This window comes from Candidatus Omnitrophota bacterium (assembly GCA_041653595.1).
Taxonomy (GTDB): domain Bacteria; phylum Omnitrophota; class Gorgyraeia; order Pluralincolimonadales; family Pluralincolimonadaceae; genus Pluralincolimonas.
Genome location: JBAZFB010000010.1, coordinates 8,936 through 53,445 on the forward strand (window position 1 = coordinate 8,936; position 44,510 = coordinate 53,445).

Below are 44,510 nucleotides of genomic sequence, written 5' to 3' on the forward strand. Positions count from 1 at the left end.
GCTGCGGGATAGATGTTAATGAGCCCCGTCTTCGAGGCCTCGGAGAGGATATATTCCACGACGCCCTTATTGTCTATGACGGGGTTTGTGTTCGCCATACACAGGACCGAAGTAAATCCTCCCTTGAGCGCAGCCCTTGAGCCGGTGACAAACGTCTCCTCGTCTTCCCTGCCCGGCTGCCTCAGGTGGACATGCATATCTATAAGCCCGGGGAATACCAGTTTCCCTTTGCAATCAATGGACTTGGCGCCGTTCGACTTGATATTCTTCCCTACCTGCGCTATCTTATTGCCCTTTATAAGGACGTCGACTTCCGAGTTGAGATCGTTCGCCGGATCGACCACATGTCCGCCCTTCAGGATGATATCCATGTCATTCGATCCTCTCTTTTACGCCTGACACCAGGTACAGGACCGCCATCCTCACCGCGATGCCGTTCGTCACCTGCTCGAGGATCACGGAATAGGGCCCGTCAGCCACCTCAGGGGTGATCTCGACGCCGCGGTTGATAGGCCCGGGGTGCATTATAAGGACGTCTTTCTTCGCGTATCTCAACTTCTCAGCGTCAAGCCCGAACTTCATGGCGTATTCCCTTATGGACGGGAAAAGGCTCTGCCCCTGGCGCTCGAGTTGTATCCGCAGCATATTTATGACATCCGCGCCCTCGATCGCTTCTTTAATATCATATGTCACTTTCACGCCGAGCTTTTCTATCTCCGGCGGCATAAGCGTCGCCGGCCCGCAGACCGTGACCTTCGCGCCGAGTTTGGTCAGTCCCCAGATATTCGACCGCGCCACCCTCGAGTGGGCGATGTCTCCTATTATCGATACGTTCAGCCCGGCGACTTTCTTCTTGTGTTCCTTTATCGTGAATATATCGAGCAGGCCCTGGGTCGGATGCTCGTGCGAGCCGTCGCCCGCGTTTATTATCGACGGCGAGACCGACTCTGCCAGGAGTTGCGGCGCCCCGGAGGCCGAATGCCGCATTATTATGATATTTACCTTCATCGCCTCTATGTTCCTGGCCGTATCCTTTAATGTCTCCCCTTTGGTCAGGCTCGAGGCGCTCGTCTGGATATTGACTATATCGGCGCTCATGCGTTTCGCGGCGAGCTCAAATGAGGTGCGCGTCCTGGTCGACGGCTCGAAGAAGAAGAGGACTACGGTCTGGCCGCGGAGCGTCGGGACTTTCTTTATCGGCCTCTGCGATATCTCCTTGAACGAGTCGGCGGTCTCGAGTATGAGCCCTATCTCATCCGCCGAGAGGCTCTCAAGGCCCAGAAGGTCTTTTTTCGTCCACTTGACGGCCATATCTATTCCTCCATTTCGGCGACCACTACACCGTCTTCGCCGTCTGCTTCTTTTATCTTGACCTGTACCGTCTCTTTCTGCGATGTAGGTATGTTCTTCCCCGCGTAATCAGCCCTTATCGGCAGCTCGCGATGGCCCCTGTCTACCAGCACGGCCAGCTGTATGCTCTTCGGCCTGCCGAAATCTATCAGGGCGTCGAGCGCGCATCTTATCGTCCTGCCGGTATAGAGGACGTCATCCACCAGGATTATGACCTTATCATGTATATCGAAATCTATCTCGGTCTTATGGACAACAGGCTGTTCCGCGACGTCGGTAAGATCATCCCTGTAAAGGGTTATGTCCAGGGCACCTACCGGGATCTCCCGGTTGACTATGGCTCCCATCTTCCGGGCAAGCCGGTCGGCAAGCAAGGCGCCCCTTGTCCTTATCCCCACTATCGCGAGCCCTTCGACAGATTTGTTATTCTCGGTTATCTCATGGGCGATACGCACCAGGGCGTTCTCGATCTGTCCGGCATCCATCACTTTTGCCTTCTCGCGAAGTTTCATAACCCCCTCCGGGCGACAAAGTGCCAGTCTTTACGAATTTTGGCAACGAAGTGCCAGTCTTCGCAAATTTTGGCAATAAAAAGGCCTGTTCCCGGCTCTTTGCCGAAAACAGGCATAATATGCTTTTTCGTATAATTACAGCTCATCTTCCTCTCCTTTTCCGGCCTCACTGGGCCAGATTAAAAGGTTACTAAACGTAAAATATAGCATGCGGCTGCCTTATTGTCAAGGGCTAATTTCAGGAGGATACCTACGGAGAATACCCGAGCGAATCGGTCGGTATCGAATTGAAGAGCTTGGAGACGACCTCGAACCCGGGTTTGGGTTTCCTGTCCCACGTCAGGATGCCCCAGTATTCTTCGATATTCGGGTCCTGGACAGAGGGATTGCCGCCCTTCCACCACTCGTCTGTCCATTCAAATATTACTATGCCGGCCAAGTCGCTGCCGATGGCCTCCATCTGTGTTTTCAGGGCTTTGTCCTGGGTCTCTTTCTTGACGAAAGTGCTGTATCCGGTCTCGGTTATGAAAATAGGCTTATTGTATTTCTTGGATATCGCTTTCATCTCTTTAACGACATCTAGCGCGTTTTCCTTCCCGCGCCAATTGAAGCCGTGCCCTCCGATATAGGCGTTGCAGCCGATAACGTCCAGGAAATCAAACCCAAGGTCGAACCCCTTTACTTTGAGAATGTTGGCCGCCGTCACCGGGCGGCTCTTGTCCGCGGCCTTTACCGCGAGATATATCTCTTTCATGAAATTATTTACCTTGTCGAACCCGTAGCGCGGCACCGGATTGCCCGGTTCGTCATAACAGAACGGCGCGTCGTTCCATATGCTCCACATGAGGATACAGCGCCTGTTCCTGTGTTTTTTCACGACGTCCAAGGCCATTCTTTTGAGGGCTTTCAGCTCGACGTCGGACGCATAATCGGTGTAGGCGGAAGGATAGATGACCTGCTCTATTATTTTGAGATCGTATTTCTCGGCCAGGTCGAGCAGCGCGTCGGGAAGCGGCTCGTATGTCCTTATCGTATTTATCCCGGCCTCCTTCATCATCCTGAAATCGTTCTCGAAGACCGAGAGTGGTATTTTAGAGAAACACCCGTCGACCCCGGGCGGGAGCCCAGGGGCGCTTATCCCGTAGGCCACACCCTTTATGAAAAATAGCGAGCCGTCGGCGTATACCCTGTTATCCTTGATGACCACGCCCCGCTCCGGTATCCTTCTTGGTATCAGGACCTCTGGCCCTCCCGGCTCCTTCTTTACGATCACTTTCTCGACTTTTTCTCTTTCGGCCGCCCGCTGCCTTTCCAGCTCTTTCTGCTTCTCTACCTCTTTGGCGCGCTGTTCGAGGCGGATGCGCTCTCGCGCGAGTTCCGCGATCTCCTCTTCGGAGGGCGTCTCCATGGAGGCGATCAGCGGACGCTTAAGCGTGATGACACCTGTGGGGACTTCCACCCTGACCGAATCGGCAGTCTCGAGGATGACTTTCCCGACGACCACGCCGCCGGCGGCAAGGGTGACCTTTACCGGCTTCGATGCCTTTATCTCCTCCAGGACCTTGAGCTGGCCTTCGAGCGCTTTTTTACCGTCAGCTACCCTGGAGAGCTCCTTGTTCAGCTCCTCGGATTTGTTTTTCGCCGAGGCCAGTTCGGCTTCAAGCTTGGCTATCTCTTCCGGCTTTGCCTGGGCTTCTGCTTTCGCCGCTTCAAGCTTCTTCTCCAGGTCGATCCTGCTCTGCTCGAATCCTTTAAGTTTCGTCTCGAGTTCGTCCCGGCTGGTCCTTAATTCTTCAAGCGATGAGGCTAATTTTGAGCGTTCGGCCTCTATGATCGCTATCTTCTTCTCCGCTTCCTTCCGCAGCGCTTCTTTCTTTACGACCTCGACCCTGGTCACCGCGACTGCCACGGCCAGGATGACTATCGCCGCCGCGACCAGGACCGGCTTGAATTGCAGCAGCCTGGCGTGGTTTACTATGCCTTTTCTTTCTTTATCGGAGATCTGCTCATAGTAAATACCGATAAGGTACTTATTGGGCCGGCCTTCCGATATCTTCTTTAACCATGCCGCCTCTGCTACCGCGGCGATCGGCTTGGCCGAGAACGGCATATTGATCTGCAGGCGGAGTTTTGCGGATTTATTCTTTAACTTTTCGGCGAGGTCGTCTTTGAGGTTGTTGACCTCGAGGCACATGCCGCCTTCGCTGACGTCCCTCGTGAAGGCCTGGTGGAATTCGGAGTATACCTCTTTGTCGTCGAGGCTGACTATCTCTAACTCGACGGGAAAGACCGTGCTAAGTCTTATATATCTTCTGCGCTCGATGCCGCTTCTGTCTTGCGGTGTTTGCATATTCCTCTTTCCGATCGTTTGACGAATTCGACCATGTGAGCGGCTTCAGGCGTCAATTCCCCGAGCTTAGATATCTCGGATAAGGCCTGTGATACATTAAGACCGGAACGATAAAGCAACCTGTATATATTCTTGATCTGCGCCTTTGCGCCTTCGGCTACCGATGAGCGTTTCAGGCCTACGATATTTAATGAGCACGCCTCGGAATCGCCTTCGATAAGCGTATAAGGCACGACATCCTTGTTCACGCGCGCGAGCCCGCCTATCATCGCGAGCGTCCCTATCCTGACGAACTGGTGCAAAGTGACGTTCCCGGAGATAAAAGCCGCGTCCTCGACATCCGCGTGCCCGGCGACGAGCGCGCCGTTGCATAATACTATATTATTGCCTATGCGGCAGTCATGCGCGACGTGCGAGAACCCCATGAAAAAATTATCGTTCCCGATGACCGTCGCCGAACCTTCCTCCAGGCCGCGGTGTATGCTCGTGTATTCCCTGAAGATGTTCCTGTCGCCTATCTTGAGGAAGCTCTTCGCGCCTTTGAAATGGAGGTGCTGCGGCACATGCCCGATGACCGCGCCCATATGGACTTCGCAATCTTTCCCGATCGTCGTCCCGGAACATATATAAGCGTGCGCGAGCACTTTCGTGCCGTCGCCTATCGAGGCGCCGTCCTCGATTATCGCGTACGGCCCGACTTCGATCTCGCCCAATACGGCCTTTTTGCCCACGATAGCCGTGGGATGTATCTTAGCCACTATCTCCGCCTCTCCTGGGGTTCAACACTATCAGGAATTCGCCCTTCGGTTTCGACTTCTCGAAACGCGCGGCTATCTCGCTCACTTTCCCGCGCAAGATCTCCTCGAATTTCTTCGTCAATTCGCGCATCACGCAGATGCGGATATCGCCGAATATCTCAAGTATATCATATAAAGCCCTCAAAATCCTGTGCGGAGACTCATAAAAAATGACTGTCCGTTTCTCACCCTTGAATTCCGACAGCTTATTTCTCCGCGCGCCGGACTTGTTCGGCAGGAATCCCTCGAAGATAAAGCGGTCTGTCGGCATGCCAGATGTTATCAGGCCGAGTATTATCGCGGCCGGGCCGGGTATCCCGACGACAACGATCCCCTCTTTTATCGCAAGCGTTATGATATGCGCCCCGGGGTCGGATATGCCGGGTGTCCCGGCGTCGGATACGAGGGCAATGTTCTTGCCTTCCTTCAGCAGTTTTATGAGGTAATCGCCCTTGGTTATCCTGTTGTGCTCGAAATAACTCGTCAGCGGGACTTTTATGCCGTAGTGGTCTGTGAGGATCTTTGTATGGCGGGTATCCTCCGCGGCGATGAGGTCGGCTCCCTGTAAGACCTCGACAGCGCGGATAGTTATGTCTTTAAGGTTGCCTATTGGTGTAGCGACTACATAGAGCGTTCCGGATGGCATATTTATTCAACCGTAACCGACTTTGCCAGGTTTCTCGGCTGGTCTACGTCCCTTCCCTTAAGGACGGCGATATAATAGGCCAGCAGCTGCAGCGGCACCACGGTCAGGAGGACAGAGAGCGCCTCTTCCGTCTCGGGGATATATAAAACCGAGCTGACGTGTTTTTTTATCGAGACATCCCCATCCGTAGCTATGGCGATTATCGCGCCGTGCCGCGCGCGTATCTCCTGTATATTGGATATCATCTTGTCATAAGTTAACGACCGCGGCGTGATGGCCACGACCGCCATATTCCTGTCGATAAGCGCTATCGGCCCGTGCTTCATCTCGCCGGCCCCGTAACCTTCGGCGTGGATATACGAGATCTCTTAAGTTTTAGCGCCCCCTCGAAGGCATTTGGATAATTCACCCCGCGGCCGATATACATAAAGCAGGGGAGTCTGTAATATTTTCTTGCGCAGGCCTTGATCACCTCGGCTCCGTCGAGTATCCCGTCCATATGCTCTGGGATCATCTCAAAGCTGTTCAGCACCGCCTTCAGCTGTTTTTGCGTCAACGCGCCGTTTATCCTCCCGAGATACAAAGCCAACAGGATAAAAGTCGATATCTGCGCCGTATACGCCTTTGTCGAGGCGACGCCGATCTCCGGGCCGGCATGCGTATAGATGACACCGTCGGATTCCCTGGCTATCGTTGACCCGACCACGTTGCATATCGATACCACTTTTACGCCGTTCTTCTTCGCCTCCCGGAGCGCGGCGAGCGTATCCGCGGTCTCGCCGGATTGGCTCACTGCGATAAAGAGGCTCTTCTTGCCGTATACCGGGTCCCTGTATCTCAACTCGCTCGAGACGTCCACCCCTACCGGGATCCTGGCGAATCTCTCGATAAGGTACTCGCCGACAAGGCCGGCATGATAGGCGGTCCCGCATGCCGAGATGACTATATTGTCGATACCGCGCAGTTCGGAAGCGGTAAGTTTTATCCCGTCCATCTTTATCCGGCCGCCCGGGATATCGGCCCGGCTTGACAATATCTTGTGGATGACGCGCGGCTGTTCGTATATCTCCTTCAGCATGAAATGCGCGTATCCCCCTTTTTCCGCCTGGGAGATGTCCCAGTCGATATGCGTGTGCTTCTTGATTAATTTTTTGCCATTCAAATCCGTTATGACGACCTTCTCCCTTGTCAGCGTGATCACTTCCTGGTCATCTACAAAGATCACCTTCCTGGTCCTGTCCATTATGGCCGGGCAATCCGAAGCGAGAAAGTTCTCTCCGTCTCCCAACCCGACGATAAGCGGGCTGCCGCATCTGGCCCCGACCAGCTTGCCGGGTTCATCCTTGTGTATCACCGCTATCGCGTACGAGCCTTTCGCGTCTTTCAGCGCGCGGCGGACAGCGTCCTCAAGGGCTCCCTTGTAATATTTTTCTATTAAGTGGGGCAGAACTTCGGTATCGGTGTCAGAAATGAACTTATGGCCTTCTTTTTTAAGTTGGGCCTTGAGTTCTTCGCAGTTCTCTATTATGCCGTTATGGACGAGCGCTATCGCCCTGCGGCAATCATAATGAGGGTGCGCATTTATGTAATTGGGGATGCCATGCGTCGCCCAGCGGGTATGGGCTATCCCTATGGTGCCTCTCAGGCGGGTCTTCTTGAGGCTTTCGTAAAGCCCTTTTATCTTTCCGGGCATCTTCAGAGTCCTTATCCTGTGCCCTTCGAGCACAGCGATGCCGGCCGAATCATACCCCCTGTATTCGAGCCTCGCCAGCCCCTTTATTAAAATAGGGGCGGCTTCTTCACTGCCTATATACCCGGTTATGCCGCACATATTTTCAGTCCGTAGTGAACCTTATCTCGTCTATATAGAGGACGCCGTTCTTGTCATCGACGGTCATGTCGTCGAAGGCGATATCCAGTTCCATCATATTGCTTAAGTCCCACATCGTCCTGGTCGCCTTAAACTGCTCCAACGGGATAGAGAGCCGCTGCCAGTCATCGGTTACCCCGCTCAGCACGCAGGATGAGCGCTGGCCTCTCGCATTTTTTAATTGAATGCTGAATTTCGTGGTAAAGCCTTTGGCCGCGTCGCCTTTTATCAGCATGCTCAGGTTCTTATACGGCCTGAGGTCCAGGTTGTTCAATTTTATGTAGATACCGTTTAAGGCCGGCCCGTTAGCCGCCACGTCATATGTTACCTTGGCGACATGCGAGTTACTGCCCGTTTTCCCCATGACACCGTAGACCTGGATTATCTCGATCGTGGTGCCCTGGCTGTAGTCCAGGGTGTTGGAGGTCCAGGTGCCGATCATCGTCCCTAAATCGCTTATATCGCCCCTTTCAAAATTGGCTACCATGAGGTCCTTGGCAAAGGCGGAAGCGCTTAAGACAAGGATCGCCGACAGGAAAAGTAGCGCTGAGCCGATACGAATCATTCTACCCATTATGACAGCCCTCCTGTTTGTATTTTGGCGTCCCCACGGGGATTTGAACCCCGGTCGCAAGCTTGAAAAGCTCGTGTCCTGACCAGGCTAGACGATGGGGACGCTGTATTTTGCCGGTTACTTGCTCTCCTCCGCGGCTTCCTCTTCTTCGATGACAGAGGCGACCGAGGAGACCCTGTCTTTTGCGTCGAGTTTTATTATCCTTACGCCCTGCGCGGCGCGTCCGGTCGACCGGACGTCTTTAACCGGGCAGCGGACTATTACACCCTTCTCCGTTATGATCATTATCTCGTCTTTATCGGAAACCGTCTTGAGCGCGACGGCTTCTCCGTTCTTTTCGGTGACCCTGATGTTGATGATGCCCTTGCCTCCCCTGCTCTGCGTCCTGTATTCCTTAAGCTGCGACCTCTTCCCGAACCCTAATGAGGTTATGGTAAGTATGGTCGCTTCCGGGTCGGCTACAGACATCGCGATGACCTCATCTTTCTTGCCGAGGGTTATCCCTTTGACGCCCTTGGCTGAGCGGCCCATGTCCCTGACCTGCGATTCCGGGAACCTTATCGCCTTGCCTTCCTTCGTGGCAAGCAGTATCTCCCTTTTGCCGTCCGTCATCTCGACGCCGATAAGCTCATCGCCCTTTTCCAGGGTCATCCCGATTATGCCGCCTTTGCGCGGATGGCTGTATGCCTCGAGCGTAGTCTTTTTTATGATGCCCTGTTTCGTCGTCATTACCAGGAAATTGCCTTCTTTAAATTCTTTTACGGGGATGAAGGCGCTCATCTTCTCGCCCTGCTGCATCTCGAGCAGGTTGATTATCGCCTTGCCCCTCGCCTGGCGCCCGGCCTGCGGCACATCGTAGACCTTAAGCCACAGGACACGGCCCTGGTTGGTGAAGAATAATATGTGCTCGTGCGTGGTCGCGATAAAGAGGTGCTCGACAAAATCCTCCTCTTTTACGTCCGCGCCTGTCACGCCATGGCCGCCGCGGCGTTGTTTCCTGTACGCCGAGACCGGCAGGCGTTTGATATAACCGGTATTGCTTACGGTTATCACGACGTCCTCTTCGGCGATAAGGTCTTCAACCTCGAGGTCCTCTACTTCCCCGACGACATCGGTCATCCTCTCGTCGCCGTATTTTTCTTTTATCTTCAGGACCTCTTCTTTTACTATCTGGTATACTTTCTTCTCGCTCTTTAATATGGACTCATACAGCTCTATCTTCTTGATGAGCTCGAGGTATTCGGCCTCGAGCTTCTCGCGCTCCAGCGCGGTCAGCCTGCGCAGCTGCATCTCGAGTATCGCCTGTGCCTGGATGTCGCTGAAATCGAACTTCTTGATGAGTGCTTCTTTCGCCTCGGCCTCGGATTTCGATTTCTTTATGAGCTCTATTATCTTGTCGAGATTGGCGAGCGCCTTCTTCAACCCCTCGAGTATGTGCGCCCTCTCCTTGGCCCTGGCCAGGTCAAATTTAGTCCTGCGCGTTACTATCTCTTTCCTGTGCGCTATGTAACATTCGAGCATCTGCTTGAGGTTCAACACCTTAGGCCTGTTCTCCACAAGCGCCAGCATTATGATGCCGAATGACACCTCGAGCTGGGTGTGCTTAAAGAGCTGGTTCAATATCACCTGGGCGTTCGCGTCTCGCTTCAGCTCGATGACTACCCTCATCCCGTCTTTATCCGACTCGTCCCGTATATCGGAGATCCCTTCTACTTTCTTGTCGGTGACAAGCTGGGCGGTCGCCTCTATCATGTTCGCCTTGTTCACCTGATACGGGATCTCGGTAATGACAATGGACTCTTTCCCGGATTTCTGCTCCTCAATGCCGGCTTTCGCGCGTATCTTTATCAGCCCGCGGCCCGTAGTATAGGCCTGTTTTATCCCCTCACGGCCGCAGATCGTGCCGCCCGTCGGGAAATCCGGCGCCTTTATTATCTTCATAAGGTCTTTAATGGAAATTTCCGGGTCATCTATTACCGCCGCGATACCCTGCGATACTTCCGAAAGGTTGTGCGGCGGGATATTAGTGGCCATACCGACCGCGATACCTGATGAGCCGTTTATCAAAAGGTTTGGCAGAGTCGCCGGAAGTACGGTCGGCTCCTTGAGTGAGGCATCGAAGTTCGGAACGAATTCGACGGTATCTTTTTCGAGATCTGAGAGCATCTCCTCGGTTATAGCCGCCATGCGCGCCTCGGTATATCTCATGGCCGCCGGCGAATCGCCGTCTACCGAGCCGAAGTTCCCCTGCCCCTCGGCCAACGGATATCTCAACGAAAAATCCTGGACCATCCTCACCAGCGAATCATAGACCGCAACGTCCCCGTGCGGATGGTATTTGCCGAGAACCTCGCCGACGATCCTCGCCGACTTCTTATATGGTTTCGTATGCTCGAGCCCGAGTTCCTTCATCCCGTAGAGTATCCTGCGATGGACCGGCTTCAGCCCGTCGCGTACGTCGGGCAGGGCGCGGCCTACGATAACGCTCATCGCGTATGAGATGTATGAATCCTTCATCTCGTCTTCGATATATACCGGAACTATCTTCTCATTGCGCGCGTACATATTAGAGCTCTGACCCTCCTATCTTAAACATCCAGGAATCTTACTTCCGGTGCGTGTTTCTCTATGAATTCCCTTCTCGGCTCGACAGCGTCGCCCATAAGTATCGTGAACATCTGCTCGGCCTCTACGGCGTCTTCCATCGTGACTTTCAGGAGCGTCCGCTTTTCCGGGTCCATGGTCGTCTCCCAGAGCTGCTGCGGGTTCATTTCTCCAAGACCTTTATATCTCTGGATGCTCATGCCTTTCTTGCCGAGGTTCCTTGTGTATTCAAGGACGGCCTTGAGCGAACTAAACTCCAATTCCTCTTCCTCGCCTTCAAGCCTGAAAGGCGCCTTCTGTTTTTCTTTTGTCTTGCCTTCTTCGGTATGCGGCAGGTAATCCGATGCCGAAAGGCCGAGCTTCTCAAGTTTGGTAAGGCACTTCTCTATCTCCTCCGCTTCATATATTTCAAGCAGGTCGACGCCCTTGCCGTTCACTGCGCCCTTGCCTTCTTCTTTTATCTCAACATCCTCACCGGCCTCTTCTTCTTCCTTGACGAACTTGGCTAGCTCGTCGTCATTATAGGCAAATTGGTCCTGGCCATCCACTTTTACCCTATAAAGTGGCAGTTTTTTGGTCTTTGGATGCCTAGAAATCAGGTATTTTGCTAAATTCACTCCCTTTTTGCCTAACCCGTCGGTAAGATCCTCAAGCTCGACAAGCGCATCCAGGATCTCCTTCAGTTGGGCATCCGTGAACGTATGCTTTTCCTTCATCCTGACCAGCTTAAGCCCTTCCGACCCAAGCTCAAGGAGCATCGAGTTCATCTGGGTCTCTGTCTGTATGTATTCTTCCCTCTTGCCTCTCTTTATCTTGTAGAGCGGCGGTTGGGCAATATAGATATTCCCCTTCTCGAGGAGCGCTCTCATCTGTTTATAAAAGAAGGTCAACAGCAGGGTCCTGATATGCGAACCGTCCACATCGGCATCGCACATTATTATCACCTTCGCGTACCTTAGCTTCGATACATCAAATTCCTCCCCTATCCCGCAACCCAAGGCCGAGATTATCGTCCTGATTTCGTCATTCGCGAGGACCTTGTCCAATCTGGCCTTCTCGACGTTTATGATCTTGCCCTTGAGCGGCAATATCGCCTGGAACCTGCGGTCCCTTCCTTGTTTCGCCGAACCGCCGGCTGAATCGCCCTCAACGAGATAGACCTCGCAAAGCTCGGCGTCCCTTTCGGAGCAATCGGCTAGCTTCCCCGGCAAACCTACGCCTTCTAGCGCGCCTTTTCTCCTGGTAAGTTCTTTCGCCTTCCTCGCCGCTTCCCTTGCGCGGCTGGCCAGGAGGCATTTATCCGCCACCTTATTCGCTATCGAGGGGTTCTCCTCGAAGTAAGAGCTCAGCGATTCGTTAACTATTGAAGCCACCAGGCCCTCGACCTCGGAATTCCCCAGCTTTGTCTTGGTCTGCCCCTCAAATTGCGGCTCCGGTATCCTTATCGATACGACCGCGGCAAGCCCCTCGCGCACATCGTCGCCGGAGAGGGTTATCTCCTCGTTCTTGAAAAATCCTTTATTCTTGCAATACTGGTTTATGACCCTTGTCAGCGCCGACTTAAACCCGCTTAAGTGTGACCCGCCCTCGATGGTATTTATGTTGTTCGCGAAGGAGAAGAGGTTCTCGCCGTATCCGTCGTTATACTGCAGGGCGACCTCCATCTGTATCCTGTCCTTCTCGCCGCTGAAATAGATGACTTTCTTATGGAGCGGGTTTTTGTTCCTGTTCAGGAATTCAACGAAAGATTCTATGCCGCCGGTGAACTTAAATGAGTTCTCCTTGTTAGTCCTCTCGTCCTTCAGGCTGATCTTCAGGCCTTTATTGAGGAACGCCAGCTCACGCAGCCTGTTCGATAAGGTATCAAAGCTGTACTCAAGCTTCCCGGTGAATATCTGGTTATCCGGTTTAAAAGTTATGCGCGTGCCGGTCGTCTTAGATTTCCCGACGACGGTCACCTTCGATGCCGTCTTGCCGCGCTCATACCTCTGGTGGTAAACTTTGCCGTCGCGCCTGACCTCGGCCTCAAGCCACTCGGACAAGGCATTGACAACTGAAACACCCACACCATGCAGGCCACCCGAGACTTTATAGCTCTTATGGTCGAACTTACCTCCGGCGTGGAGCTTTGTCAGGACGACCTCGAGGGCCGATTTCTTCTCGGTCTCGTGCATATCGACCGGTATGCCGCGCCCGTCGTCTATGACCGTAACGCTGTTATTTTTATGCACGATGACGTCGATATTCTGGCAATAACCGCCCATCGCCTCGTCGATGGAATTATCCACGACCTCATAGACGAGGTGGTGGAACCCGCCGACGGACGTATCGCCGATATACATCGCCGGCCTTTTCCTTACGGCTTCCAGCCCCTCCAGGACCTGGATAGTTTTAGCGTCGTACTTTTCCGATTTCACCGTTTTTTCCGGTTTTTCCGTCTTCGCCATATTCTATATCTCCCCTATCCTGAGTTTTATATCTTTGACCGGGCCCTCGCCCAGCTCGCTCTTTATTTTCGCCAGGATCCCGGCTTTCTCCATGGTCAATCTATGGAGCCAGCTCGACGAATCCACATGTACCACCAATACCTCTTCTTTGATATCCACCGGTTTCGCGTGTTTTGCCGCGGCGTCGCCCGCCGCTTTCGCCCAGACAGCGCCGATCGCCCCGGCCTGCGAAACCTTCCCGCCGCCCAAGTTCTTTAAGATGCCATCCAGCACATCTTTGATCGCAACGGGCCGGTTCTTCATCTTCTATTCGGTGCGCACCGGCAGGATTATGTATATGTAATCTCCGCCTTCCGCCCTGATCACGCCGCGCCTGTCCTGCCCGGCGAATTCAAAGTCTACTTCTTCCTCGTTTATGGTCTTGAGGGCATCCATAAGGTAATTGGGGTTGAAGCCGATGGTGAATTCATCCCCGCTATATTCACAATCGACCTCTTCGCGGGACTCGCTGCCGTCCTGCGACGCCTTGGATATTATGACCCTGTTCTTCAGCAGGTCCAGTTTTATCGATTGCGAATCCGGCGTCGCCAAAAGGCTGGCCCTTTTCACGGCCGCATAAAAATTCTCCCTATTCGCCCTCAATTTATCCTGCCCCTGCTTCGGGATGACCTGTTCGTAATTAGGGTATTCGCCTTCGATCAGCCTTGTTATAAGTTGTGAATCGTCCAACTCGAAGGCTACCTGGTTTTCGCTGAATAAGATCTTCACGTCGCCGTCGTCTTTTAAGATCCTCTGCAATTCGGTGACCGCCTTCGACGGGACTATGATCTTTCTCGTGAACCCGGTCGGTTTCGGCGTCTCTTTCTCCACCATGGCCAGCCTTCTTCCGTCGGTCGCCACGACACGCAATTTCTTTTCGGACAGGACAAACAAAACACCGTTCAGGATATACCTGGTCTCGTCCTTTGATATCGCGAACGCCGTAGAGCTCAGGATCGACTTTAATTGCCTCTGGGGGAGGACCAGTGTGTCCTTGTCTGATAGTTCGGGCACTTTCGGGAATTCGTCCTTTGGCAGCCCCATCATTTTAAATATCGACTTATCGCATTTTATGGTGACCTGGTTGTTCTTTTTCGCCGAAAGAGTTATATCTTTATTGGGAAGTTCTTTCACGATGTCGCTTATTTTTTTAGCCGGTATCGATATCGAGCCCTCTTCCTGTATGTCGACTCCGGCTAGTTTTGAAATTACCCCTATCTCGAGGTCCGTGGCTATGAGCCTTACTTTGTCTTTTGACGCTTCGAATAATATATTAGATAAGATGGGCAGCCCGCTTTTTTGTGATACGGCGTTTTGCACGGTCTGTATCCCTTTTTGCAGTGTCTCCCGCGTCAACTTTACTTCCATCTCTTCTCCTTATTTATTAATTAAAAAATAGTAGTAGAAGCAGTAAGCCTTGTTCGCTTGTGGATAACAACACAACGCTTTATACAGCGGCGCATTAAAGGGTTTTTCTGGCCCTAAAGTTATGCACAGGTTGCGGGCGAAAAGCATCGTCCCAACAGAAACCCCGGCACATCGCATTAGTTATACACAATCATCCACATGTTATCAACAACAAAACCAGAGCCAACCAACAGGTTATTCACCCCGTATTTGTGTCGCGAGCCTGCCGATCGTCTCCTTTATTTTGGCGTCTTTTTTCATGTCCGAGTCTATGCTTTCGCACGCGTGCAAGATCGTGGTGTGGTCCCTGCCCCCGCATAATTCCCCTATTTCAGGCAGTGAATGGTCGGTCAGTTTCCTTATCAGGTACATGGAGATCTGTCTGGGGAGGACCATCTGTTTTGTCCTGCGCCTGCCCTTTATATCCGACACGCGGACGTTAAAGTAACTCGCCACTTCCTCAAATATCGTGTCCGCGAGTATCCGGGACTCCTTCTCTTTTACCATGTCCTTCAGGACAGAGCGGGCCAGTTCAAGCGTGATGTTCTGTTTAAGCAGGACTGCGTTCGCGACAACGCGCTTCAACGCGCCTTCAAGTTCGCGGATGTTGGACTTTATCTTTTCCCCTATGTAAAAAATCACGTCATCCGGGACCGCGATATTCTCTCTCTTTAACTTTTGCCGCAATATCGCTATCCTCGTCTCGAAATCGGGTTGGGAGATCGATACGATAAGGCCCCACTCAAACCTCGAGACCAGCCTCTCCTCGAGCCTGTCGATCTCCTTGGGCGGCTTATCGCTCGAGAGGACTATCTGCTTGTGCGCGTCGTGCAGGGTATTAAAAGTGTGGAAGAACTCTTCCTGCGTCGATTCCTTCCCGGCGATAAAATGGACGTCGTCTATCAAAAGGACATCCACCGTCCTGTATCTTGCCCTGAACCTGTCCGTCGACCGGTTCTGTATCGATTGTATAAGCTGGTTCGTGAATTGCTCGCTTGTTATGTAGACCACTTTCATACCCGGGTTTTTCGCCGCGACGCAATGCCCGATGGCGTTCATGAGATGTGTCTTCCCCATTCCGGCCTTCCCGTATATGAACAGCGGGTTGTAGGCCTTTGCCGGTGATTCGGCTACGGCCATTGCGGCGGCATGCGCCATCTTGTTGCTTGAGCCGATGACGAAATCATCGAAAGTGTACGCCGGGTTAAGCCCGATATTATTATGGGCCTCCTGTTTTTTGGGTGTATCGGCGGATTTCGGAGCGGAGCTGGCTGCGGCCGGCAGGAAGGTATTAGGCTCTTTGGCGGAATAACGGAAATCCAGCGCCAGGTTCTCGCCGGCGATATCCTTAAGGGTTGTCCTGATCATGTCTAAGTGATGTTCAAGGAGCCAGTCCTTAAAGAAACTGTTCGGGACCTCAAGGACAAGGGAACCTTTCGAGATTTCCAGCCCGCTTGTGGGCTTGAACCACGTCTCAAAAGTCTGAGGGTTTACCTTGGATTTTATGAGGTCCTTCGCTTTTTCCCAGACCTCTATAGCACTCTTTATATTTTCCATAAAAAAGCCGTAAAAAGTTATTCACAATTTATTCACAGGCCGCAAATAAGGCAGGCCGCACCAAACCTTGTTAAATTATAACAAAGATACGGGCCTGTTGCAAGAACTTTTTCTTGACTAACTTGCCAATCGTGATATAATCGTCCTTTAACTTTAAAAGGAGAGAACGATGAAGAAGAACATTACCTTAAAATCCAATTTAAAGAGGGTGCGCGCCCACGGGTTCAGGAAGAGAATGTCGACCAAGGACGGCAGAGCGGTCTTAAGGAGAAGGCGCCAAAAAGGCAGAAAGCGCCTCATACCCTAACCCTTCGGATCCCCCATGAAGAGGTTCTCCCTTTCGCGTCCCGAAAGGATAACCAAGACATCAGATTTTAAGCAGGCCTTAAAAAACGGCTCGTTCTATAACGGGAGAGCCTTAAAACTGAGCATTTCCCGGAATGATCGCGGCGTCTCAAGGATAGGCGTTTCGCTCCGCAAACATATATTCAAGCTGGCCGTTTCGCGCAACAAGCTGCGCCGCCATATCAAGGAGGCCTTCAGGCTCAATAAAGAAAAACTGGAGAAGGGCTACGATATCGTAGCTATCCCGAGAGCCGCGGCAGCTGATTTAAAATACGAAGAGTTGAATTCAGAATTTTTGGCGTTGTTAAAGAAAGCGGGTATCTCAAAAGATTAAATGGTTAAAAAAAGTTTGTTATGTTTAATAAAGTTCTATCGTAACTTCTTGTCAGGATATAAGTTACAATGTTGCAGGTATTACCCATCCTGTTCGGAATACGCGGCTGAAGCGATAGAGAAGAAGGGAGTTTTTAAGGGGATCCTTCTCTCCTCTTTCAGAATTCTAAAATGCAACCCATTCACTAAAGGCGGATACGATCCGGTAAAATAATATGAATATGGAAAAACGCGCGCTTTTGGCGATCGTAATATCGATGGCGATACTGTTGTTGACACAGCCGCTCCTCGTAAAATATTTCCCCAGGCAGAATCAGCCGCAAAAGGCATCGGCAAATGTTCAACCCGCGCCGGAGCCGGCAGCGGCCCAGGTTTCCCCGGCACAAAAGACACAGCAGCCGCCTCAGCCGGTCAAGCTAGTCGATGAAAAAGATATTATCTTTGAGAACGAAGAGTACCGCGCCGTCCTTTCGAACGCCGGAGGCGTGGTAAAAAGCGTTACCTTGAAAAAGCACCTCGAGGGCGGGAAGCCGATAGTCTTATTCGACGAGCAGAACCCGGCCGATGCCACTTTTTCGGTATCAGGGCTCGATCCGGCCCTCGACAAGGCCGTATATTCTCCTTCGATCCGGCAAAACGGGGTCCTTTTTACCGCTAGATCACCCGGCGGATTAAGCGTGGAGAAGGAGATAACCTTCAGACCCGGCGAATACGCAATAGACCTGCGGCAGACGATCACGAACTATTCTACCCAATCCCGGAACCTTAAATATGCGATCGTGGCCGGATCAGGCCTGAGAAGCCTTTCCCCGCAGGACGAAACGTACTCAGAGCTTGTGAAGGAGATAGACGGCAAGATAACTAACGTAAGCAGGGGCTCTATAAAAAAGCCGGTTACATGGGACGGCATACGGGTCAATTGGGTCTCGCAGAAGGCAAGGTATTTTTCTTTAATAACAAAACCGCCGGTTTCTTTTAAAGCGGTTTCTTCTAACAAATTGCCGGACAATAAGTTACAAACACAGATAGGTTCGGACAATTTTACCATCACCCCGAATTCATCGGTTACCCACGAGTTTATCTTATACGCCGGACCCAATGTTTATAATAATATGAAGAGCCTGAAACTGGGGATAGAGGATTCGGTTTATTTGGGTTTTACGGGCGGTATAGGGCGCGTATTATTTGTCATACTTGACCATATCCATAAGGTGGTCAAAAACTGGGGCATGTCTATAATATTCCTTACCGTTTTGATCAATGTCCTGCTCTTCCCCCTGACTTTTAAGGGGATAAAGTCGATGAAACAAATGCAGGCTCTCCAGCCGAAAATGGAAGCGCTGAAAAAGGCGCATAAAGGCGATTCCCAGAAACTCAACAGGGAAGTAATGGAGCTCTATAAGAAATATAAGATAAACCCGATGAGCGGTTGCCTGCCCTTGATCTTACAGATGCCGGTCTTCTTCGCCCTCTATCAGGTCCTTATGCGGTCGATAGAGTTACGCGGCGCCCCCTTCCTTTGGATAAAAGATCTCTCTCAGCCGGACAGGCTCGTCGTATTTAAAACTCCTATCTTATTGATAGGAACAGACTTAAATATTTTACCCTTATTAATGGCTGTAGCTATGTTCTTCCAGCAGAAGCTTTCTACCCCGCCACAGTCATCATCTAGCGACCAGATGGCCCAGCAGCAGAAGATGATGGCGATCATGATGCCCATTATTTTCGGTTTCCTGTTTTATCATCTTCCGTCCGGCCTGGTAATGTACTGGTTCACCAATACAGTTTTGACGATTGCCGAACAGGAGATCTTCCTTAAAAAGGAAATGTTCCACGTGGAACATTCCGAGAGCTAGAGGGCCTATGAAGTCTATTGAAGCCGAAGGAAAGACCACAAAAGAAGCTATTCACCTGGCGCTGCAGAAGCTCGGGGTTAGCCGCGACAAGGTCCACGTTAAGGTCCTCTCCGAAGGCCGCCGGGGCCTCTTTGGTATGGAAGGCCTGAAACTGGCCAAAGTCAAGATAACCTTAAAAGAAGAAACCCACCAAACACACCACAAAGTTTGATCCGGAAGTACCCAAAATGCCCGGGATACCTTATTCTAAGGACTATGATGTCATAGTGGTAGGCGGAGGCCATGCAGGCTGCGAAGCTGCCCTGTGCGCGGCCAGGATGGGCTTAAAATGCCTTCTTTTGACCATGGACCCGGATACCATGGCCCAAATGTCCTGCAACCCCGCCATAGGCGGACTCGCCAAAGGCCATATCGTCCGGGAGATCGATGCGCTTGGCGGTGAGATGGCAAAAGTGGCTGATAAGACCGGTATCCAGTTCCGGCTTCTTAATACCAAGAAAGGCCCGGCTGTCCAGGCACCCCGCGCCCAGGCAGATAAGAAACTTTACCGGCTGACGATGAAGAAGGTCCTCGAAGGCCAGGACAATCTAGAGTTAAAGCAAGAGACCGCTGAGGAGATAATTACCTCGAGCGGGAAAGCCGCAGGCGTCCTTTGCCAATCAAGTGCGCGGTATGGCGCCAAGGCGGTTATTATCACAACAGGCACATTCCTGAACGGACTGATACATATAGGGATGACAACCTTCCCTGCAGGCAGGATCGGGGAGCCTCCGGCTGTCAGGTTATCGGACTCATTACGTTCGTTAGGATTTGAAATAAAAAGACTTAAGACAGGAACCCCGGCCAGGCTAAAGAAAGGATCTATAGACTTCTCCAAGACAGAGATCCAGGATGGCGATCCGGAGCCGACACCCTTCTCATTTTCTACCGAAATAATAGAGCTGCGGCAGGTCCCTTGCCATATCACTTATACAAACCACGAGACACACAAATTCATCTTGGACAACCTTGACCGCTCACCGCTTTACAGCGGGAAGATCAAAGGAGTCGGCCCTCGCTACTGTCCGTCAATTGAAGACAAAGTCGTAAGATTTAAAGACAAAGAGCGCCACCAGATATTCCTTGAGCCGGAAGGATTGGATTCCGATGAGATATATCCTAACGGAGTTTCCACAAGCCTCCCCGAGGATGTCCAGTTATCTATGTTAAGGACCATCAAAGGGTTAGAGCATTGCGAAGTGGTTCGTTTTGGTTACGCCATCGAATACGACTTCTGCCCGCCCACCCAGCTTAAACCTACGCTTGAGACAAAGCTTATAGATGGACTTTACTTTGCCGGACAGATCAATGGCACATCAGGCTATGAAGAAGCCGCCGGCCAGGGCCTTATTGCCGGGATCAACGCCGCGCAAAAAATTAAAGGCAAAGGGCCTTTTGTCCTGAAACGGTCGGAAGCTTACATAGGCGTATTAATTGATGACCTGGTGACGAAAGGCACAAACGAGCCATATCGCATGTTTACCTCCCGCGCGGAATATAGACTTCTATTGCGCCATGACAATGCCGACATACGGCTTATGGGTTATGGTCATGAGTTAGGCCTTATACCGGAACCGCAATATAAGGCGCTGATCGAGAAAAAGAAGATGATCGAGACAAGCGTCACTGCCTTAAAGCGCAAACGTCCCGGCGAGATATCTTCGTTTCCCGGCGAGATCAGGAAACAGGCCGAGCTAGAGGTAAAATACGAAGGCTATATCAATAGGCAGGTCCGCGAGGCCGAAAAGCTCAAAAAGCTCGAACAGGTAACGATACCTTCGACGATAGATTTCAAGAACATCAAAGGCCTGCGGAAGGAAGCCCAGGAAAAGTTCGACAAGATAAAGCCCGGGTCTGTCGGCCAGGCCTCAAGGATATCAGGTATTTCGCCGTGCGATATCTCGCTTCTCTATGTCTATATAGAAGCCCTCCATAAAAGAAAATCTTGACAAAAAATCCGGCTCTGTTAAAATGTTCCACGTGGAACAATGGCAAAGATAATCTCTGTCTGCAATCAGAAGGGCGGCGTCGGTAAAACTACCACAGCCATAAACCTCGCCTCGTTCATCGCGTTGGCAGGGCGCAATGTTTTGGTCGTCGATTGCGATCCCCAGGCCAATGCTACCTCCGGCCTCGGTATTGACAAAAAACAAGTCAAAGAATCTATCTACGACGTCCTTATCAACGGAAAAGAAATTTCACAAGTAATTGTAAATACTAAACTTACAAACTTATATATTATCCCGTCAAACGTCCACCTTACGGGCATGGAAGTCGAACTCGTTAATTCAGAAAGCCGGGAGTTCCATTTAAAACAAGCGCTTGAGCACATAAGGCCCTCATTCGATTATATAATCCTCGATGCCCCGCCGAGCCTCGGGCTCTTGACGATAAACGCGCTGACCGCATCCAAGTCCGCCCTGATACCGTTGCAATGTGAATACTATGCGCTCGAGGGGTTATCCCAACTGCTCAGCACCATCAACCTGGTCAGGCAGAACCTGAACCCGTCGCTCGAGATAGAGGGCATCCTCCTCACCATGGCCGACTTCAGGACAAAGCTGACCGACGAGGTCATAAAAGAAGCGAGGAATTATTTCGGCGATAAGGTCTATAAGACGGTAATACCGCGTTCCGTGAAATTAGGTGAGGCGCCGGGCTTCGGCGTTCCGATCGTAATGTATGACAAGCATTCACAGGGCGCGCGCAGTTATTACGAATTCGCAAAAGAATTCCTGAAAATAGATTTTCCGCTCGAACTGAACACAAAGCCAGAAAAGGAGATCCCTGATGGAGAAGAGAGTATTAGGAAAGGGGCTTAAGGCCTTAATCCCGGACGATGTCCCGCAAAGGTCCGAAAGCAGGGGAACGGTCCAATTAAAAGTCAGCGAGATAATACCCGGCAGGTTCCAGCCCAGGGAGGTCTTCGACCCGGATAAGCTTAAAGAATTGATGCTCTCGATAAAAGAGAAAGGCGTCATACAGCCGGTCATCGTGCGCCCGAAAGGCGACGGCTATGAGTTGATCGCCGGCGAGAGGCGATTGAGGGCCGCAAAAGGATTGGGGATGGAACTGGTCCCGGCGATAATAAAAGATGTCAAAGACGACGAGGCCCTTGAGATCGCCCTTATCGAGAATATCCAGCGCGACAATCTGAACCCGATCGAGGAAGCGAAAGCGTACCAGAGGCTTTCCGAGGAGTTTTCTTTTACGCAAGAACAGATATCCGAGAAAGTGGGCAGGAACAGGGCGTCGGTCTCGAATACACTGAGGCTCTTGAGGCTCCCGGATAAGATAAAAGAAGAGATATATCTCGGAAGGATCTCGATGGGCCACGCCAAGGCGATCCTGATGCTCGATTCCGAACAGTCGCAGCTGGAACTCTGCTTAAAGATAATAAGGCGAGGCCTCTCGGTCAGGGAAGCGGAATATTTTGTCAAGCGTAAGATCGTCGGGAGAGCGCGCCCGGCGAGGCCTAGGAAACATTCGACCGAGGTCCGCGCGGTCGAGGAAGAACTGCAGAGGATACTCGGGACAAAGGTGACCCTCCTGCATAATAACAAGCGCGGCAAGATCCTTATCGAGTATTATTCCAACGACGACCTGGAGAGGCTGCTGAACTTGCTCCGCGGGCGCGCCAGGTCATAGAGGATAACCAGGAAAGCGCAGCATAATATTGAAAGCGCGGCCCAGGTTTTGACGACCGGTTTTACGGGCACAGATTTAAAAGTCCCGTCCCTCAGAAGTATCTTCGCTTTATCCGTCTCCGCTATCAACCTGAATTTATATTTATCCGAGGCTATCTTTAACGCGGCCATATCGTAATTTCCATCCATCTCCCTTAACCAAATAGCCGATTTCGACGAACCGAATTCATTGATCGGGATATTCGGCCTTTTTATCTCGTAGAATGTCTGGGCCGCGTTCGGCCGTCCGGTCGTCGCCGAGAGCATCGCCCCGATATAAACCCAGTTGGAGCAGATTATATCTTCCGGGGCGGTATTCTTCTCTATGATCCTTACCCAGTCCTTTGCCTCGGCGTCGACCAGGTTTATCTCCAGCGGTCTCGCGTGTTTTTTGAGGGACGGAATGAGGTTGTCAGCCGTCGAATCCAATAAAAATAAAGCCGATGCCTTCCTGCCGTCTTCCCCGTCCGGGTACGACGAGATAGTCGGAGAGAAGATGTTTATGAAGATCAGCAGTGAGGCCGAATAAAAGAGTGCCAGGCGCGCCCCGGCGTTTTTCCCTGACAGGAACCTTTCCAGCATTCCGTAAATTTTCTCCAATCCCGCCCCGGCGAAGAAGATGACAGGAAGGAGGCCTTCCCCGCTTAAAAACCTGAACCTATAGTTAATCGCCAGGGGCAGGAGAGCCAGAAATAGCGCGATGAAAAAAAGGCCGCGGACCCTGAATTGCCTGTCCGCGAGCCTGCCGAGGCCCGTCGCGGCGAACAGATATATAAGCGGATAAAATTCGAGCAGATCGTTTTCAGCGACTTTTACCCCGAGCGGGTTTTCAAGGCCATGTATGTTTGCCAGGACGTGTATTATCACCGGCGCAGACAGCGCCAGGGAGAAAAGGACGGTTTTCAGCACCCGCATCAGGATATCTCTTCTCGCCAGTCCGTAGAGAATGAACGCCAGAAGGCCCAGCCAGGGCATGCCGAGGTGGGTATAAAAAGCGCACGCGATAAGCATCGGGCAGGCTAACTTCCTGTTTTCCTCGAACGCATAGAACGCCAGCAGGATGAATATCAACGACAGGGTTACGGGTATAGTGATCGTTAATTTCAGGAAGAACGTAAAAGGGATTGCCGCGGCGACAGCTACGAAGAAACCTGTTTTCGGCGAAAAGAGCCTGTTGGCGACGAAGGAAAGCGTAGCCAGGAGGGACACGAATGACAATGCCGAGAAAAGCCTGGCTATGAAGAGTATGTCGAGCCCCATCTTATACGGGATCAGCAACAAGAGGTGGAAGAGCGGAGGATAGAGGTGTATATTGCCGGCAGGCGCTAACTCCCAAAAGGCATGGTTAACTATCCCGCCGGCCGTATCAAAACCCCGCATTACATTGATATGATAGTATATATCGAGGAAGAACGGGAACTTTTGCCAGTTAAGGAGCGAAAGAAGAAAGAGGCAGGCAATGAGTATTGAACTTGACAGTCTCCAGTTCGGTTTGGGCATAGCGGCCTCTCTAAGAGCGCATAAGGTGCAGCGATATCTTTAATCTTTCAAAACCCAGCCTCGATACGGTAAAGAAAGCCTCCCGTATTATTTTATCCTCCATCTTCGAAGAGCCCACGCTTCTATTGACAAAAACGATCGGTATTTCTTTAATAATAAATTTTTTCCTCAAGCAAAATTCAGTCATCTCTATCTGAAAGGCATACCCATCAGCCTTTGTCCTCTCAAAAGGGATTTCTTTCAACGCCTCTTTGCGGAAGCACTTGAAACCGCTTGTCCAATCCCTGATCTTAAAACCTACGATAAAACGGGTAAATAAATTAGCTATATAACTTAGGACTAACCGGTTGAATGGCCAGTCGACCACGTGGATACCCCGGATATAGCGCGAACCGATGACCACATCCGCCTTTTTCGCTTGCTCGAGGAATTCCGGTATGTATTTAGGATCGTGCGACAGGTCGGCGTCCATCTGGATTATGTAATCTACGTCCATGGCGACGGCGTAGCGGAAACCGTCCTGGTAGGCCAGTCCGATGCCCATTTTTTTTGGGCGCTTGATCAGATGGATTTGAGGGTGAAGCCGGCTAAGGCGTTCAACTTCCGCGCCCGTGCCGTCGGGCGAGTTATCATCTGCTATGACGATATGCGAGACTTCCGGGAGCGCCAGCAGGCATTCCAGTAGGAAACTGATATTTTCTTTTTCATTGTATGTAGGTATCACAACAGCTGTTTTCATAACACCCTTTTTAGTTAGAGGCCGGTCTTTTAAAGATAACCACAGGCGGTACGCCGCCGGGTTCTCTGAATAGATGGTAATACGGGTCCGGCATAGAATCAAGCCAGATATCCGGACAGTTAAGGCTGAACCTTTGCAGGATGTGGCTGCCTTCGGGAATATTATTTTCCTCCAAAAATTTACCGAAGAAATAAGTATCCCTGCCTTGGCGCGGAATTAACCAGACGGCGTCTTTAGGTGAAAATATGTAAGAAGGCAGATGTCCCTCCAGCCAGGGCGTTTTTTTAGTCATGCGTCCTGAGCAGCGTAAGCCGGTATAGAATATTATAGAGCAATTATCGTAGTTAGTCAGGACAATATCATCCGCCCGGCTATTCGCCTTCAAAAAAGAGACGATGCCTTTTAATGGGCCGTTAAAAGTATGGGTCAATTCGTAAGCGTAATCCGGGAGATATGTCCAGAAATGCCCGGTCTCTTTGTTCAGGTAAGCGCTATAGAGCGACAGCCTTGTCCCTACATCCGGATTAGCTTGCCATGAGGCAGGCAAAGCCATACGCTCGAATTTCACATTTTTTAACGGATAAAGAGGCAGGAGGTTGAAGATCCTTGTGGCGACAAGGATAACAAAAAAACCATATGCCCATACAGGATGTTTTTCTTTAATCTTGAAAAAAATGACGGCGAGATAATAAAAGAAGAAAGGCGCGATACCCATAAGATACCGGAAATAAGGAAACGGCCCGATAAAGGTCAGGACGAGCAGGACCGAGGCAATGATAAAAGGCAGCGGGGTCAGCGGAGCGCCGCGTTTACGCAGGTAAAGAAATACAGGAATGAGAATAACGGGGAAGAGGTGGTCATTTATATAAAGCGCGTAACGGGCGAGATTATCAAGCCGGAACATGAAAGGAATGGGCTGGGTAAATTCGAGAGAACGCCCGAGTATGCCCATAGAAAAGAACCAGGGCGCGGTCAATATGAATAAAATACCGGCGGTGAAAATAACAGCCTTAACGCGTTCTTTGCTGATGCCCCGATATAGGAAATGGGCGACGAATCCTATAAAAACTCCGAGAAAGACAAGATAATGCGTATAAAAAAGGGCGGCGAGAGCCGTTATAAAATAAAAAACAGCTCTCCCTCTTTTTTTAACGGCTAAATCCATATATAAAGTGGTCGTAAGCAGCGTCATAAAAGTCAAGAGAGAATAATACGCGCATTGACGGATATGCAACAGGACCGCGACGGAAATTATCATAAGGAGCGAAGCAAGACCGGCAGTTTTTTTATCGGCTAGCCTGAAAACCAGGCGGTAAAACAGAATGATAGATAATATCCCGAAGATCGCGAAGGGAAGACGCGCCGTAAATGTGGATGGCCCCAGAACCATAAAAAACAAGGAGATGACATAGAATTCAAGCCAGGAACGGAGATAATAAGCGAAACTCCGGTCGAACTTAAAACCGGTGTTTTCATGGACGATGAGGTTGCGCCCGTCCCAGGCGGCCGGGTATCCGAACGATAGGACATTCTTGGCTAAAACCGCGCTGGAAGCTTCATCCTCCCACAGCGGCCGGTCCGCAAGATTTGGGATGATTAAAAGCGAACCTAACACCAAAAGCAGCGCCAGGAGCCTATTTTCCGTTAACATATGCATCATTTATTATTGCCATTCCTTAAATGTACGATCGGATGCCTGACCAATCCCGTGCCCAGCCCGATTTCGAGGCTGGTCTTGGCCATCGTTTGCATAACGCGAAAATCCGGAACTGTCCGGCCTTTTTGAACGGCCCGTCTTTTTGCCAGGGTCCCGGGTAAATTTTTTATGTTCCAGGACAAAGCGCCGATCAACGACCCTGCTTCATCCGGGGCTCCTTTTATCAGCGCGTAGAGCGCGTGGAAGGATATAATTATAAGGAGCAACGGTCCTAAGATCAAGATCATGGCCAAGGAGTAGTTTTTGATGAATGACATCAACCTGTTTTTTTCCCACTCATATATTTTAGCGCGGACCTTATCCGCGGTTGAGGTGCTGCCCATGTGCATATGAAAAACGACCGCCTCCGGCGCGTAAATTATCCCGTAGCCCATCGTCCGCAACCGCCAGCTCAGATCTACGTCTTCATGGTACATAAAATATCTTTCATCGAAAAGTCCGGCCTCCTCCAGCGTCTTTTTGCGTATCAGCGCGCAGGCGCCGCAGGCATAAAATATGTCGGTTTTCCCGTCAAACCGGCCTTCGTCCTTTTGCCCTATCCCCCGGTTAAACGCCAACCCGAAGATATCGCAGATCGTGCCCGCGGCATTGAGAAGAGACCTGTCGTAATAGTCGAGCATCTTAGGCATCGCCATCGAGTTTTTTTCATCGGATAATAATTTACCGGCGAGGATCTCCAGCCACCTGCCGTTCGTCTCGACGTCGTTATTTAAAAGGCATATTAATTCCGACCGGCAATCACGGACCGCGCGGTTATATGCCGCGGCGAAACCTATGTTTTGCCCGAGGCGGATAAGGGTCAGGCCGGGATACCGGTTTTGGACGAAAGACACGGAATCGTCATCCGAGCCGTTATCTACGACGGTTATTTCCAGCGGACCGCCGTATTCCGTTTTCACTACCGACTGCAGGCATTTTTCCAAAGACGTCCGGTTATTATAGTTCAAGATAATGATCGAGCAGGATGGATAGATGTCGTTTCTCACCGCACCCCCATGGAAAACATAAGATAACTTACGGACGTCCGGCATAAAAAGATAAACCAGTCCTTTAAACCGAAAAGGGACAGCAGCCATTTATTAAACGCGCGGCGGTAAACCGCGTCCGTTATAAGCAATTTCAGGGAAGGGGTCCTTTGCTCGAGGTCATTAACGGCCTTTTTTATCCTGGGCAGAGGAAGGTTCGTTTTTAATTTTCTCTCGTCTTTGACCCGGTCGAATCCGTCATAATCAAGATCGAGGAGATGGTTATTTTGCCGGGACGATTCATACAAACCCGTGCCCGGATAGGCGGTAGTTATGCTTACCCAGGAGAGGTGCGGTTTTTGCCGTTTCACCAAGGCGTAAGTCCGGTCCAGGTCGTCCGCATCCTCGACCGGGGCGCCTACCATATATTGGCCTAACACAAGTAGCCCGTTTTTTCTGCAGATCTCCGCCGCCCTTACTGAATCGTCCGCTTTTATGCCTTTATGGTAGTAATCGAGTATTTTTTGGGATCCGGATTCAAAACCAAACCAGACGATAACGCACCCGGACCTTTTAAGCGCTGCGGCCAATTCATCGTCGATGGTGTTGGCCCGCGACTGGCACGCCCACGATAACCCGGAAAGTCCCGCCTCTTGCAATTGCCGGCAGAAACTAAGAGCCCATTTTTTATCGGCGGTAAAAGTGTCGTCCTGAAAATGGAACCCCTTGATATTATAGCGGTCGCGCAAAAGCGATATCTCCTGTACGATCTTCCCTGGATCGCGCCACCGGGTTTTCTTGCCGAAAATGAGGTTGACCGTCGGCTGGCAGAACGAGCAATTGTAAGGACACCCGCGGCTGCCGACGATATGCAGGTTAGGCGCGGGCAGCGGAAAGGTATACCAGCTTTGCCTGAGATATTCGTCCATCGGAAAGAGCTCCCGTGCCGGAAGAGGAAGGCTATCGAGCGGATCGGAAGCGTAACTCATCTGCTTTTTAATGATCTTCCCGTCCGCGCGATAAGAGATGTTGGGGATATTTTCCAGGCTTTCGGATGCGGCCAAACGGCCCATGATCTTTTCGCCCTCCCCCATTACGACCAGGTCGATATCCCGGCAGTCAAGGAAATCATCCGGGGCGACGGTGGCATAAGGCCCGCCGACAACCACGGTTGCTTCCCCGCGCGAAATATTTTTGCAGAAAGAAGCCAATTCTTTGACGGCGGTCACGGTCGTTATGTCCGCCGTTATGCCGATCAACCGGAATTTTTCTTTCCGGAGTATTTTTTCAAGGTCTCGTTTTGTCTCAATGCGGAGGTCTATCCCCTTGACCCGGTGGCCCTCGTTGAGCAGGTATCCGCCGATATAGCTTAAGCCCAAAGGCGGCCAAAGCCATTGAAGGAGCCTCTTTCTGGGGGGGCAGATGAGGAGTATGTCCATTATAGCCCGAATTCTCCGAGGAGGAACCTTTTCTCCGAATCGATAGAATTTTTGTCGGCACAGGTTATGAAGACAGGGCCGTTGTTTTTGTCGAAAAAGCCCATTTTTATTTTATAGCGCCCTTTTTCCGGGACCGAGGGGATAAAGATCCTGTAGTTGGTTTTAATTATCCGGCCCGCAGGCCATTCCTCGGTCGGGTAGATATTGTAGGCCGGCGAGAAAACAAATTGCCGGATCATTTGTCCGCCGGGGTCTTCAACCCAAATCACCGCTCCGTAAGAGGCTGTCGGCGCCTTCAGGCTTTTCCAGTACAAGGAAAGACTCAGGCATTTTTTTGATAAAAGGGATTCTTCGGAAAGGTCATAGCCTGTCAGGGCGATCTCGCGATTGATCTCGACGGCGGCCGTATAAGACGGAGAAGCCTCTTTTAACTCCTCGTAAAGTTTTAAGTCTCCGCTCGAGCCCTTTTTAAGCAGAGCCGTATTTTCCACCAGCCCGACGACGCCCCAATGTCCTTCCTCGAGGAAAGACCTGAAATTACGGCCGCTTTCCGGATTTTTGAACTGGGCGGTAAGCGTATCCTCGAAATCGATCAGGGCGTATTCTACCCCTGGAGGAAGAGTATATTTTTTGTTGATGATCTTATAGTGGCCCATGTAAAGGTGGTGGAATGACTGCAGTTGTTCCCGGCCGGAAAGTTTCGGTAAGAACCTGAAAGTCGCCACCACGCCGGCATCGGAAGGTATAGACCTGATCATGTCGTTCATGACCGGCGCCAAAGGGTCCCTGACATAAGAGGGCAGGTTATTTGACAATTCCAGCCATGGCCCTATGCAATAAGCGAAATACAGGGAAACAACCACAAAAATGGCCGCAAACACAAACCGCATTTTCTTTATAAGGCCGAGAGCCAGCAGGCGCCTGATGCCGTAAACGGAAGAGAGGAAAATAACCGGGATAATAGCCAGGTTGTATTGGTTATAAATATTGCAGGCAGGCAGGTAATCAGCCAAAAGATTACGGGCGAAAGTGGGTAAAGATAAAAAAAGGACGGCGGGGCTGAAGAGCGGCAGGAAAGAGACGGGGCTGAAAAGGAACCTGAGATAGTCTATTTTATAGGGCATAGCCGCTATTTTCAAAACCGCGATAGGATGGCGGACGATATTGAAGGCGATCTCGACGGGATTGTTCCCCAAATAGGCGTAAAAGGAAGTAAAAATATACGCATCTTTATTGAAATACGGCAGAATGAATTGTATCGTAGCTACGGACCAGACCAGGGAGGAGATTATGGGCCATAAGATCCAGCGCTTGCTTTTCCTGGCGAACATAGCGTATATGCCAAACATGATCACGGCCAGAGCCGCGTCCTCCTTGCACGAAAGGGCGAGTATAGACAGAAAAACGAAAGGAACGAACCTGTCTTTTATCAAGCAGTAGAACATGAACAATATTATCGGGGCGAGAGCCGCCTCCGGATGGAATTCGAACAGGTTGGCATGATTTAAAGCGGGATAGACAAGATAGGCAAAGGCGATGATCACGCCGGGTATCTTACCTATTTTTTCTTTGGCGATAAGGTATACCGGCCACGCGCCCGCTCCCAGCAGCGCGCTCTGGAGGAGCAAGAGGGTCATGGCGTGGGGTATTATGGCATAGAAGACAAGATAAATGATAAGGATGGGGGAAAAGTGGTCCGTGAAAATGATACCCCTTGCGATAGAGGAGTCCAGGAACCGGCCGTGGAGAGTGTTCCACATGCTTTGGTTATAGATGGCCAGGTCAAAATCGAAATATCCGAAATACAGGTACTTAATAAGGCAGATGACGAAAAATAAAGCAATATAAGAAATTATCAAACAGGCGACGATAAAAGGCGCTTTGGCTTCAAAGGCTGATTCGGGTTTGGTCATATTTTGCCGGTGCTTTATTTTCTCATCGTTCATTCTACTTTAAATGTCCTGGCCCGTCAATATCATTATCGCGGTTTTATTGTAATATGTTTTTATATCTGTTATAATAAACCGAAACTATGAAAGTATTATTGGTCAAACCCCCATCTGATATGCATGTAGTTCTGCCGCCTATCGGGTTGGGATATCTGGCGTCTTCGCTGAAGAGATCGGACGCGTCTATCGAGGTATCTATCGTCGATTGCCTGAAGCAGGGGTATGACGTTCTCCGGTTCAGGGGATATCTCGAGAAGGCCAACCCTGACGTGGTCGGTTTTACCGCTTTTACCATGGAGATAGCGTCGGCCCTTAAATGCGCGGCGGCGGCAAAAAATTATAACCCGCGCATTATCACGATCGTGGGGGGCGCGCATGCTTCGGCGTCGCCTCAGGAAGTCTTGCGCGACCGGAATGTCGATTTTATATTTCGCGGCGAAGCGGAAGAAAGCCTTCCGTTATTCTTAAAGAAGCTGGGCGCAAATGATTTTCATGGCATAGGCGGCCTGGGCTACAAAGAGAACAATACCTTCAGGTTTAACGAGATACAGCCCGTCGAGGACCTTGACGCGCTTGCTTTTCCCGATTACGAGCTGATGAAATTCCGGGAATACCCGAGGATGTATTTTACCAAAAGATTTCCGGCCGCTCCTATTTTGACCAGTCGCGGCTGTCCGTACGATTGCACTTTTTGTTCAGCGCATAAAATTTCAGGCCGAAAATGGCGTTTCCGCAGCCCTGAAAATATAATTGCCGAGATCAAAATGCTTCACGGCAAATACGGGATCAGAGAAGTCTCTATTTGGGACGACAATTTTGCCTTAAGCAAAGAACGCGCCTTGAAATTTTGCCGTCTCCTGAAAGAGGCCGACCTCGATCTGATCTGGTGGTGCCCCAACGGGGTCAGTCTCCATACCGTAGACGAGGAATTATTGGCCGCCATGAAAGCGTCCGGTTGCTATGCCGTCGCCTTTGGCGTTGAGTCCGGCTCCGAGAGGGTACTTAAAGATATGAAGAAAAAATTGTCCCTTGAGAAGCTGAGAGATACGGTGTCTCTGGCGCACAAAATGGGTTTTCGCACGCAGGGTTTTTTTATTATAGGGTATCCCATCGAAGAGGAGCGGGATATACTGAAAACCATAAGATTGTCCAAGGAGTTGCCGTTTTCGAGGGCCAGTTTTTGCCTTTTTCAGCCCCTCGCCGGCTCTGAAATTTACGAACGGTTAGTTACGGCGAAACAACTGCCGCTCGATCTGGATTCAAAAGATTGCGAATATTCAAAACCCAGCATCCCGACATCCGGCGTCTCCGATTTAATGCGCTTGAAGAGATGGCAGCGGAGGGCGATATCGGAATTTTATTTAAGGCCGGGGATATTTCTGGGGCTTTTGCGGGAAAACCTGTCATTTGACCAGCTTCGCGAACTGGCCGTTATGGCGGGAAAATATATTTTTCAGCCGGAGGTAAAAAAGGAGAGAACGGTAAATTAAATTATCAGTCATCATCCCGGTTTATAACGAAGCCGGAACAATCAGCGCTATTTTGCGGCGGATCGAAGCCGTCGATCTCGAAAAGGAAATAATAATCGTCGACGACGGTTCGACGGACGGCACCGCCGGTATATTAAAAAAACTGGATCAGTCCCGATACAGGATCATTTATCAACCCCGTAACCGGGGCAAGGGCATGGCGATCCGCGAGGGGCTGAAATATGCCACAGGCGGCGTGGTTATAATACAGGACGCGGACCTTGAATATGACCCCCGGGATTATCACGCATTGATCGGCCCTATTTTAAAGGGACAGGCCTCGGTCGTATACGGGTCTCGGTGGCTTCGCGGGCATTTTAAGGATATACCGTTTAATTTGTTCAAATTGGGCAGCCGGCTGTTGACGGCCATGACAAATGTCCTTTACCGGGCCAGGCTTACGGATGAACCGACTTGCTATAAAGCCTTTAAGACGGAGGTGATCAGGGATATCAAGCTTGATTGCCGGCGTTTCGAGTTTTGCCCGGAGATAACCGCGAAGATACTCAAGCGCGGCTATAAGATTTATGAAGTGCCTATCTCGTACAATCCGCGAAGTTTCAAAGAAGGCAAGAAGATAAGCTGGTTAGACGGTTTAGAGGCTATCTGGATCCTCGTGAAAAACAGGTTTACCCATTAAGGCCATATGGCAAAAAAAATCCTTTTAGTCAATCCCCCAAGCGCTTTTGACGTCTATAAAAACTCTAAGGTCCGCGCGGCTGTGCCGCGATTGCCCGTCATGTCCCTGGCTATGTTAGCGTCGGTCCTGTTGAAAGAAGGCGCAGAGGTCAAGATCCTCGATCTTGCGGTCGAACCGGACCATTTATCTTCTCTGGGCAAAGCGGTGAAAGATTTTTTGCCCGATTTCGTCGGCATTACCGCGACCACCCCGCTTTTTTTCGAAGCCGCCTCTGTCGCTCGCACCATCCGCGGGATAAAAAATGACGCCGTCTTGATCGCCGGGGGAGCGCATCCTTCGGCGCTGCCGGAAGAGTGCTTAAAGACCTCGGATTTCGATATAATCGTCATCGGCGAAGGAGAGGAGACATTAAAAGAAATTGTCCGCGGCGATCGATGGGCCGGGATCAGGGGTGTCGCATTCAGGGAAGACGGAAAGATCGTAATGACCCCGGAGCGGGAGATAACCGGGAACCTGGATGACCTTCCCGTTCCGGCGCTGCAACTTTTTGACCTTTCCCGCTATTCCTGCCCCCGGATGATCTCGCGGCGCAATCCGGTCGGCCCCTTGGAGATGAGCCGGGGATGCGTCTTTCGCTGTTCATATTGCAATAAAAATATCTCCGGCCGCACATTTCGCATCAAATCTCCCGAAAGAGTGATAGAGGAGATCGCCCATCTCCGGCGCCTCGGGTTCCGCGAATTTCATGTTTTAGACGATCAATTTTCCACGGATATAAAGAAAGCCAAAGAGATATGCAGGGCTATCATTAGAAGCGGGATTGGAATGCCGTGGAATTTACGGACGGGCGTAAGGGTGGATCGTATCGATGAAGAGTTTTTGGACCTGGCCCGGCGGGCGGGGTGTTATCAGGTCGGGGTGGGGTTCGAAAGCGGAAGCCAGGCGTCGCTTGACGCGATAGGGAAGGGTATCGATCTAACGCAGGCTTTTAAAGCCTCCGGGATGATTCGCCGGGCAGGATTGGAATGCGTCGGTTTTTTTATGTTGGGCCTGCCCACCGACACGGCAGATACCCTGGAAGAGACTATAAATTTCGCGATCCGCCTCGATCCGGATTACGCCAAAGCGACCATCCTCGTGCCTTTTCCCGGAACGGTGATATTTGATGAATTCGAGAAGAAAGGCTTGATCAAGACAAGGGATTGGAGAAAATACAATTTCCATAACGCCAGCGAGATATACGTTCATCCCAACCTCGACTGGATGACGCTGAACAGGTATTATAATAAATTCCACCGCCGGTTCTATCTCCGCTCTAATTATATTTTCAGGCACTTCTTCCGGTCTTTATTCCGGGGCAGGCTCATAGACGACCTTATTTCCGCTTTTAAGACTTTTTCCATAGGCGGGCAATTTTGATGAAAAAGACAACAACCCCCGTATATTTCGATCCGGAATACTTCGAAAACGTTCCTTGCAACCTCTGCGGCGCCGGCGAAACAGAGACTACAGTGCTTTATGAGGCGGTAGCGGAAAAGATCCCGCGCCGCAAAGAAGAATTGATTACCCGGTATTCGTCATCGGGCGATGAGATCATCTTTGAAAGGGTGGTCCGCTGCAACCGGTGCGGGCTTATTTATATCTCGCCGCGGCCGAAGACGGAGATCATAATGCAGAGCTATTCCGCGGCCGAAGACGAAAGATATGTTTCCCAGGAAAAAGGCCGCCAGGTTACTTTTAAACGGTGCATAAACATCGTCAAGGAATATAAGAGATCTGGCAGGCTTCTCGATATAGGCGCCGCAGGGGGGATCTTTGTCAAGGCGGCAGTCGATGCAGGATTTGAGGCGGTTGGCGTAGAACCGGCCCGATGGCTGTGCGATTTCGCTAAAAACCGCTACGGCGTCACCGTCTATCCTACGGACCTGGGCGGGGCGGGTTTCGACGATAGCTCATTTGACGTGGTGACGATGTGGGATTGCCTTGAGCATGTTCCCGATCCGATGGAGACGCTGCGGCAAGTCCGCCGCGTTCTCAAGCCGGGAGGTGTGGTCTTTGTGGCGTATCCGCGCATAGACGATATTTTCGCCAGAGTTTTCGGGCGCCGATGGTGGTTTCTTTTGTCGATCCATCTTTTTTATTTTACCCCGAAGACGCTTAAAAATTATTTTAAAAAAAATGATTTTTGCGTATTATCTCATCGTCCGCAGTTCCAGTTTTTAGAATACAATTATCTCGTGGAACGGCTGAAGGCGTATTCCGGCTTCTTGGCGGGCCTGGCCGGTTTTCCGGCGCGTTTTTTAGGCCTGGGCAGGATACGGGTCCCTTATTTTGCCAGCCAATATCTTTTGATAGGCCGGAACCGGAAAGGCGGTAATTAGGTAAAGATGCCAAATCGAAAGAGGATAGCGGTCCTGGGAGGCGGAGCGGGAGGGCTGGGGGCAGCCTGGCCTGTTTCAGGCTTGCCCGATTGCGCGGTTAGCGTTTACGAAAAGACCGCCTCCCTCGGCGGCAGCTGCGGGAGCTTCAAACATAACGGTTTCAATCTCGATTACGGCCCTCATAAAATATACTCCGTCATGCCGGGCATTATGGACCTGCTGGAAGAATTGGGCGGCGATAAATTGATCCGCGTAAAGAAGAAGCACAGGATCATTTTAAGAGGCAAATTGATCAGTTATCCTGTCCGGCTCACGGAATTGCCACGGGCGCTCGGCCTATGGGGCCTGGTCCAGTGCGCATTTTCAGTCCTGGCCTCAGCCGTTAAAAGCCTCTGTCCGCGAAGCGCTCCGCTTACCTACAAGGATTATGTAATAGGCAGGTTCGGCCGTAAACTTTACGATCTCGTCTTTGAGCCGTTGGCGGAAAAAACCTGGGGAGACCCGGAGACATTAAGCGCGGATGTCGCTTTAACGCGCATCCCCGGGAAAGGGGCCTTTGATCTGTTGATTCGCGCGTTAGGGCTCGCGAAGGAAAGCGCGGAGACGCAGGCCGATTATTTTTTATATCCCAAAGAGGGTTTTGGAGGTATCATTAAGCGGATGGCCGAAGAGATAGAGAAGAACCGGGGCGTTTTTTATATGGAGAGATTTCCGGTCCGGGCTGAAATTTCGAAAGGGCGCATAACTTCCCTGACTTTCAACGACGGCAGCAGGGCGGAGCCGGACGTGGTCATCTCTTCTATGCCGCTTATCGGACTAACGGACCTCTTATTCCCGGAGGACGCGCTCTTTCGCAAGGAGGTCCTGTCGCTTGAAATGAGGAATTTCGTTTTGGTCTACCTTTTCATCGACCGGCCGAAAATCCTCGACGACCACTGGATCTTTTGCCCGGATAAGGACATTATTTTCGGACGGTTGTCGGAGCAGAAATTAATGTCAAGCGGGATCGGCCCGGAAGACAAGACCGTCATCTGCTGCGATTTTACCTGCGGCAATGACGACCGGAGATGGCTGACGGATCCGGAGGAACTGGCAGCGCGCTGCTCGTTGGACCTGGAGAAGCTGGAGCTGGTAAAGGAAGGGGAGATATACGGCCATCATGTTATTAAGATGCCCGCATTTTATCCCAGGTACGGCCTTAATTACCGGACCACGGCAGCCAATATATTTAAAAAGACAGGGAAAGTGGAGAACCTTATTTGCACCGGGCGGTTAAACCTTTACAATTACAATAACTTTGACCACTGCGTGGATATGGGGCAGATAATAGCAAAAGAGCTGCGCCTTGGACGCGCAGGCCGGGACATTACGGACGAATTGATCAGGCGCTCCGGCTCTTATCGTATAGTGGATTAAATATGATCATGAAAAATAAAATACCGGTTAATTTTCTTATCGCGTTGATGATCATCATCTCCGGAGGGGTGGTATATATCAACTCGCTTTTGAACCCCTTCATATGGGACGATCTTTTCCTTGTCACCTCGAACCTTCATATAAGGTCCCTCAGCTATATCCCAAAGCTTTTTTTGGAGAACATATATAACCAGGATATGACAGGCAAATTCTACCGGCCCGTGCTCATGAGCAGTTTTTCGTTGGACTATAATACGTGGGGGATCGACCCGTTCGGTTATCATTTAGGCAATATTCTTATACATCTGGCCAATGCTTTGATGGTCTACGCCCTTATCCGCCTTATTTTCCGGCGGAAGGGGCTCGCCTTTTTAACGGCCATGCTCTTCGTATTGCATCCGGTACAGACCGAGGCGGTGACATATGTCTCGGGCAGGGCGGATCCTTTGGCGGCATTCTTCTGCCTTATTTCGCTGTATTTTTTCATAACATATACCGATTACGACCGGTTCAGGAAGAAGTCATATTTCGGGGCCTCGGTCCTGTCCTTTTTACTGGCGCTGCTGTCGAAAGAATCCGCCGTGATGTTCCCTTTTGTACTTCTTTTTTATGAAGTTTGTTTCAGGAGGGAAGAACTGAAGGGCAAGAAGCCATTAAAGTACGCGGTTTTTTTAATTATCATATTGGCCTACGCCATTGCAAGGTATTTCATCCTGCTAAACGTCAAAGACACTTCGACGGTTAACGCCGGCTCCCCGATGCTAGCCCGTTTTTTCCTCATCCCGTCGATCATCCTTACGTATATAAAGATACTTTTGTTCCCGAAAGGGCTGCATATGGAGCGGGTCGATTACGGCTTTGACAGGCCGGAGTATCTTTCCGACCCCAGGGTCTTCTCGGCCTTCCTCATCTTATTCGCTATTGCCGTATTGCTGTGGCTGGCAAGGAAACGCCGCAAGGAAGCCCTATTTGGTTTTGGCTGGTTTATCCTGCTGCTGATACCCGTCTCGGGCATCGTTTCGATAAACGCTTTTATTGCCGAACACTGGCTTTATCTTCCGTCGATAGGTTTCTTTTTATTGACGTCATCGCTGCTCGCCGGCCTGTTCCGTTTTAATTCGATAAAATTATGCGTAGCTAGTTTCTTGATAATCGTTTTAGCCATGCTTGGCGCCCTGACCATAAGGCAAAACTACATATGGAGGGATCCCGTATTTTTCTACAGGTACACATTAAAGTTCTCCCCTTTAAGCACCCGCCTGCGCACTAATCTGGGTTATGAATATTTTTCCCTGGGCCGGTATAAAGAATCCGAAACTGAATTCAGGAAAGCCATTGCGGCTGAGCCGGCAGGCGCATACGCCGCTTATGACTATCTGAATCTCGGCGCTTCGCTTTATGCGCAAGGGAAAAAACAGGAAGCGTTCGATACCCTCGACAAAGCCATAGAGGCGAATCCGGGTTTTCCCATAGCATATTGGGCCATGGGGAACGCGTACCGGGATGAAGGAGAAAAAAGAAAGGCCATTGAATTCTACAAGAAAGCGGCCGAGTTATTGCCATCGAACGCTTATTACTGGTTAGTGCTGGGCAATGTCAACATGGAGATAAAGGAATACAAGGAGGCGGTAAAGGCGTATAAAAAAGCGTTGGGGGCATATCCGCCTTTCTTTGAGGCCAGAATAAATTTGGGCACCGCTTATTACAGGCAAGGCCTTCTTAAGGACGCGTTTAACGAGTATCAGGAAGCGCTAAAGATAAATCCCGAGAGTCCCGAGCCTTATTATAACATCGGAAACATCAGCGCTGCGATCGGGAAGACCAAAGAAGCCGAAGAATTCTGGCAGGAGACGCTTAAAAAGGACCCGAAACACGCCGGCGCGAAGAAGAAACTCGAAAAGCTCCGCAACAAAAAGTAACCATCTTGTTGACAAACGGGCGGTTATGTAATAAAATCTAGGTTTACATAAAAAGGAAATACTAAAATGGAACAGAAGACCTTGGTAGTGATCAAGCCCGACGGCCTGAAGAAGTCCCTGACAGGGAACATCCTTACGCGGTTGTCGGAAACAAAGCTCGAGATCGTCGCGGCAAAGATAATCCGGGTAAGCAGGGAGTTGGCGGTAGAGCATTATAAACATATGAAGGACAGGCCGTTCTTCGAGGAGCTCGTAAAATACATACAGGGCGAGCTGCACGAAAGGCGGAAGGCGATGGCCATGGTCTACTGGGGCGACGACGCCATAAATAAAGTAAGAAAGCTTGCCGGCGCCACAAATCCCGAAGAGGCCGACCCGACCACCATCCGAGGTTCGTACGGCCGCATAACCACAAAAGGCCTTTACGAGAACGTCATACATACCTCCTCGAACGAGGAGGAGGCTGAACGCGAGATAAAACTCTGGTTCGAGCCGGATGATATTATAGTCGACCTTTACCCCACCAAATTCGTGACGCTTACCAATATAACAAAGAGAGTCTGGGAATAATGATAATCCGTTCCGAAGAGATAACCGCTAACAGTTTCCTTGATATCTTCAAGAAGATAGTCAGGAAGAAAGAGGCCGCCGGCATAAGCGCCGTCCAGAACAACCCAAAAGACCTTTTCGAAAGGGCCAAATCTTACGGTACCCGCTATAAGAACGACAGCTGGGGCTGGACGTCCAATATCTGGAACCGCAGCGCGGCCGGCAGCGTTGTCGTAGAGAAAGACGAAGAGCTTAGGGCAGAACATACCCAGCTCATGCAGCGTGTCCTTGAGCAGATCTTATGCAAACCGATGGTCCAGGTCGACGCTAACCTCGGCCAGCCCGGCTCGAAGGCGGAGATGAGGTGCCGTCTTTTTATCGATCCCCAATTCCCCGACATCGGTCACCGCTGGAAAGAATTGAATTTTGCCGGCGACACGGCGAAAGAACCTGAGGTGACGCTTTTCTGCATACCGCATTATCTTGAAAACCCCAATGTCCCGGGCGGACATGAAATGTTAAGGGTGATCAGGTTCCCTAATCATTCATATACTATTGTTACCGCGAGTTCTTACCAGGGAGAGGTGAAGAAAGGTTTTCTTTCCCATTGGATATACCACGTCTACAAAAAAGGCGGGACCGGTGAGCATGCCAGCCTGAAAGAGTTTACCGCAAAACGCACAGACGGAAAAAGCAAGAGGATCGTCATGGCCCTCTGGGGCCTTACCGGAAGCGGAAAATCGACCCACGGGATGTTTACTATAAACAGCCACACAGCACCTGCCTTCAAAGAGAAATTCGGCATCGACATTTCAAAATATATAACCGAACAGGTCATCAAGAACGACGACATTATAGGGGTCTTTGAGGATTGCGTGGTCAGCCCGGAAAGGGGAGCGTGGACCAAGACCGAAGATCTCGACGACAGGCAGGAAGCGATGTTCAAGGCCGTTTCCTCACCGCGGGCCCTGCATGAGAATACCGAGTGGGACGAAAAAGGCAACGTAAGCTTCGACGGGAAGCTCTTCCAGTACCACGGCAAGCCTAACCAGAACGCCAGGACCGTACTGATGCTCGAGGATACCGGTTATTATGACGGCAGCGTCGATTCGAGCGGCCCGCTTAACATGGCGGTCTTCATCAGCCCCGGCTATATATCCGATTACGCGTGGCTCAAGCTGAACGACCCGGCTTTTGCGGCAAAGGTGCTCGCAGACGGTCGCACGACGGGCCATCCGGCGCAGAGCAGGAAGGGGATCGGCGAGGAGAAATACGAATCGAGATATTGCCTTCCTTTCACGATGGGCGTCGGGAATGCCGCGCACGTAAAAAGATTCCACGAATTTATCAAGAAGAGGGAGAAAACCGATAACCCGCTCGAGGTATTCCAGATCAGCACGACCGGCAGGGTCGGCGCTAACTACGATTGGGTAGAAGTGCAGCTCGGCGATAAGAAAGTAAAATTACCGAAGACAAAGTTCGAGGAGATAGGCGGCAAAATAAGGCCGGTCGGCGGCACCGGGCCCACGATAGAGGAAACGGAATTATTCCTGTTCCAGGCGGCACGGGGCGCGGTCAAGTACGAGCCCCACCCTGTGTGGGGGGATAAGGTCCTGGTCCCCGTAGAGGTCGAGGGCCTGTCTAAGGAACGGCTTAAGGAGCTGAACCCTTTCCATTACAGGTCTGCCGCAGAGATGAAGCGCCTCCTGAAGGCGCAGATATTGACGAGCAAGTTTTACCTTGAACAGCAGTGCCCGGGCCTTTCCAAGAGCATCTTTAACGCGATGGATTTCTAGGGGGTGAGCTTTGCTTAGGAGCATGACGGGTTTCGGCCGCGGCGAGACGGCTGCGCCGAACGGGAAGATACAGATAGAGACAAGGACCGTGAACCACAGGTTCTTCGAGGTATCGTCCCGCCTGCCCGAAAATTTCCAGATATTCGAGGACAAGCTGAGGGCCGAGATCGCCAAGAAAGTAAAACGCGGGAAGGTGAACCTTTCCATGACATATGAAAACCCGCGGAAGTCCGGGCCAAAACTCATAATAAACAAAGACCTCGCCCGCAAATATAAGAAATTACTTCTGGACCTGAAACATTCCCTGGGGTCGAAAGACGAGATCAATTTTTCCCAGATAATCTCCTTCCCCGGCGTAATAAGCGTGGAGGAGCAGCCAAGGGAAGAGGCGAAGCTCTGGCCGCACATCAAGTCCGCGTTGAATAAAGCCCTCTCCTCCCTGGTAAAGATGAGGGAAGAAGAAGGCAAGAGGTTGGTCGCGGATATATTAAAGAGGAAGGCCATGGTCTCCAGGAACCTGGCGGTTATAGAGCATCGCTCCAGGCTGGCGGTCAGGGAATACCGCGGCCATCTTTTAAAAAAGATAAAAGAGCTCTCGTCCGGGAAGATAAACCTCGACAAGGGAAGGATAGAGCTGGAGGTGGCCCTCTTCGCCAAGAATTCCGACATATCCGAAGAGGTTACCAGGATAAAATCCCATCTTAAGGGTCTCGGGGAGGCCCTGAACCAGCGGGATGAGGTGGGAAGGAAATTGGATTTCATCGCCCAGGAATTGCATCGCGAGATAAATACCGTAGGCCAAAAGACGAACGATTACAAGATCGCCCAGTTGGCCATCGCCATAAAGGGCGAGATAGAAAAGATACGGGAACAGATACAGAACATAGAATAGGGCCTATGCCGGAGAGAAGGGGACATATTTTCGTCGTTTCAGCGCCGTCGGGTTGCGGCAAGACCTCGCTTGTAAAGGCCCTTTTAAAAGAGGACAGGTCCCTTGCGCATCCGGCCTCTTTTACGACGCGCCCCAGGCGCCCGGGCGAAAGAGACGGCGTCGATTATTGTTTTATTTCAGAAGACGAATTCAGGCGCCGCCTTAAAAAGAAAGATTTTTTGGAGTGGTCCCGGCCGTTCGGGCAGTATTACGCGACGTCAAAAAGCTCCGTCTCGGGCAATATCCGCAAGGGCAGGGACGTGATCCTCAGCCTGGATTTCAAAGGCGCGGATTTCGTAAAGAAGAATTTCAAGGATTCAACCTCGATCTACATACTCCCGCCTTCACTGAAGGCTTTAAGGCAGAGGCTCGTCGGCCGCATGACCGATCATTCCTCCGAGATAAAGAAGAGATTGGGCTGCGCGAGGGCCGATATCTGCAATATTAAGAAATATGACTACGCGGTAGTAAACGACAGTTTTACGGATGCCGTAAAAAAGCTCAAATCAATCATCGTCGCGGAAAGACTTAGGGTGAGGTGAAAAATTGAAAGCGAAAAGTTCCATCTCGGTCGAGAACCTTCTCGACAAGACCGATAATTCGATCTACAAGCTCGTGATACTTGCCTCGAAGCGCGCCTTGGAGCTGAACGAAGGGAGCCCGAAGCTGGTCGAGACCGAAAGCAAGAAGATATCGACCGTAGCGCTTGAAGAGATCAGGGAAGGCAAGATAGGGATGAAGGAAAAGAAAAAATAATGGCGAAGAAAGAGGTGATCCTCGGGGTCAGCGGTTCCATCGCCGCTTACAGGGCGTGTGATATCGTCAATAACCTGAGGAAGGCGGGGGCGAACGTCACGGTCATCATGACGAAAGAAGCGAAAGAGTTCGTTACTCCCCTGACGCTCCAGACCATTTCCCGTAACAAAGTTTATTCAGAGATGTTCGAACTGCCGGCCGAATGGAGCCCGGTCCATACCTCGTTGGCCGACATGGCCGACCTGATACTGATCGCCCCGGCCTGCGCCAACGTGATAGGCAAGATAGCCAACGGCATCTGCGACGATCTCTTGACCTGCGTGGTCCTGGCGTCCAAGGCGAAGACCCTTATGGCACCTGCCATGAACGAGAAGATGTATTTGAACCCCGCGGTGCAGGATAATATCAAAAAGCTCAAAGGCAGGGGAATAGGATTTATCGGCCCGATAAAAGGTCCCCTGGCATGCGGACACGATTCTATCGGGCACATCGCCGATACCGCCTCGATAATCCTGGAAGCGAAGAAATTACTCAAGGGTTGAAGTTGCGAATACTCATAACCGCAGGCCCCACCAAAGAATATATAGACCCCGTCCGCTTCATCTCAAATTCCTCGACGGGTTTTTTCGGATACCAGATAGCCTCGGAAGCCGCCAGCCGCGGCCATAAGGTCACGCTCATAAGCGGCCCGACATGCCTGACCCCGCCCAAAGGGGTGAGATTTGTCCCTGTCGTCTCCGCCCTGGAAATGAAAAAGGCCGTCGAAAAGCATTTTCCTGCATCCGATTGCCTTATAATGTCGGCGGCCGTCGCGGATTACAGGCCGGCGGCTGTCTTCCCGCGGAAGATCAAGAAGGGGAAGGACCGGCTGGTATTAGGGTTGAAGAGGAACCCCGACATACTTTCGCTTGTCTCCAAAAAAAAAGAAGGCAGGGACGTAATAGGTTTCGCCGTGGAGACCGGCGGATTAAAAGAAAACGCAAAGAAAAAATTGAAAGAAAAGAATCTTGACTGCATTATTGCGGCGCTGCTAAAAAACAATAAAACTCCGTTCGGGGACGAAAAAATCCCGGTTTCTATAATATCCCGGGACGGAAAAACAGAAAACCTTTTTTCTTACAAGAAAAACCTCTCAAGAATTATCCTTGACAAAGCAGAAGCGGCAAAGTATCATTATAATGCTGGTAAAATTTAAAAGAGAAAGGGGGACATATATCATGATCAAGAGAAAGGGTTTCACCCTTATCGAGCTGTTGGTAGTTATGGCAATTATACTTATCCTTGCGGGTTTACTCACACCTGGCCTGTTTAAAGCCAAGCAGCAGGCAGGTAAGGTCAGCTGCGCCAACAACCTGAAGCAGATAGGCACGGCATTGGAAATGTACGCGAGCAAATGGAACGACACCTATCCTAGCTCGCCTGACACATTGTATACGGACGCAGAGGTTGACGATGCTAACGTATTAAAATGTCCGGTGGGCGGAGCTTCTTACGGCAGCTGGGCGACACAGCCTTTTACCACTACATCATCAAATACTGCTGTCCTGACGTGCACAGTCGCCGGGCATGGCGGCGGATCTGCAGGCGTAAGCCTCTATAAGGGCGGTTACGTAAAGATCAAGTAGTAGTATATAGTGAACGAAGAGCTTTAAAAAGGCACCCGAGAGAAATTCTCCGGTGCCTTTTGTTTTGACTTTTATGCTTTTACGTGTTAGATTAGATAACAAAATTAAAGAAGGGGGTGGGAATGATGCTGCGTATAAGCAAGAGAAAGGGTTTCACCCTTATCGAGCTGTTGGTAGTTATGGCAATCATACTGATCCTTGCGGGTTTACTCACACCTGGCCTGTTTAAAGCCAAGCAGCAGGCAGG

General features: G+C 50.9%; 41 protein-coding genes, 1 tRNA gene and 1 pseudogene. 23 read left to right on the forward strand and 20 right to left on the reverse strand.

Going from position 1 to position 44,510, the window contains the following annotated elements; all coding sequences use genetic code 11:
- The 14 genes and pseudogenes from WC317_05175 to dnaA form a co-directional block, all read right to left on the reverse strand.
- A partial coding sequence (locus WC317_05175; GenBank protein ID MFA5339518.1) for an amidohydrolase family protein occupies positions 1-371 on the reverse strand: 371 nt, incomplete at its 3' end.
- A gap of 1 nt (position 372) precedes the next feature.
- Positions 373-1,311 (reverse strand): aspartate carbamoyltransferase catalytic subunit, encoded by a 939-nt coding sequence (locus WC317_05180; protein ID MFA5339519.1) that lies wholly within the window; start codon positions 1,309-1,311, stop codon positions 373-375.
- Between the two features lie 2 nt (positions 1,312-1,313).
- Entirely contained in the window at positions 1,314-1,862 is a 549-nt protein-coding gene (gene pyrR / locus WC317_05185) for a bifunctional pyr operon transcriptional regulator/uracil phosphoribosyltransferase PyrR (GenBank protein MFA5339520.1), read from the reverse strand.
- 250 nt (positions 1,863-2,112) lie between these two features.
- Positions 2,113-4,212, reverse strand: coding sequence for a glycoside hydrolase family 2 TIM barrel-domain containing protein (locus WC317_05190; protein MFA5339521.1), 2,100 nt, complete (start codon positions 4,210-4,212; stop codon positions 2,113-2,115).
- Positions 4,164-4,970 carry an acyl-ACP--UDP-N-acetylglucosamine O-acyltransferase gene (lpxA, locus tag WC317_05195; GenBank protein MFA5339522.1) on the reverse strand — a complete coding sequence of 269 codons (807 nt, stop codon included), beginning with the start codon at positions 4,968-4,970 and terminating at the stop codon, positions 4,164-4,166. Before lpxA ends, WC317_05190 begins: the two co-directional genes overlap by 49 nt.
- Entirely contained in the window at positions 4,963-5,655 is a 693-nt protein-coding gene (gene rsmI, locus WC317_05200; GenBank protein MFA5339523.1) for a 16S rRNA (cytidine(1402)-2'-O)-methyltransferase, read from the reverse strand. Before rsmI ends, lpxA begins: the two co-directional genes overlap by 8 nt.
- 2 nt (positions 5,656-5,657) lie before the next feature.
- Positions 5,658-7,486 (reverse strand): annotated as a pseudogene (gene glmS, locus WC317_05205) (glutamine--fructose-6-phosphate transaminase (isomerizing)).
- A gap of 4 nt (positions 7,487-7,490) precedes the next feature.
- The gene (locus WC317_05210; protein MFA5339524.1) at positions 7,491-8,099 is read right to left on the reverse strand and encodes a carbohydrate binding domain-containing protein; all 609 of its coding nucleotides are present in this window, start codon (positions 8,097-8,099) and stop codon (positions 7,491-7,493) included.
- A gap of 25 nt (positions 8,100-8,124) precedes the next feature.
- A tRNA-Glu gene (locus WC317_05215) sits at positions 8,125-8,201 on the reverse strand.
- Between the two features lie 15 nt (positions 8,202-8,216).
- Complete coding sequence (gene gyrA / locus WC317_05220; protein MFA5339525.1) at positions 8,217-10,664, reverse strand: DNA gyrase subunit A; 2,448 nt, start codon at positions 10,662-10,664, stop codon at positions 8,217-8,219.
- Between the two features lie 23 nt (positions 10,665-10,687).
- Entirely contained in the window at positions 10,688-13,150 is a 2,463-nt protein-coding gene (gene gyrB, locus WC317_05225) for a DNA topoisomerase (ATP-hydrolyzing) subunit B (protein ID MFA5339526.1), read from the reverse strand.
- Between the two features lie 3 nt (positions 13,151-13,153).
- Positions 13,154-13,453, reverse strand: coding sequence for a DUF721 domain-containing protein (locus WC317_05230; protein MFA5339527.1), 300 nt, complete (start codon positions 13,451-13,453; stop codon positions 13,154-13,156).
- Between the two features lie 3 nt (positions 13,454-13,456).
- On the reverse strand, positions 13,457-14,557 hold the full coding sequence (gene dnaN, locus WC317_05235; GenBank protein ID MFA5339528.1) for a DNA polymerase III subunit beta: 1,101 nt from the start codon (positions 14,555-14,557) through the stop codon (positions 13,457-13,459).
- A 234-nt stretch (positions 14,558-14,791) separates the two neighbouring features.
- Positions 14,792-16,153 carry a chromosomal replication initiator protein DnaA gene (dnaA, locus tag WC317_05240; protein MFA5339529.1) on the reverse strand — a complete coding sequence of 454 codons (1,362 nt, stop codon included), beginning with the start codon at positions 16,151-16,153 and terminating at the stop codon, positions 14,792-14,794.
- A gap of 169 nt (positions 16,154-16,322) precedes the next feature.
- On the opposite strand from dnaA, the gene rpmH reads away from it, so the two are divergent.
- Genes rpmH through WC317_05280 form a run of 8 tightly spaced genes read left to right on the forward strand, consistent with a single transcriptional unit; the run spans position 16,323 to position 22,374 of the window.
- Positions 16,323-16,460, forward strand: a complete 138-nt coding sequence (rpmH, locus tag WC317_05245) for a 50S ribosomal protein L34 (GenBank protein ID MFA5339530.1) — start codon at positions 16,323-16,325, stop codon at positions 16,458-16,460.
- A gap of 15 nt (positions 16,461-16,475) precedes the next feature.
- The gene (gene rnpA, locus WC317_05250; protein MFA5339531.1) at positions 16,476-16,832 is read left to right on the forward strand and encodes a ribonuclease P protein component; all 357 of its coding nucleotides are present in this window, start codon (positions 16,476-16,478) and stop codon (positions 16,830-16,832) included.
- Entirely contained in the window at positions 16,833-17,045 is a 213-nt protein-coding gene (gene yidD, locus WC317_05255) for a membrane protein insertion efficiency factor YidD (protein ID MFA5339532.1), read from the forward strand.
- A 1-nt stretch (position 17,046) separates the two neighbouring features.
- Positions 17,047-18,687 (forward strand): membrane protein insertase YidC, encoded by a 1,641-nt coding sequence (gene yidC / locus WC317_05260; protein MFA5339533.1) that lies wholly within the window; start codon positions 17,047-17,049, stop codon positions 18,685-18,687.
- A gap of 7 nt (positions 18,688-18,694) precedes the next feature.
- On the forward strand, positions 18,695-18,898 hold the full coding sequence (locus WC317_05265; protein MFA5339534.1) for a Jag N-terminal domain-containing protein: 204 nt from the start codon (positions 18,695-18,697) through the stop codon (positions 18,896-18,898).
- 16 nt (positions 18,899-18,914) lie between these two features.
- Positions 18,915-20,675 (forward strand): tRNA uridine-5-carboxymethylaminomethyl(34) synthesis enzyme MnmG, encoded by a 1,761-nt coding sequence (mnmG, locus tag WC317_05270; protein MFA5339535.1) that lies wholly within the window; start codon positions 18,915-18,917, stop codon positions 20,673-20,675.
- Between the two features lie 39 nt (positions 20,676-20,714).
- Positions 20,715-21,548: an AAA family ATPase gene (locus tag WC317_05275; GenBank protein MFA5339536.1), complete on the forward strand. Its 834-nt coding sequence runs from the start codon at positions 20,715-20,717 to the stop codon at positions 21,546-21,548.
- Entirely contained in the window at positions 21,517-22,374 is an 858-nt protein-coding gene (locus WC317_05280) for a ParB/RepB/Spo0J family partition protein (GenBank protein MFA5339537.1), read from the forward strand. The genes WC317_05275 and WC317_05280 overlap by 32 nt, the downstream gene beginning before the upstream one ends.
- Here WC317_05280 and WC317_05285 read toward each other — a convergent pair.
- Genes WC317_05285 through WC317_05310 form a run of 6 tightly spaced genes read right to left on the reverse strand, consistent with a single transcriptional unit; the run spans position 22,314 to position 30,718 of the window.
- Entirely contained in the window at positions 22,314-23,912 is a 1,599-nt protein-coding gene (locus WC317_05285) for a hypothetical protein (GenBank protein MFA5339538.1), read from the reverse strand. The genes WC317_05280 and WC317_05285 overlap by 61 nt on opposite strands.
- Positions 23,913-23,922: 10 nt before the next feature.
- Complete coding sequence (locus tag WC317_05290; GenBank protein ID MFA5339539.1) at positions 23,923-24,651, reverse strand: polyprenol monophosphomannose synthase; 729 nt, start codon at positions 24,649-24,651, stop codon at positions 23,923-23,925.
- Positions 24,652-24,661: 10 nt separating this feature from the next.
- Positions 24,662-26,302, reverse strand: a complete 1,641-nt coding sequence (locus tag WC317_05295) for a glycosyltransferase family 39 protein (protein ID MFA5339540.1) — start codon at positions 26,300-26,302, stop codon at positions 24,662-24,664.
- 5 nt (positions 26,303-26,307) lie between these two features.
- Positions 26,308-27,354, reverse strand: a complete 1,047-nt coding sequence (locus WC317_05300) for a glycosyltransferase family 2 protein (protein MFA5339541.1) — start codon at positions 27,352-27,354, stop codon at positions 26,308-26,310.
- Entirely contained in the window at positions 27,351-28,772 is a 1,422-nt protein-coding gene (locus tag WC317_05305; protein ID MFA5339542.1) for a radical SAM protein, read from the reverse strand. Before WC317_05305 ends, WC317_05300 begins: the two co-directional genes overlap by 4 nt.
- Positions 28,772-30,718 carry a DUF2079 domain-containing protein gene (locus tag WC317_05310; GenBank protein ID MFA5339543.1) on the reverse strand — a complete coding sequence of 649 codons (1,947 nt, stop codon included), beginning with the start codon at positions 30,716-30,718 and terminating at the stop codon, positions 28,772-28,774. The genes WC317_05305 and WC317_05310 overlap by 1 nt, the downstream gene beginning before the upstream one ends.
- An 86-nt stretch (positions 30,719-30,804) precedes the next feature.
- Here WC317_05310 and WC317_05315 point away from each other — a divergent pair, with 86 nt between their 5' ends.
- The 15 genes from WC317_05315 to WC317_05385 all read left to right on the forward strand — a co-directional run.
- A complete protein-coding gene (locus tag WC317_05315) occupies positions 30,805-32,211 on the forward strand; it encodes a radical SAM protein (protein ID MFA5339544.1) in 1,407 nt (468 codons plus the stop codon).
- A gap of 13 nt (positions 32,212-32,224) precedes the next feature.
- Positions 32,225-32,890, forward strand: coding sequence for a glycosyltransferase family 2 protein (locus tag WC317_05320; GenBank protein MFA5339545.1), 666 nt, complete (start codon positions 32,225-32,227; stop codon positions 32,888-32,890).
- A 6-nt stretch (positions 32,891-32,896) separates the two neighbouring features.
- Positions 32,897-34,309, forward strand: a complete 1,413-nt coding sequence (locus WC317_05325; GenBank protein ID MFA5339546.1) for a radical SAM protein — start codon at positions 32,897-32,899, stop codon at positions 34,307-34,309.
- Positions 34,309-35,271, forward strand: a complete 963-nt coding sequence (locus WC317_05330) for a class I SAM-dependent methyltransferase (protein ID MFA5339547.1) — start codon at positions 34,309-34,311, stop codon at positions 35,269-35,271. The genes WC317_05325 and WC317_05330 overlap by 1 nt, the downstream gene beginning before the upstream one ends.
- Positions 35,272-35,277: 6 nt before the next feature.
- Positions 35,278-36,687, forward strand: coding sequence for an NAD(P)-binding protein (locus WC317_05335; GenBank protein ID MFA5339548.1), 1,410 nt, complete (start codon positions 35,278-35,280; stop codon positions 36,685-36,687).
- A gap of 8 nt (positions 36,688-36,695) precedes the next feature.
- Complete coding sequence (locus WC317_05340; protein MFA5339549.1) at positions 36,696-38,606, forward strand: tetratricopeptide repeat protein; 1,911 nt, start codon at positions 36,696-36,698, stop codon at positions 38,604-38,606.
- Positions 38,607-38,672: 66 nt separating this feature from the next.
- Entirely contained in the window at positions 38,673-39,176 is a 504-nt protein-coding gene (locus tag WC317_05345; GenBank protein MFA5339550.1) for a nucleoside-diphosphate kinase, read from the forward strand.
- The gene (locus WC317_05350) at positions 39,176-40,951 is read left to right on the forward strand and encodes a phosphoenolpyruvate carboxykinase (ATP) (GenBank protein MFA5339551.1); all 1,776 of its coding nucleotides are present in this window, start codon (positions 39,176-39,178) and stop codon (positions 40,949-40,951) included. The genes WC317_05345 and WC317_05350 overlap by 1 nt, the downstream gene beginning before the upstream one ends.
- Before the next feature lie 22 nt (positions 40,952-40,973).
- A complete protein-coding gene (locus tag WC317_05355) occupies positions 40,974-41,843 on the forward strand; it encodes a YicC/YloC family endoribonuclease (GenBank protein MFA5339552.1) in 870 nt (289 codons plus the stop codon).
- Positions 41,844-41,848: 5 nt separating this feature from the next.
- Complete coding sequence (gmk, locus tag WC317_05360; protein MFA5339553.1) at positions 41,849-42,424, forward strand: guanylate kinase; 576 nt, start codon at positions 41,849-41,851, stop codon at positions 42,422-42,424.
- Between the two features lie 4 nt (positions 42,425-42,428).
- The gene (rpoZ, locus tag WC317_05365; protein ID MFA5339554.1) at positions 42,429-42,638 is read left to right on the forward strand and encodes a DNA-directed RNA polymerase subunit omega; all 210 of its coding nucleotides are present in this window, start codon (positions 42,429-42,431) and stop codon (positions 42,636-42,638) included.
- Positions 42,638-43,180: a flavoprotein gene (locus WC317_05370; GenBank protein ID MFA5339555.1), complete on the forward strand. Its 543-nt coding sequence runs from the start codon at positions 42,638-42,640 to the stop codon at positions 43,178-43,180. The genes rpoZ and WC317_05370 overlap by 1 nt, the downstream gene beginning before the upstream one ends.
- Entirely contained in the window at positions 43,177-43,833 is a 657-nt protein-coding gene (locus tag WC317_05375; GenBank protein ID MFA5339556.1) for a phosphopantothenoylcysteine decarboxylase, read from the forward strand. The genes WC317_05370 and WC317_05375 overlap by 4 nt, the downstream gene beginning before the upstream one ends.
- Positions 43,834-43,855: 22 nt before the next feature.
- On the forward strand, positions 43,856-44,263 hold the full coding sequence (locus tag WC317_05380; GenBank protein MFA5339557.1) for a type II secretion system protein: 408 nt from the start codon (positions 43,856-43,858) through the stop codon (positions 44,261-44,263).
- A 125-nt stretch (positions 44,264-44,388) separates the two neighbouring features.
- Positions 44,389-44,510: type II secretion system protein (locus WC317_05385; GenBank protein MFA5339558.1), on the forward strand; the 122-nt coding region annotated here is incomplete at its 3' end.

Coding starts and splice junctions, on each gene's coding strand:
- WC317_05355 (MFA5339552.1), top strand. CDS start 40,974: ATGACGGGTTTCGGCCGCGGCGAGACGGCTGCGCCGAACGGGAAGATA.
- WC317_05315 (MFA5339544.1), top strand. CDS start 30,805: ATGAAAGTATTATTGGTCAAACCCCCATCTGATATGCATGTAGTTCTG.
- WC317_05190 (MFA5339521.1), bottom strand. CDS start 4,212: ATGCAAACACCGCAAGACAGAAGCGGCATCGAGCGCAGAAGATATATA.
- WC317_05210 (MFA5339524.1), bottom strand. CDS start 8,099: ATGGGTAGAATGATTCGTATCGGCTCAGCGCTACTTTTCCTGTCGGCG.
- WC317_05370 (MFA5339555.1), top strand. CDS start 42,638: ATGGCGAAGAAAGAGGTGATCCTCGGGGTCAGCGGTTCCATCGCCGCT.
- rnpA (MFA5339531.1), top strand. CDS start 16,476: ATGAAGAGGTTCTCCCTTTCGCGTCCCGAAAGGATAACCAAGACATCA.
- WC317_05345 (MFA5339550.1), top strand. CDS start 38,673: ATGGAACAGAAGACCTTGGTAGTGATCAAGCCCGACGGCCTGAAGAAG.
- WC317_05265 (MFA5339534.1), top strand. CDS start 18,695: ATGAAGTCTATTGAAGCCGAAGGAAAGACCACAAAAGAAGCTATTCAC.
- rsmI (MFA5339523.1), bottom strand. CDS start 5,655: ATGCCATCCGGAACGCTCTATGTAGTCGCTACACCAATAGGCAACCTT.
- yidD (MFA5339532.1), top strand. CDS start 16,833: ATGGTTAAAAAAAGTTTGTTATGTTTAATAAAGTTCTATCGTAACTTC.
- WC317_05230 (MFA5339527.1), bottom strand. CDS start 13,453: ATGAAGAACCGGCCCGTTGCGATCAAAGATGTGCTGGATGGCATCTTA.
- WC317_05180 (MFA5339519.1), bottom strand. CDS start 1,311: ATGGCCGTCAAGTGGACGAAAAAAGACCTTCTGGGCCTTGAGAGCCTC.
- WC317_05310 (MFA5339543.1), bottom strand. CDS start 30,718: ATGAACGATGAGAAAATAAAGCACCGGCAAAATATGACCAAACCCGAA.
- rpmH (MFA5339530.1), top strand. CDS start 16,323: ATGAAGAAGAACATTACCTTAAAATCCAATTTAAAGAGGGTGCGCGCC.
- gmk (MFA5339553.1), top strand. CDS start 41,849: ATGCCGGAGAGAAGGGGACATATTTTCGTCGTTTCAGCGCCGTCGGGT.
- mnmG (MFA5339535.1), top strand. CDS start 18,915: ATGCCCGGGATACCTTATTCTAAGGACTATGATGTCATAGTGGTAGGC.
- WC317_05305 (MFA5339542.1), bottom strand. CDS start 28,772: ATGGACATACTCCTCATCTGCCCCCCCAGAAAGAGGCTCCTTCAATGG.
- WC317_05335 (MFA5339548.1), top strand. CDS start 35,278: ATGCCAAATCGAAAGAGGATAGCGGTCCTGGGAGGCGGAGCGGGAGGG.
- dnaA (MFA5339529.1), bottom strand. CDS start 16,153: ATGGAAAATATAAAGAGTGCTATAGAGGTCTGGGAAAAAGCGAAGGAC.
- gyrB (MFA5339526.1), bottom strand. CDS start 13,150: ATGGCGAAGACGGAAAAACCGGAAAAAACGGTGAAATCGGAAAAGTAC.
- WC317_05340 (MFA5339549.1), top strand. CDS start 36,696: ATGAAAAATAAAATACCGGTTAATTTTCTTATCGCGTTGATGATCATC.
- WC317_05285 (MFA5339538.1), bottom strand. CDS start 23,912: ATGCCCAAACCGAACTGGAGACTGTCAAGTTCAATACTCATTGCCTGC.
- yidC (MFA5339533.1), top strand. CDS start 17,047: ATGAATATGGAAAAACGCGCGCTTTTGGCGATCGTAATATCGATGGCG.
- WC317_05380 (MFA5339557.1), top strand. CDS start 43,856: ATGATCAAGAGAAAGGGTTTCACCCTTATCGAGCTGTTGGTAGTTATG.
- WC317_05290 (MFA5339539.1), bottom strand. CDS start 24,651: ATGAAAACAGCTGTTGTGATACCTACATACAATGAAAAAGAAAATATC.
- gyrA (MFA5339525.1), bottom strand. CDS start 10,664: ATGTACGCGCGCAATGAGAAGATAGTTCCGGTATATATCGAAGACGAG.
- pyrR (MFA5339520.1), bottom strand. CDS start 1,862: ATGAAACTTCGCGAGAAGGCAAAAGTGATGGATGCCGGACAGATCGAG.
- dnaN (MFA5339528.1), bottom strand. CDS start 14,557: ATGGAAGTAAAGTTGACGCGGGAGACACTGCAAAAAGGGATACAGACC.
- WC317_05350 (MFA5339551.1), top strand. CDS start 39,176: ATGATAATCCGTTCCGAAGAGATAACCGCTAACAGTTTCCTTGATATC.
- WC317_05330 (MFA5339547.1), top strand. CDS start 34,309: ATGAAAAAGACAACAACCCCCGTATATTTCGATCCGGAATACTTCGAA.
- WC317_05275 (MFA5339536.1), top strand. CDS start 20,715: ATGGCAAAGATAATCTCTGTCTGCAATCAGAAGGGCGGCGTCGGTAAA.
- WC317_05295 (MFA5339540.1), bottom strand. CDS start 26,302: ATGTTAACGGAAAATAGGCTCCTGGCGCTGCTTTTGGTGTTAGGTTCG.
- WC317_05280 (MFA5339537.1), top strand. CDS start 21,517: ATGGAGAAGAGAGTATTAGGAAAGGGGCTTAAGGCCTTAATCCCGGAC.
- WC317_05325 (MFA5339546.1), top strand. CDS start 32,897: ATGGCAAAAAAAATCCTTTTAGTCAATCCCCCAAGCGCTTTTGACGTC.